This is a genomic window from Cellulomonas pakistanensis (assembly GCF_016862755.1).
Lineage (GTDB): Bacteria > Actinomycetota > Actinomycetes > Actinomycetales > Cellulomonadaceae > Cellulomonas > Cellulomonas pakistanensis.
Genome location: NZ_BONO01000027.1, coordinates 1 through 56136 on the forward strand (window position 1 = coordinate 1; position 56136 = coordinate 56136).

Sequence of the window (56136 nt, forward strand, 5' to 3'; positions counted from 1 at the left end):
CGTCGTCGCGCGGGCTCGTCGTGCGGCGGGGCGTCAGCCCTCGACCGGGCGCTCCACCAGGTACGGCCGCCCGTCCGCGCCGACGACGCGGACGAACTCCGTGCGCAGCGCCTGGTCGCGCTCGCGGTCGGCGTCGGCCACCTCGCGGTCGGGCGCGAGCGGGTCGCCGACCTGCGCCGGCCCGAACACGCTGAGCAGCGCCGCCTCGCGCCTGTCGTTCGCCCTGCCGATCTTGCCCATGGCCCGCCGCCTCGTCCGTCCGGATGCTGAGTGCCCTCATCATACGGGCACGAACGATCCGCGCTAGCATCGGGGCGTGACCACGCCCGCCGCGACCGACCCGCTCGCCGTCGAGGCGCAGGTCTGCCTGGCGATGTCCGCGGCGTCCCGCGCGCTGGTCGCGTTCTACCGCCCGCTGCTCGAGCCGCTCGGGCTCACCCACCCGCAGTACCTCGCGATGCTGGCGCTCTGGCAGCACGGCGACCTCACGCTCAAGACCCTCGCCGGCCTGCTGCACCTGGAGCCGGCCACCGCCTCGCCGCTGGTCCGCCGGCTCGAGGCGCTCGGGCTGGTCTCCCGCGCGCGCGACGGCGTGGACGAGCGCGCCCTGGCCATCCGGCTGACCGACGCGGGGCGGGCGATGCGCGAGCGCGCCGTCGGGATCCCGGCGGCGATGGCCGAGGGGCTGCGGCTCGACGCCGGCGAGGTCGGTCGGATCCGGGAGGCGGCGGAGCTGCTCCTGGCGGCGTGCGAGAGCGCGGGGGCGCGCCGGGCGTGAGCCGCGGCGGCGGGTCCGGTGCCGGGTGCCGTCAGCGGCCCAGCGCGTGCTCCACCGTCGTGCACGGGTCGCCCGGCTCGGCGTCCCGGTAGCCGCACGCCGCCCGGCGCAGCAGCAGCCCGACCGCGCGGCGCTCCTCGGGCTCCAGCGCGCCGAACACCGCGTCCTCCGCGTGGGCCACCCGCTGCTCGAGCTCGGTGAGCAGCGTCGCGGCCGCGGCCGTCGCCAGCACCCGCCGCTGGCGCCGGTCGACCTCGGCGACGCGGCGCTCCACGAGGCGGGCCCGCTCCAGGTCGTCGACGAGGTACGTCATCACCGTGCGGTCGATGCCCAGGCTGGCCGCGAGCGCGGCCTGGCTCGGGTGCGCGCCGCGGACCACCTCGCGCAGCACGAGGAACCCGCGGAAGCCGTGCGGCACCGCCGCGACGGCCGTCGTCATCGCCCGCTCGTAGGCGCGGAGCAGCACGCCCAGCGACCAGCCCAGGTCGGAGTCCGTGGCGTGCTCGTCGGTCGCGGTCACAGGGGAAGCGTACGCCCCGGCCGGTGGTTGAGCCAATCATCTGTACGACATACGATCGGGAGAACCGACGGCATCGTCGGGACATCGAGACGAGGCGGACATGACGGACTACGGCCACGACCTGCTGTTCGGGTCGTTCATCACGCCGGGCAACGCGGCGCCCGAGCGCGTCGTCGGGCTCGCGCAGCTCTCCGAGCAGGCGGGGCTGGACCTCGCGACCTTCCAGGACCACCCGTACCAGCCGTCCTTCCTCGACACCTGGACCCTGCTGTCCTACGTCGCCGCGCGGACCGAGCGGATCACCCTCGCGCCGAACGTCGCGAACCTCCCGCTGCGCCCGCCGGCCGTGCTCGCCCGCTCCGTCGCCAGCCTGGACCTGCTGTCCGGCGGCCGGGTCGAGCTCGGCCTCGGCTCCGGCGCGTTCTGGGACGCCATCGAGGCGATGGGCGGCCGGCGGCTCACCCCGGGCCAGGGGGTGGACGCCCTCCGGGAGGCGATCGCGGTGATCCGGGCCCTGTGGGACACGAGCGAGCGCGCCCGCGTCGACCTGCCGGGGGAGTACTGGCCGCTGGCCGGCGCCAAGCGCGGCCCCGCGCCCGCCCACCCCGTCGGGATCTGGGTCGGCGCCTACAAGCCGCGGATGCTCCGGCTCACCGGGCAGCACGCCGACGGCTGGCTCCCGTCCCTCGGCTACCTCAGCAGCATGCAGGACCTCGACGACGCCAACGCGCGCATCGACGACGCCGCGGCCGCGGCCGGGCGCGACCCGCGCGCCGTGCGGCGGCTGCTCAACGTGGGCGGGCGGCTGTCCGCTCGCCGCAGCACCGACCTGCTGACCGGCCCGCCCGAGCAGTGGGTCGAGCAGCTCGCGGTCCTCGCCCTCGAGCACGGCACAAGCGCGTTCATCGCCACGGGCGACGACCCCACCCTGCTCACCGTCCTCGGGCAGGAGATCGCCCCGGCCGTGCGCGAGCTCGTGGCCGCCGAGCGCGGCGGCGCCGGGACCGCGCCGGCCGCCGTCGTGGCGGGGGAGGCGTGAGCATGGACCTCGGGCACCCCCTGCAGCTCGGCGTCGAGCTTCCGCTCGGCGCGGACGACCCCGGCGCCGCGGCGCGGCTGGCCGCGCGCGCCGAGGACCTCGGCCTCGACCTGGTCGTCGTCACGGACCCGGGCGCCGACGGCGAGCCAGGGCTCGACGCGTGGACCGCGCTGGCCGCCGTCGCGGGCCGCACGGAGCGCGTCGACCTCGCGGCGCGCGGCCTGACGCTGGACGACCGCCCGCCGGCCGTGCTGGCCCGCGCCGTCGCGAGCCTGGACCACCTGGCGGGCGGGCGCGTGACGCCCGGGCTCGCCGCCGGCGCCGGGGCCGACCGCGACGAGGCGCTCGACGCGCTGGCCGAGGGCGTCGACGTCCTGCGCGGGATGTGGGACGCCGCCGACCCCGGGCCGCTGGCGCTCGAGGGCCGGCACCACCGCGTCGTCGGGGCGCAGCGCGGGCCGGCGCCCGCGCACACCCTGGCGCTGTGGCTCGGGGACGGGCGGACGCCGGCCGACACGGGGGCGCGCGTGCTCGCCGCGCGGGTCGCCGACGGCTGGTGGCTGCCGGTGGCGGACGACGCGACGCCGGAGCGGCTCGCCGCCGTGCGCCGCGAGCAGGCCGCCCTGGACGCCGACCTCGCCGCCGCGGGCCGCGACCCGCGCGAGGTGCGCCGGGGGCTCGTGCTCGACGCCGGGGTCGGCACCCTCGTCCTCTCCGCCGCCGACGAGGACGCGCTCGCCGCGTTCGCCGAGGTCGCCGCGGCCGTCCGGGACCGCGTCGCCGCCGGGCGCGCCGCCCGCGGCACCCGGGTCGGCACCGTCCGGAGCGCCGCCGTGCGGGCCGCCCGGGCCCCCGGCATCGACTACGACGCCGTCCCCGCCGCGCTGGTGGGCACCGCGGTCGAGCCAGGCGACGCGGGGTACGCCGCCGTCCGGTCGACCTACATGCGCGGTGGTCGGCCCGGCCTGGTCCTGCGCCCGGGCTCGACGGCCGAGGTCGTCGAGGCGCTCGCCTACGCCCGCGCGCAGGACGTGCCGCTCGCCATCCGCAGCGGCGGGCACGGCATCAGCGGCCGGTCGACCAACGAGGGCGGCGTCGTCCTCGACCTGTCCCGGATGACCGCGATCGAGGTCCTCGACGTCGCGACCCGGCGCGTGCGGATCCAGCCCGGCGCCCGCTGGGGCGAGGTCGCCGCGGCCCTGCACCCGTACGGCTGGGCCCTGACCTCCGGGGACTACGGCGGCGTGGGCGTCGGCGGCCTCGCCACGGCCGGCGGCATCGGGTTCCTGGTCCGCGCGCACGGGCTGACGCTCGACCACCTGCGCGCCGCCGAGGTGGTGCTCGCCGACGGCTCGGTCGTCCGGGCGAGCGACGACGAGAACCCGGACCTGTTCTGGGGCGTGCGCGGCGCCGGCGCGAACCTCGGCGTCGTCACGTCCTTCGAGTTCGAGGTGGACGAGGTCGGCGACGTCGGCTTCGCCCAGCTCGTATTCGACGCGTCGGACACCGAGCAGTTCCTCGTCGACTACGGCGCCACGCTGGAGGCCGCGCCGCGCGACACCACGGCGTTCCTCATCATGGGTCCGCCGCGGGGCGGGGTCGTGGCCGCCCAGGTCATGGCGATGGTGGACTCCGACGACCCGGACACGATCATCGAGCGGCTGACCCCGTTCGCCCGGATCGCGCCGCTGCTGCAGCAGCAGGTCCAGGTCGTGCCGTACCCGGCGGTCGTGTCCGTGCCGCAGCGGCACACCTCGGACGGCGAGCCCGTCACCCGGTCCGGCATGGCCGAGCACCTCACGCCGGAGCTCGCCGCGGACGCCGCCCGGCTGGTCCGCAGCGGCGCGACGCCGTTCTTCCAGATCCGGGCCGCCGGCGGCGCGGTGCACGACGTCCCCGCCGACGCCACCGCCTACGCGCACCGGTCGGCGAACTTCAGCATCGTCGCCATGGGGAGCAGCCGGCGGCGGATCGACGCGATCTGGGACGCCATGGCGCACCACTTCGACGGCGCCTACCTGTCCTTCGAGACCGACCGCCGGCCCGAGCGGCTCGCCGACGTCTACCCGGGTGCCACCCTGGAACGGCTGCGCGGGCTGAAGCGGCGGTACGACCCGGAGGACGTCTTCCGGCACAACTACTCCGTCGCCGAGCCGCCGGCCGTCGTGGTCTGACCGGCGCCGGCCGCGGCCCGCTCGGGGTCCGACCCCGGGTCCGCTCGGGGTCGGGCCTCCGCCGTGAGGAGGAGGCCGTGCTCCCCCAGGGGGACCCGGTACGCCCCTCGCGGGACCGCAAGATACGGCCCAGGGCCGATCCGCCGCCGGGGTGCGGCGCGCCAGGATGGAACCCGTCAGCACGTCGAGGGCCGGAACGAGGGGAACCGTCATGTCGCCGCAGGTGTGGATCGTCGTCGCGGGCCTCACGGCCGTGATCGTCGTCGTCGGCCTGGGCGACCTCGTCACCCGGGCCCGGGACGGACGCCTGCGCGTGCGCCGCTGACCGCCGCGGGCGGTCGCCGGGAGGAGGGCCCGGCACCGCCCCCACGGCCGCGTGGCCTCGCGCCACGCAGGACGACGCCCGCGCCCCCCGGGGGGAGGCGCGGGCGTCGTCGTCGGTCGCGGCCCGTCGGCGGGCTACTTGCCGATCTTGTCGTCGGCCTTCTGCTCGAGGTCGTCGATCTTGTCGGCGTTGCCGCCGCCCGACTTCTTCGCCGCGGTGTCGCCCGCCTTCTCGATGCCGGCGTCGCTGGCCTTCTCCGTGATGTCGTCCAGACCCATGGTGCGGTCCTCTCGTCGCTCGGATGGTGCGGAGCGGGTCGCCGGGCGGCCCGCCTCCGCCAGTCTCGGCCGGGGCGTGCGCGGGCGCGACCGGGGCGGGGCGTGTCGGTGGTCGCCGGTATCACCCCGGCCGGGCACCGCTACCTCGTGCGCCCGGGCACCGGCCGGAGCCACGACGCCACCACCGACCCGGACGACGCGCCGCCGCCGTTCTGACGCGACGCACCGCCCCGTTCTGGCGCGACACGTCGCCCCCGGTCCTCGTGCCGCCCGGACCTCTCGCGGCTCGACCGCGGGGAGCACCCGTCGGTGTCCGTCGCGCGGGCGTCGCCGGTCGGGTCAGCCGTCCGGCCGATGTGCCACGCCGCCGCGTCCCCCTGTGGTCGTGCCCGTACGGCGGCGGGAGGGGCCGCGATCCCTCCCGGGGGATGACGACACGACCAGCCGTGCCGCGCGACGGTGGGTGGACACCGCCGGACCCGCCGGCCGAGCGCACGAGGAGGCACCGTGACCGGTCTCGACCCCGCTGATCGCAGCGGCACCGCGGCCGCGGGCCTCCGTCCGCCGTCGACCGGCCGGCGCCCGGGCGCCGACCCGGCGTCCGGCACCGCCGCCGAGCCGGGTGCCCGCGCCGACCACGCGGTCCGGCTCGCCGCCGCTCTGCACTCCGCCGGCGTGCGCGCCGGTCACCGCGTGTCGCTGGTGCTCGGGCCGGGCCCCGCGCGATCGGCCACGGTCGCGGCCTGCCTGCGGCTGGGTGCCGTCGTGGTGGTGGTGAGTCCCGATCTCCCCGCCGCCGAGGTCGCCGCGGCGCACGCCGCGGCCCGCCCGGACGTGGTGGTGGGGGACCGGGACGGCCTGCGGCTCGTCCACCGGCTGCGCGGGCCGGCGCTGCGGCTGGCCGCCGACCGCCCGCGGCTGGCGGACCGGTTCGTCGGCGGGGCGCTCCCGCTGGTCGACCTGGTGACGCGGCACCTGCTCGTGGCGCTGCCGCCGGAGCCGGACCCGGACGGGGACGCGGCGCTGCTGTTCGTCCGGTCGGACCGCCCGGGCGAGGGCCCGCTCGGCGTGCACTGGACCCACGCCGACCTGGACGCGCTCGCCAGGTCGACCGGCGGCGGTGACCGCCAGGGCCCCGTCTCACGAGGAGCGCGCGCGGCGTCGGTGCCGCTCGCGCGCGACGTGCTGGCGGCGGCCGGTCGGTGGCCCCGCCGGAAGGTCCACGTCGACGGGCCCGCGCCGGCGCGGCACCCGGCGCTGGTCTAGCAGCCGTCCCGAGGTCGGCGCGCGCCTCAGCCCGGCGCGGTGACGAACACGTCCAGCAGCTCCGGGTGGTGCGCGTGCACGAGCACGCCGAAGACGACCAGGTCGAACAGCAGGTGCACGGCCACCACGTAGGGCAGCGACGTGCTGCGCGCGAAGATCCACCCCTGGACGAGCGCGAACGGCACGGTGAGCAGCGGGCCCCACTCGCGGTAGCCGAGCTCCCAGAGGAACGAGACGAAGACGACGGACTGCAGGACGTTCGCGGTCCACAGGCCCAGGTGCTGGCGGAGCAGCGCGAACACGGTGCAGATGAAGAACAGCTCGTCCCAGATGCCGACCGCGTTGACGCCGACGAACAGGCGGGCGATGTCCTGCCCGCCCGCCAGGTCGGGCCAGTTCCGGTACGCGCCCGACCCGATGAAGTAGAACGGCAGCAGCAGGTAGCCGATGACGACGACGGCCGCGAGGTAGGTCCACTGCCAGCGCGTCCAGCGGCGTCCGGTCGCGACGGGGAACCGGATGCTGCGCTGCCGGAACAGGTACCGGGACAGCGCCCAGGGCACGAGGACGGCGAGGGACAGGGCGACGGTGAACCGCGCCATGCCGGCGTCGGACAGGTCGGCCTCCAGCGAGATCGCCGACACGATCGCCATCCCGGTGCCGATGAGCGCGAGGTCCCGCCCGAGCGCGCGGTCGACGGCCAGCCCGAGCGCGATGCCCGCGACGAGCGGGAGGTAGCCGAGCGGGCGGACGTGCACGGCGAAGATCAGCACGGCGGCGCCGCACACGAGGGCCGCGGCGAGCAGCCGGGCGGGGGAGCCGATGTCCCAGGGGGCGCGGGTGCCGGCGGTCGTGGACCGGGCGGTGGGCTCGGCGGGGGTGGCGGGCGTGGCCGCGGCGGAGGGGGTCACGCGCCCAGCGTGCCCGACCACCGCGCCGCCCGCGCGCCCTCGCTGCGTGGGGCCCCGGCGCGGTCGGCCCGCGCGGACCGCGGCAGGCGGGCCCGTAGGCTGCGCGCGTGTCCCCTCCGGCCGCGCGCGGCGTCGACAGCCGCGCCCTGCCCCTGTACGCGGCGGGCGCGGTCCCGGTGTCGTACGTCATCGACGGGATGGACGAGCTGGTCGCCCGGGAGACGGTGTGGGAGCCGCACGCGCACCCGACGCACGAGCTGCTGTGGAACCTGCGCGGCGCGTCGAGCGTCACGGTGGGCGACCGCACGTGGGCCATCACGCCGACGACCGGCCTGTGGCTCCCGGCGGGGACCGTGCACACCGCCCGGGCGCCGGCGGGCACCTGGTACCGCGCCGCCCAGTTCGGCGTGCACGCGGTCCGGCCGCTCGCGGACGCCCCGGTCGGGGTGGAGGTGACGCCGCTGCTCGCGCTGCTGCTGGAGCGGCTGCGCGACGCGGCGCTCGCGGAGGACTCCCGCGCGCTGACGGAGCGCATGGTGCTGGACGTGCTGGAGCCGGCGCCCCGCGAGGTCCGGGTCACGACGCCCGGGTCCGCGCTGCTCCGCCCGGTGGTTGCGGCGGTCGAGGCCGACCCCGGCGACCCGCGGGCGCTCGCGGACTGGGCCGCCGAGCTCGGGGTGAGCGCGCGCACGCTGACCCGCGCGTTCCGCGCGGAGACCGGGCAGAGCCTGGGCGGCTGGCAGGCGGCGGTCCGCGTCCAGCGCGCGGTGCTGCTGCTGGCGGCGGGCGAGCGGGTCGAGGACGTCGCGGACGCGGTCGGCTACCGGTCGGCGAGCGCCTTCGGCGCGGCGTTCCGCCGGCAGACGGGCCGGTCGCCCAGCCGGTTCCAGCCCGCGGCGGCGCCGGTGCGCGTCCCGATCGCGACAGGCGACGTCCCGATCGCGTGATTGCGCCAGTCACACAGCCTCACCTAACTTAGGCACGCCTCACCCGCCGCGCGGACCGGATCCGCGCAGGCCGGAGGCACCTCATCCGCCTCCTTCGAGAGTGAGCTCCGCTATGCGCACCCGTCGCCTGTCCGCCCTGGCCGCGGCCGGATCGGTCGCCCTCGTCCTCGCTGCGTGCAGCAGCACCCCCTCCGACGCGTCGTCCGACGAGGCCTCCGCGGCCCCGTCCGCCGCGGAGCTCCCGATCACGATCGAGCACGCCTTCGGGACGACGACGATCGACGAGGTGCCGGAGCGCGTCGCGACGGTCAACTGGGCCAACCACGAGGTGCCGCTCGCGCTCGGCGTGGTCCCGGTCGGCATGGCGGCCGCCAACTTCGGCGACGACGACGGCAACGGTCTGCTGCCGTGGGTCGAGGAGAAGCTCGAGGAGCTCGGCGGGGAGGAGCCGGTGCTGTTCGACGAGACGGACGGCATCGACTTCGAGGCCGTCGCGGACACCGCGCCCGACGTCATCCTCGCCGCGTACTCCGGCCTCACGCAGGAGGACTACGACACGCTGAGCGAGATCGCGCCGGTCGTCGCCTACCCGGAGCAGCCGTGGGCCACGTCGTGGCGCGACATGATCCTGGTGAACGCGGCCGGGATGGGCCTGGCGGCCGAGGGCGAGGAGCTCGTCATCGAGCTCGAGGGCGAGATCGCCGACACCGTCGCGGCGCACCCGGGCCTGGAGGGCGTGTCGACGATGTTCCTGACGCACGTCGACACCACCGACCTCAGCACCGTGAACTTCTACACGGCGAACGACACCCGCGCCGCGTTCTTCGCGGACCTGGGCCTCAGCACGCCGGACGCCGTCGAGGAGGCCTCGGCCTCCGGCGAGTTCTCGGGCAGCATCAGCGCCGAGCAGGTGGACGTGTTCGACGACGTCGAGCTCATCGTCACCTACGGGGACCAGGCGCTGGTCGACACCCTGAAGGCCGACCCGCTGCTGTCCCAGATGCCCGCCGTCGAGAGCGACTCGATCGTGTTCCTCGACGGCTCGGGCCCGCTCGGCACCGCGGCCAACCCGACGCCGCTGTCGATCTCCTGGGTGCTCGAGGACTACGTGGCGATGCTCGCCGACGCCGCGGGCGCCTCGGCCGAGTGACCCGCCGCGCGTGACCCTCGCCCCACCCGCACCCGAGCCGGGCGTCGCCGTCGTGCGGCGCCCGGCCCGCGTGCGCCTGCTCTGGCTGCTCGTCGTCGTCGCCGTCCTCGCGCTGCTGGTCGCGGCGTCGCTGGCGATCGGCTCCCGGGAGATCTCCTGGGCGGACCTCACCGCGGCGCTGGGCGGCGCGACGGACAACGTCAGCCAGGCCGCGGTCGCCAAGCGGATCCCGCGCACGGTGCTGGCGCTGCTCGTCGGCGCCGCGCTGGGGCTGTCCGGCGCGGTGATGCAGGGGGTCACGCGCAACCCGCTCGCCGACCCCGGCATCCTCGGCGTCACGATGGGCGCCTCGCTGGCCGTCGCGGTCGGCGTCGCCTGGTTCGGCATCTGGACGCAGACGGCGTTCATCTGGACCGCGATCGTCGGCGCGGGCGTCACCGCCGTCTTCGTCTACGTCGTCGGGTCGCTGGGCAGCGGCGGGGCGACCCCGCTCAAGCTGGCGCTCGCCGGGGCGGCGACGTCGGCGGCGTTCGTGTCGTTCATCAGCGCGGTCGTGCTGCCCCGCGGCGACATCGCCGAGAGCGTGCGGTCCTGGCAGATCGGCGGCGTGGGCGGCGCGGGCTTCTCGAGCATCGGCGCGGTGCTCCCGTTCCTCGCCGTCGGCACGGCGATCTGCCTGCTGGCCGCCCGCGGGCTGAACTCCCTGGCGCTGGGCGACGAGCTCGCCGCCGGGCTGGGGGAGCGGGTCGCGGTCGCGCGCGCCCTCGCGTCGCTCGGGGCCGTGCTGCTCGCCGGCGGGGCGACCGCGGTCGCCGGGCCCATCGCGTTCGTGGGGCTCGTGGTGCCGCACCTGTGCCGCCTGCTGGTCGGCGTCGACCACCGGTGGCTGCTGCCGTTCTCCGCGCTCGCCGGGGCCGGGCTCGTCACCGCGTCGGACGTGGTCGGCCGGGTGGTCGCGCGGCCGGAGGAGCTCGACGTCGGCATCATCACCGCCCTGGTCGGCGCGCCGTTCTTCATCTGGGTCGTCCGCCGGCAGAAGGTGCGCGAGCTGTGACCGCCCTCGCCGCCGCGCCGGGCACCGCGCGCGCCGCCGACGCCACCGCGGACGCCGTCCGGGCCGGGCGCGTCGGCCGGCTGCGCCGCCGCCGACGCGCGATCGCGGTGCTGGTCGTGCTCGTGGTCGTCGTGCTGCTCGCGAGCCTGATGGTGGGCCGCACGTTCTACCCGCCGGCCGACGTGCTCCGCGTGGTGCTGGGCCAGGACGTCCCCGGGGCGTCGTTCACGGTCGGGCGGCTGCGGCTGCCGCGCGCCGTGCTCGCGGTCGTCGCCGGCGTCTGCTTCGGCCTGGGCGGCGTCACGTTCCAGACGATGCTCCGCAACCCGCTGGCCAGCCCGGACATCATCGGCATCAGCACCGGCGCCAGCGCCGCGGCCGCGGTCGGCATCGTGTTCCTGGGCCTGGGCGGCGCGCAGGTGGCGCTGTTCGCGATCACCGCGGGGCTCGCCGTGGCCGCGCTGGTCTACGTGCTCTCGTTCCGGCAGGGCGTGCTCGGCACCCGGCTGGTCCTCATCGGCATCGGCGTCGCCGCGATGATGGAGAGCGTCACGTCCTACGCGCTCAGCAAGGCGCCGCGCTGGGAGCTGCAGGAGACGATGCGCTGGCTGACCGGCAGCCTGAACGGCACGGGCTGGGGCGCGGTCGTCCCGGTGCTGCTCGCCCTGCTCGTGCTCGGCCCGGTGCTGCTCGCGCAGGCGCGGAACCTGTCCCAGCTGCAGCTCGGCGACGACACCGCGTCCGCGCTCGGCGTCCGGGTGGAGCGCACCCGCATCCTGCTGATCGGCGCCGCGGTGGGCCTCATCGCGTTCGCGACCGCGGCGGCCGGCCCGATCGCGTTCGTCGCGTTCCTCTCCGGCCCGATCGCCGCCCGGGTCGTCGGCCCGCGCGGCTCGATGCTGGTGCCGTCCGCGCTGGTCGGGGCGCTGCTCGTGCTGGTCGCCGACCTCGCGGGGCAGTACGCGTTCGGCGCCCGCTACCCGGTGGGCGTCGTCACGGGTGCGCTCGGGGCGCCGTTCCTCATCTACCTGATCACGCGGACGAACCGCACGGGAGGCTCGCTGTGACCACGTCCCACACGCTCGAGGCGACCGGGCTCACGCTCGGCTACCGCGACCGCACCGTGGTCGACGGGCTCGACCTCGCGGTGCCGCCGGGGCGGATCACGGCGGTCGTCGGCGCGAACGCGTGCGGGAAGTCGACGCTGCTGCGCTCGATGTCCCGCCTGCTCGCCCCGCGCGGCGGGCAGGTGCTGCTCGACGGCCGCCAGGTGCACCGGACGCCCGCCAAGGAGCTCGCCCGCACGCTCGGGCTGCTCCCGCAGTCGCCGCTCGCGCCGGAGGGGATCACGGTCGCCGACCTGGTCGGCCGCGGGCGGCACCCGCACCAGCGCGTGCTGTCCCGGTGGAGCCGCGAGGACGACCGCGCCGTCGCCGCCGCGCTGGAGGCCACCGGCACGGTCGAGCTCGCGGAGCGCCCGGTCGACGAGCTGTCCGGCGGGCAGCGGCAGCGGGTGTGGATCGCGATGGTCCTGGCCCAGGAGACCGACCTGCTGCTGCTCGACGAGCCGACCACGTTCCTCGACGTCAGCCACCAGGTCGAGGTGCTCGACCTGCTCACCGACCTGAACCGCGACCGCGGCACGACGATCGTCATGGTGCTGCACGACCTCAACCTCGCCGCGCGGTACGCGGACCACCTGGTGGCGATGGCCGGCGGGAAGGTGCTCGCGGCGGGCGACCCGTCGGACGTGCTGACGCCCGGGACGGTGCGGGCGGTGTTCGGGCTGGAGAGCCGGGTGATCACCGACCCGCTGTCGGGGCGGCCGCTGATGCTGCCGGTCGGGCGGCACCACGCGGACGCGGCGGTGGCCGCCCGCTAGGGGCGCGCGCGGCGCTCACGGCGCCAGGAACGGGACCCCGCCCAGCAGCAGCACCAGCGCGATCAGCATGCCGCCGCTCACGCGCAGCAGGTCGCGCCGGCCGCGGCGGGACCCGCGGTACCGCTCGCGGGTGGACCAGGTGGCGACGGCGGAGAGCAGGAACAGCGCCGCGCCGACCAGCGGCGGCCACGCTCCCCGCTGGAGGGCCAGCCCGACCGCGACCACCGACAGCACCGGCGCGGTCCCGGAGAACACCTGCATCTGCCAGGACCACAGGTCCAGCCCGGGCGGCGGCGCGCGGTGCCCTCGCGGGTCGGCGGGGTCGACGTGCGCCTCGCCCGGCGCCAGCGGCTCCGTCCGCTCGACGAGGCCCGGGATCGGGGTCTGGCTGCGGCGGGGCACGCGGCGACGGTACCCGGTGCAGGAGACGCAGAGGTCACGGGTCCGCACGAACCCTCACAAGTCGGCAGGTCCCGGCCGATCGGAGGACCGGGTGGCGAGCGCTCTCCCCGCGCGCCGCCCGGACCACCCCCGCCCCCGGAAGGATTCCCCTTGCTGCGACCGACTCGGATCCTGCTGCGCGACGGCGAGACCCGCGCCCTGCTGCGCGCGGTCGACCTGCGCGGCCACGCGGTCCGCATCGAGGGCACCGGGGGGAGCCTGCGGGTGGAGGACACCACGACCGAGACGCTGCTGGTGGACGCGCCGATGGCCCGGCTGGAGCTGATCGACGGCGAGGCGATCCACTACGAGGGCGCGGGCCGGGTGCTCGACCAGCGCGAGCTGCGGCACCTGCGGATCACGCTGGAGTTCGCGGAGCCGGCGACGCGGTCGCTGCCGCGCGTGCCGCGCTGACGGCGCGCCCGCCGCCGCCCCGCACGACGAAGGCCCGGTCCCTGACGGGGCCGGGCCTGCGTGCTGGTGCCCTCGATAGGATTCGAACCTACGACCTTCTGCTCCGGAGGCAGACGCTCTATCCACTGAGCTACGAGGGCGGGTCACGGCGGCGCCACCCGCGAGCGAGCGGCGCGGTGCACGAGACTACCAGGCTCTCAGTCCTCCCCGAGCAGCCCCGACAGGTAGACGCTCGTCTCCTCGACGGCGCGCACGTCGTCGCCGGCCGCGATGGCGTCCACGAGGCCGTCGTGGTTGTCGCCGTCCTGCAGGATCTGCGCGAAGTTGAACCGGATGTTGTCCGTGATCGCGTCGATCAGGTTCTCGTACAGGGACAGCAGCACGGGGTTGCGGGCCGCGCGGGCGATGGCCCGGTGCAGGGCGAGGTCGGCGGCGACCATGCGGTCCAGCGCGCCGGACCGGTACGCCTCGGCGCGCTGGTCGCGCAGGCCGGTGATGGTGGCGACGTCGGCGGCGGTGCGGCGGCGGGCGGCGAGCCGGGCGGCCTCGACCTCCAGGCTGCGTCGCACCTCGACGACGTCGCGCTGCCGGGCGTCGGCGATCTGCCGACCCATGCTGACGGCGAGCTCCGAGGTCGACAGCACGTAGGTGCCCGAGCCCTGCCGCCGCTCGACGAGCCCGGCGTGCACCAGGGACTGCACCGCCTCGCGCACGGTGTTGCGGCCGACGCCGAGCAGCTCGACCAGGGCGGGCTCCGGCGGGATGCGGGCGCCGACCGGCCAGTCGCCGGAGGTGATGCGTGCTCGGAGCTGCGCCACCGTCGCGTCGATGAGTCCGGTGCGTCGCGTCATGCGGAGTAGTCTCCCTGGTCAGTTGTGCCGCGATTCAACACGACCGGGGCACCCGTCCGCCAGCGCCCGACGACGCGCGCCCCCGCTCGCCAGAACCGAGGCCGCATGTCGTCCACCGCCCCGCCCGCCGGCTCCGTCGCGCCCTGGCGGGGGCGCCGCGTGGTGCTGCTCGGCGTGGTGCTGGTGGCGCTGAACCTCCGGATCGCGGTCGCGTCGGTGTCGCCGATCCTCGACCTGGTGCGGGCCGACGTCGCGCTGTCGCCGACGGAGGCGGGCCTGCTCGGCACGATCCCGGTGGCGTCGTTCGCCGCGTTCGGCTCGATCACGCCGGTGCTCGCGCGCCGGGTCGGGCTCGAGCCGCTGCTGGTCGCGGCGATGCTGCTGTCGGTCACCGGCGAGGTGGTCCGCTCCTCGACCTCGACGGCCGCGGGCTTCCTGGGCTGGTCGGTGATCGCCCTGGCCGGCATGGGCATGGGCAACGTGCTGCTGCCGCCGGTGGTGAAGCGGTACTTCCCGGACCGGATCGGCGTGGTGACGTCGATCTACTCGGTGACGATGACGTTCAGCACGGCGCTGCCCGCGCTGCTGGCGCTGCCGGTGGCGGAGCGGCTGGGCTGGCGCACCGCGCTGTCGGTCTGGGCCGTCGTCGGGGTGGTGGCGGCGGTGCCGTGGGTGGTGGTGATCGCCCGCTCGGCGGCGGCGCGCTCGGCGCTCGGCGGGCTGCTGCGGCGCGGCCCGGCCACCACCCCCGCGCTGACCTCGCGGCACCGGCAGGGCGGCCGCGTGTGGCGCAGCCCGCTCGCGTGGGGGATGGCGGTGACGTTCGCCATGAACTCCCTCGACTCGTACGCGATGTTCGCCTGGCTGCCGCAGATCCTGGTCGACGGCGGCACGTCGCCGCACGCCGCCGGGGTGTGGCTGTCGGTGTTCGCGATCCTCGGCCTCCCGCCCGCGCTGGTGGCGCCGATCGCCGCGTCCCGGATGCGGAACCCGATCGGGCTCGTCGTGGTGTTCGTGTCCTGCTGGGCGGTGTCGTACGTCGGCCTGCTCGTCGCGCCGGGCGGCCCGGTCTGGCTGTGGGTGCTGCTCGGCGGGCTGGGTCCCGGCGCGTTCCCCGTGCTGCTGGCGCTGATCAACCTGCGCACGCGCACGTCCGCGGGCGCGGCCTCGCTGTCCGGGTTCACGCAGGGCGTCGGGTACGCGATCGCCGGCACGGGGCCGCTGCTGGTCGGCGTGCTCTACGAGGCGACGGGCACCTGGACCGTCGGCCTGCTGTTCCTGCTCGGCACGCTCGTGGTGCTGCTGGTCGCGGCGACCGTCGCCTGCCGGCCGGTGATGCTCGAGGACACCTGGGGCCCGCGCAGGCCGCCGGGGGAGGCGGCGCACCCCGGCGCCGCGGGGCCGGACGCGGTCTGACCGACGGGCGGATGCCCGGTCGGGGCAGCCCCGGCGCGTCGCTACGCTTGTCCGGTGACCCCCGCTGAGCTCTCCGAGTCCCTGCGCGCCGCCCTCGCGGGCGCCGTCGCCGACGGGACCTTCGCCCTGGACGCCGCCGACCTGCCTGCCACCGTGCACGTGGAGCGACCCCGCCAGCGCGAGCACGGCGACTGGGCGACGAACGTCGCGCTGCAGCTCGCGAAGAAGGCCGGGACGAACCCGCGCGCCTTCGCCGAGGAGCTCGCGCGCCGGCTCTCCGACGCCGCGGGCGTCGCGAAGGTCGACGTCGCCGGGCCCGGCTTCCTCAACATCACGCTCGACGCCGCCGCGGCGGGCGAGCTCGCGCGCTCGGTCGTCGAGGCCGGCGCCGCGTACGGCCGCAACGAGACGCTGGCCGGCGAGTCCATCAACCTCGAGTTCGTCTCGGCCAACCCGACCGGCCCGATCCACATCGGCGGGGTGCGCTGGGCCGCGGTGGGCGACAGCCTGGCGCGGGTGCTCGAGGCGTCGGGTGCGCGCGTGGGCCGCGAGTACTACTTCAACGACCACGGCGCGCAGATCGACCGGTTCGCCCGCTCGCTCCTCGCCCGCGCGAAGGGCGAGGAGGCGCCGGAGGACGGCTACGGCGGCCAGTACATCGCCGACATCGCCGACGCCGTGATCGCGCAGGCCGCCGCGGCCGGCGAGCCCGACCCCCGCACGCTGCCCGACGCCGAGGCCCAGGAGGCGTTCCGCGCGCGCGGCGTCGACCTCATGTTCGGCGAGATCAAGCAGGCGCTGCACGACTTCGGCGTCGACTTCGACGTCTACTTCCACGAGGACACGCTGCACGAGACCGGCGCCGTCGAGCGCGCCGTGGCCCGGCTGCGCGAGAACGGCCACGTCTTCGAGGCGGACGGCGCGACCTGGCTGCGCACGACCGACTTCGGCGACGACAAGGACCGCGTCATCATCAAGTCCGACGGGGACGCCGCGTACATCGCGGGCGACCTCGCGTACTACCTGGACAAGCGCGAGCGCGGCTTCGACCGCGTCATCATCATGCTCGGCGCGGACCACCACGGGTACATCGGCCGGATGATGGCGATGTGCGCCGCGTTCGGCGACACCCCGGGGGTCAACCTCGAGATCCTCATCGGGCAGATGGTCAACCTGCTCAAGGACGGCCAGCCGATGCGGATGAGCAAGCGCGCCGGCACCGTGGTGACGCTCGAGGACCTGGTGGACGCCGTCGGCGTCGACGCCGCCCGGTACTCGCTCGCGCGGTCGTCCGCGGACTCGTCGATCGACCTCGACCTCGACCTGCTGGCGAGCGCGAAGAACGAGAACCCCGTGTTCTACGTGCAGTACGCGCACGCCCGCACCTGCGCGGTGGGCCGCAACGCCGCCGACGCCGGGGTGCGCCGCGCGGACGGCTTCGACGCGTCGCTGCTCGACCACCCGACCGAGTCGGCGCTGCTGGGCAAGATCGCCGAGCTGCCGCGGATCGTGGCGCAGGCGGCCGAGCTGCGCGAGCCGCACCGCGTCGCGCGCTACCTGGAGGAGCTCGCGGGGTCGTACCACAAGTGGTACGACCAGCGCCGGGTGCTGCCGTTCGGCGACGAGCAGGTCGGCGACGTGCACCGGACCCGCCTCTGGCTCAACGACGCCACGCGCCAGGTGCTGGCCAACGGGCTCGCGCTGCTCGGCGTCAGCGCTCCGGAGCGCATGTGACCGGCGGTCCGGACACCCCGCTCGGCCTGCCCTGGCCGGCGCACGCGGCCCGGGGCGCCGACGGGGCCGTGCGCGTCGCGGGCGTCGACGTCCGCGACCTCGCGGCGGAGCAGGGCACGCCGGCCTACGTGCTGGACGAGGCGGACTTCCGGGACCGCGCGCGCACGCTGCGCGCGGCGTTCGAGGGCGCGTTCGCCGAGGTCGGCGCCGGCGTGGACGTGTACTACGCCGGCAAGGCGTTCCTGTCCGTCGCCGTCGCGCGGTGGGCGCACGAGGAGGGCCTGCGGGTCGACACGTCGACCGGCGGGGAGCTCGCGGTCGCGCTGCGCGCCGGCGTGCCGGGCGGTGACATCGGGCTGCACGGCAACAACAAGTCGGGCGCCGAGATCGCCCGCGCGCTGGACGCCGGCGTCGGGCGGCTCATCGTCGACTCGCTCGGCGAGGTCGAGCGCGTCGCGGCGGCCGTCCGGGCCCGGGGCGCCGGCGCGCCGCCCGCGCCCGTGATGGTCCGCGTCACCACCGGCGTGCACGCGGGCGGGCACGAGTACATCTCGACCGCGCACGAGGACCAGAAGTTCGGCCTGTCCGTCGCCACGCCCGCCGACGGCGGCGACAGCCCCGCGCTGACCGCGCTGCAGCTCGTGCTGCGGCACCCGGAGCTGCGCCTGCTCGGCATCCACTCGCACATCGGCTCGCAGATCCTCGACCCGGCCGGGTTCGCGGTCGCGGCGCAGACGGTGCTCGGGCTGCGCGCCGACCTCGCCGAGCGCACCGGGTACCTGGTGCCGGAGGTCGACCTCGGTGGCGGGTTCGGCATCGCCTACCTGCCCGGCGAGGTCCCGCTGGACGTCGACCGGATCGCGAAGGAGATCGCGGGGGCGGTCGACGCGACGTGCGCGGCGCTGGGCACCCCGCTGCCGCGGCTGTCGTTCGAGCCCGGCCGTGCGATCGTCGGCCCGACGACGCTGACGCTCTACACCGTCGGCACGGTGAAGCCCGTGTCGCTCGACGAGGGCACGTCGCGGCTGTACGTCTCCGTCGACGGCGGCATGAGCGACAACATCCGGCCCGCGCTGTACGGCGCGCACTACCACGCGGCGATCGTGTCGCGGGAGGGCGCCGCGGAGATGGTCCTCGCCCGGGTGGTCGGCAAGCACTGCGAGAGCGGCGACATCGTCGTGCACGAGGTGCAGCTGCCGGCCGACGTGGCGGCGGGGGACCTGCTCGCGGTCGCGGCGACCGGGGCCTACGGGCGGTCGATGGCGTCCAACTACAACCACGTGCCGCGGCCGCCGGTCGTCGCCGTGCGCGACGGGGCGTCGCGGGTGCTGGTGCGTCGCGAGACCGAGGACGACCTGCTGGCGCTCGACCTCGGCTGAGGTCGCCCGCGGCCGACACTGCGTAGGTGGCCGGGCCCCGGGTTGAGTACCCCGCGCCGTCGATAGCGTCTGCTATCGGAGGTGGTCGAGATGGTCGACGAGGATCGGAGCCCGGACCAGGACGGGCTGACCGCGGTCGAGGCGGCGTTCACCGCGTACCTCGGCGCGACGGCGGCGCGGGCCGACCGGCTGCGGGCCGAGGCGTCGCGCGGGCTCGTGCTCGCGGTGCGGCAGGCGGCGGGGCTCGGGTGGAGCCAGCGACGGATCGCGGCGGCGCTGGGACGGAGCCAGCCGGAGGTGGCGCGGCTGCTGGGGCGCGGGGACGCGGTGCCGGCGGCGGTGGACCTCGTGCCGGCGACGGCCGACGTGGCGGTCGGCGGCGAGCCGGGCGACGGGCACGGCGGGGCGGAGCCGGAGACGGTGCTCAGCCGGGTGCTGGGGCGGCAGCGGGACGCGATCGTCACGGCGGCGAGCAAGCACAGGATGTCGAACGTCCGGGTGTTCGGGTCCGTCGCGCGCGGGGAGGACGGGCCGGAGTCCGACGTGGACCTCCTCGTCGACCTGGAGCCGGGCGTGAGCCTGTTCGATCTCGCGCGTCTGGAGGTCGAGCTCACTGACCTCCTGCGCCGACCCGTCGACGTGGTGCCCGCGAGGATGCTCAAGCCGCGGGTCGCCCGCACGGTGGAGGCGATCGCGCTGTGAAGCGGACGACGACGGACCTGGCCGACGACGCTCTCGAGCACCTCACTCTCATCCGCCGCTACGTCGGTGAGTACGGCCTGGACGAGGAGGTGGCGCTCGACGCGGTGGCGCTCCACCTCTCCAGCGCACTCGACTGCATCGGCAAGATGCCCGCTGCTGATCGTGACGCCGCGTGCGGCAGCGAGTGGCCGCAGATCCGTTCGCTGCGGAACCGGATCGCGCACGGGTACCTCTGGATCGAGGCGGACGTCGTGCGCGGCGTCGTCCGCGAGCACCTCGACGGCTTGGAGCAGCGGCTCGTGGCGCTCGTGGCCCGTCCGGATCCGGACGTCTGACGCGCGCGCCGGGTCGCACGATCCCGAAACGGTCGTGCGGCCCGGTACGTGCTCCCGCCGGACCGCCGCGCCCACGGTGTGGATACCCGGCCGCCCGCCGATGGGGTCCCCCTATCCTGTGGTCCGGTCGGGCGCCGCTGCGCCGGACCCCACCCCAGCAGGCCCGGATCGGACCGGGCGTGATCGGAAGGTGCACGCGGTGACCGCAGAGCCCGTCAGCCCCACCTCGCCCGCGCCCGGCGCGACCGACCGCCCCGCGGTGCGCGTCGCGCTGCTCGGCTGCGGCGTCGTCGGCTCGGAGGTCGTCCGGCTGCTCACGACGCAGGCGTCCGACCTCGCCGCGCGGGTCGGGGCGCCGCTGGAGCTCGTCGGCGTCGCCGTGCGGGACGTCGACGCGCCGCGCGACCCCGTCGTGGACCGCGCCCTGCTCACCGCCGACGCCGAGGCGCTGGTCGCGAAGGCGGACGTGGTGGTCGAGGTCGTCGGCGGCATCGAGCCGGCCCGCGGGCTGCTGCTGCGCGCGATCGAGCACGGCGCCGCGGTGGTCACCGCGAACAAGGCGCTGCTCGCCGAGGACGGTCCCACGCTCTACCAGGCCGCGGACGCCGCCGCCGTCGACCTCTACTTCGAGGCCGCGGTCGCCGGCGCGATCCCGCTGGTCCGGCCGGTCCGCGAGTCGCTCACCGGCGACCGCGTGCACCGCGTGCTCGGCATCGTGAACGGCACGACCAACTACGTGCTGGACCGGATGGCGACCGACGGGCTCGAGCTGGCCGACGCGGTCGCCGAGGCGCAGGCCCTCGGCTACGCGGAGGCCGACCCGACCGCGGACGTCGAGGGCTTCGACGCGGCGGCGAAGGCGGCCATCCTCGCGTCGCTCGCGTTCCACACCCGGGTGTCGATCGACGACGTCGACCGCCAGGGCATCATGCAGATCACCGCCGACGACGTCGCCTGGGCCGCGCGCACCGGGCACGTCATCAAGCTGCTCGCGATCGCCGACCGCCGGACCGGCGAGGACGGGGCCGAGGGCGTCCAGGTGCGCGTGCACCCGGCGCTGGTGCCGCTGAGCCACCCGCTGGCGGGGGTGCGCGGCGCGTTCAACGCGGTGTTCGTCGAGGCGGACGCCGCCGGCGAGCTCATGTTCTACGGCCGCGGCGCGGGCGGCGCCCCGACGGCGAGCGCGGTGCTCGGCGACGTCGTGTCCGCCGCCCGGCACCGGGTGCACGGCGGGCGCGGCCCGGCCGAGTCCTGGTACGCGGCGCTCCCCGTGCTGCCCGCGGAGTCGGCGCGCACCCGGTACCAGGTGCGCCTCGACGTCGACGACCGGCCCGGCGTGCTCGCGCACGTCTCCGCGGTCCTCGCCGAGCACGGCGTGTCGATCGAGGCCGTCCGGCAGACGCCGGCCGACGCGCCCGCCGAGCCGGCGGTCGAGGCCGACGACGCCCCCGGGGTCGCGCGCCTGGTCATCACCACGCACGAGGCGCCGGAGGCCGCGCTCGCCGCCACCGTCGCCGCGATCCGCGACCTCGACGCCGTCCGCGAGGTCGTCTCCGTCCTGCGAGTCGAGGGAGCCTGATGGCACACCAGTGGCGCGGCGTGATCCGCGAGTACGCCGACCGGCTGCCCGCGCACGTCCAGCAGCGCGTCGTCACGCTGGGCGAGGGCGGCACCCCGCTCGTCGAGGCGCCCGCGCTGTCGGCCCTCACCGGCGCCGAGGTGCTCGTCAAGGTCGAGGGCATGAACCCGACCGGCTCGTTCAAGGACCGCGGCATGACGACCGCGATGTCCGCCGCAGCGGGCCGCGGCGCGAAGGCCGTCGTGTGCGCGTCGACGGGCAACACGTCGGCGTCCGCCGCCGCGTACGCCACCGCCGCCGGCATGGTCTGCGCCGTGCTCGTGCCGGACGGCAAGATCGCGATGGGCAAGCTCAGCCAGGCGGTCGCGCACGGCGCCACGCTGCTGCAGGTCGACGGCAACTTCGACGACTGCCTGATCGCGGCGCGCAAGCTCGCGGAGGCGTACCCGGTCGAGCTCGTGAACTCGGTCAACCCGGACCGCATCGAGGGCCAGAAGACCGGCGCGTTCGAGATCGTCGACGCGCTCGGCGACGCCCCCGACATCCACGCGCTGCCCGTCGGCAACGCCGGCAACATCACCGCGTACTGGAAGGGCTTCCGGGAGTACGCGGGCCTGGACGCCGGCGCGGACCTCGCGCCGGTCGCCACCCGCACCCCGGCGATGTGGGGCTTCCAGGCGGCGGGGGCCGCGCCGATCGTGCACGGGTACCCGATCACCGAGCCGGAGACCATCGCGACCGCCATCCGCATCGGCAACCCGGCGTCCTGGGCCCAGGCCGAGGCGGCGCGGGACGTGTCCGGCGGGCTCGTCGAGGCCGTGACGGACGACGAGATCCTGCACGCGCACCGGGTGCTGTCGTCGCAGGTCGGCGTGTTCGTCGAGCCGGCGTCCGCCGCGGGCGTCGCGGGCATCCTGCGGCTCGCCCGGGAGGGCCGCGTGCCCGCCGGCGCGCGCATCGTCGTGACGGTCACCGGCCACGGCCTCAAGGACCCGCAGTGGGCGCTGCGGACGGCCGACGGCACGGAGGTCGAGACCACCCGGGTGCGCCCCGACGTGGTGGAGATCGCCGCCGCGCTCGGCCTCGGCTGAGGCGCGCGGTGCGACTGGGAGCCGACCGGGCGCGGGTGCGCGTCCCGGCGACGAGCGCGAACCTCGGCCCGGGGTTCGACGCGCTGGGCCTCGCGCTCGCCCTGCACGACCAGGTCGAGGTGCGCGCGCTCGGCTCGGCGGACGTGGTCGTGGACGTCGTGGGGGAGGGCGCCGAGGAGGTGCCGTCCGGCGACGACCACCTGGTCGTCCGCGCGCTGCGGCACGCGCTCGACCACGTCGGCGCGCCGCAGACCGGCCTGCACCTGACCTGCCGCAACCGCATCCCGCACGGCCGGGGGCTCGGCTCGTCGGCCGGCGCGGTGGTCGCCGGGCTGCTCGCCGCGCGGTCGCTCGTGGCGGAGCCGGAGTCGCTCGACGACGCCGTGGTGCTGCGGCTCGCGACCGAGCTCGAGGGGCACCCGGACAACGCTGCGCCGGCGCTGCTCGGCGGCGCCACGGTGGCGTGGTCCGAGGGCGACGCGGTGCGCGCGGCGCGGCTGCCGGTGCACGCCGACGTGGCGCCGGTGGCGGTCGTCCCGGCGAGCCGGCTCTCGACCTCGCACGCGCGCGGCGTGCTGCCCGAGCGCGTGCCGCACGGCGACGCGGCGTTCCAGGCGGGCCGCGCGGCGCTGCTGGTGGAGGCGCTCGGCCGGCGCCCCGACCTGCTGCTGCCGGCCACCGAGGACCGGCTGCACCAGGGCTACCGGCGCCCCGTGATGTCCGAGAGCCTGGCCCTGGTCGACGCGCTCCGCGCGCGGGGGGTCGCTGCGGTCGTGTCCGGGGCAGGCCCGACCGTGCTGGTGCTCGCCCGCGCGGTCGGCGCCGCCGCCTCGGACGGCAGCCGGCCGACGGACGCGGACGAGGCGCTGCGGCAGGTGTTCGGCGGGGTCATGGGCGGCTGGCGCATCGTGCCGCTCGCCATCGACGCGGCGGGTGCGACGGCGCAGATCCTGCCCTGAGCGGGCGGTCCCCGGTGCTATGCTGGCGCCGTTCCCCGGACTCCGTCCTGACACCCGCTCAGCCGTCTTCCGGTGCAGCGCCGCTCAGGAGATCCGAGACGGGGGACGCTCCAGCCCACGCGAGTCGACGCGATCGGCGCGACCCGTGCGGCTTCACCGATGCGCCGGCCCGTCAGAGGCCGGACGCGGACCGCGCGCCACGACCGAGGGCGGCGGTCCCCGACGAGGGGGAAGGGTCCTTCGTGACAGACACCATCGAGCCCGCCGTGAGCAGCGACTCCGGCGGCTCCGCCCGTGGTGGCGCCATCTCCGCGATGCGCATGCCCGAGCTCCAGGCCCTCGCGGCCGAGCTCGGCGTGACGGGCACGTCCCGGATGCGCAAGAGCGACCTGGTGGACGCGATCCACGCCAAGCGGTCCGGCGGCGGCGAGCGCCCCGCGGCCCGCACCCGCCGCGCGGCGACGCGCGACGCGGGCCGGCCCGACGCCGCGCCGGCCACCGAGACCACCGCCCCGGCCGCCGTGCCCGCCGAGCAGGCGCCCGCCGAGGACGCGCCGCGCGGCCAGCGCCGCCGCGCCGTCCGCGCCGAGTCCGGCCCCGCCCCGGCCGCCGAGGCCCCGGCCGAGCCGCGCGGCCGCGTCGACGTGCTCGCCGGCCTCGAGGCCGTCGAGCGCTCCCTCGACTCCCGCCAGCAGGCCGATGACCGGGCGGCCCGCGCGGCCGACGCGGTCGGCGCCGTCTCCGGCGAGCGCCGCTCCCGCCGCGCGGGCCGCGGCACCGGCGCCCCGACGGTCGACGTCACGCTGCCCGAGGGCCCGACGTCGGGTCCCTCCCGCGGCGAGCGCACCGACCGGCCTGAGCGCGCGGAGCGGGCCGACCGCGGCGAGCGCGACGGCGGCCAGCGCGACGGCGGCCAGCGCGACGGCGGCCAGCGCCGCCAGCAGCCGCAGCAGCAGGAGGCCGAGCGCGAGCGGGCTTCGCAGGACCAGCCGCAGGACGGCGGCCAGGACGACGACGAGCGCGGCGGCCGCCGCCGGCGCTCCCGCGACCGGTACCGCGACCGCGACGGCCGCAAGCGCGGCCGCGGCCAGCGCGCCGGCGACCTGCCCTACGAGGAGGTCGAGATCGACGAGGACGACGTGCTCGTCCCGGTCGGCGGCATCCTCGACGTGCTGGACTCGTACGCGTTCGTCCGGACCAGCGGCTACCTGCCCGGCCCGAACGACGTGTACCTCCCGCTCGCGCAGGTCCGGAAGGCCGGCCTGCGTCGCGGCGACGCCATCACCGGCGCCGTCCGCGCGCCCAAGGAGGGCGAGCAGCCGGGGCAGGGCCAGGGCGGCAACCGGCCGAACAAGGCCAACGCCCTCGTCCGGCTGGACACCGTCAACGGCATGGCGCCGGAGCAGGCGCGCCAGCGCCCGGAGTTCTCCAAGCTGACGCCGCTCTACCCGCAGGACCGCCTGCGGCTGGAGAACGAGACGAACCACCTGACCCCGCGGGTCATCGACATCGTCGCCCCGATCGGCAAGGGCCAGCGCGGCCTCATCGTCGCGCCGCCGAAGGCCGGCAAGACGATCATCATGCAGCAGATCGCCAACGCGATCACCGCGAACAACCCCGAGGTCCACCTCATGGTCGTGCTCGTCGACGAGCGCCCCGAGGAGGTCACCGACATGGAGCGGACCGTGAAGGGCGAGGTCATCGCCTCGACCTTCGACCGCCCCGCCTCGGACCACACCATGGTCGCGGAGCTCGCGATCGAGCGCGCCAAGCGACTGGTCGAGCTCGGCCAGGACGTCGTGGTGCTGCTCGACTCGCTGACCCGCCTGTCCCGGGCGTACAACCTGGCGGCCCCGGCCTCCGGGCGCATCCTGTCCGGCGGCGTCGACGCCTCGGCGCTCTACCCGCCCAAGCGGTTCTTCGGCGCCGCGCGCAACATCGAGCACGGCGGCTCGCTGACGATCCTCGCCTCCGCGCTGGTGGAGACCGGCTCCAAGATGGACGAGGTCATCTTCGAGGAGTTCAAGGGCACCGGGAACATGGAGCTCCGGCTCTCCCGCTCGCTCGCGGACAAGCGGATCTTCCCGGCGGTCGACGTCAACGCGTCCGGCACCCGGCGCGAGGAGATCCTCATCGCGCCCGACGAGCTCAAGATCGTCTGGAAGCTCCGCCGGGTCATGGGCGCGCTGGACCAGCAGCAGGCCATCGAGCTGCTGCTGGGCAAGCTCCGCGAGACCCGGAGCAACGTGGAGTTCCTGCTCCAGGTGCAGAAGACGACGCCGTCGCAGAACGGCCACGGCCACCACGACGAGAGCCAGCAGCGCGCGATCGTCTGACGCGCGCCGCACGCCGCCCGGGGCGGCACCTCCGCGAGGGGGTGCCGCCCCGCCGCGCGTCCGGAGGAGCGCCGAGCCTCCACCTCTCTCCTGTGCCGGGACGGTCGGACGCAGTCGGGAGGTGGAGACTCGGCGAGGTGCGCGCGGGTCAGCGCGGGGCGGGCGCTCCCCGGCGGGCGGCGATCGCCTGCTCGTACCACGCGAGGGTCCGGTCGGTGATCTCGTCGGCGTCGAACCGTTCCGCCGCCGCGCGCTGCCGCGGGCGCACCGCCGCGCGCGCCCCGGCGTCGTCCACCCAGCGCGCCAGCGTACGGGCGAACGCCGCGGTGTCCCGCGGGTCGACGAGCTGGTCCTCGAGGCCGGCCATCGGCGTGCGGTAACCGGGGTTGTCGCCGGCGAGCACGACGCCGCCCGCGTCGGCGAGCGCCTCGACGACGGACATGCCGAAGCTCTCGCCGCCGGTCGACGGCAGCGCGACGACGTCGGCGCCGGCGAGCAGCGCGGCCTTGTCCTCCTCGGCGACGAACCCGGGGAAGTCGACCCGGTCGGCGATCCCGGCGGCCCGCGCCCGCTCGCGCAGGTCGTCCAGCAGCGGGCCGCGCCCGGCGAGCGTCAGGGTCCACGGGCGCGCGGTGGCCGGCATCGCGGCGACGGCAGCGAGCAGCTCGCGCGGGCCCTTGCGCTCGACGAGCCTGCCCAGGAACACGATCCGCACCGGGCCGGCCGCCGCGGCGCCGCCCGCGGTCCCGGCGCGGCCCGCCGCCGGCGCCCCGAGCTCCACCGGTCCGCCGATGATCGGCACCTCGTCCCGCCCGAAGGCCGCGCGCACGGACTCGCGCGCCGCCTCGGACAGCGCGGAGATCGCGTCGAACCGCCGCAGCCGCCGCCGCTCCGCCAGCCCGAGGGCCCGGATGCCCCACCGGGTCAGCGCGTCCTGCGGGTAGATGACGAACGACCCGACGACGGCGGTGCGTGGCGACGCCGCCGAGACGACCCGTCCGGCCAGCAGGGGGCTGTACGGCATGGTCACGTGCAGCACGTCGAACGGGACCTCGGCGAGCAGCCGCCGGACGTCGGCGCGGCGGGCCGGCAGCGGGCTGCGCAGCCGGTTGCCGTTGAACCGCACGGAGACGGTGCGGCCGAGGACGTGCAGGTTCGGCAGGTCGGTGCGCTCGGTGCTGGAGGTCACGTAGTGCACCTCGTGGCCGAGATCCGCGAGCCGCCGCCCGAGCGTGAGCACGATCTGCTGGACGCCGTCCGGCTTGTCGAGGCCGTCGTCGATCACCAGGCCGATGCGGAGCATGCGCGCCATCGTAGGTGCGCCCCGCGGGCAGCCCGGAACGGGGGACCGCGACCGGGAAGATTTCCGCCCCGCCCGCTGTTCTGGCAGACTGTTCCGTCGGTCTGCGGTTCACGTGCGCGGCACGCGCGCACGACCCGGAGGCCCAACCCGAGGAGAACACCCGTGAAGAACGCCATCCACCCCGAGTACGTGGTGACCCAGGTGACCTGCACCTGCGGCAACACGTTCACCACGCGCTCCACCGAGACCTCCGGCGAGATCCGCGCCGACGTCTGCAGCGCCTGCCACCCGTTCTACACGGGCAAGCAGAAGATCCTCGACACCGGTGGCCGCGTGGCCCGGTTCGAGGCGCGCTACGGCAAGCGCCCGGCCAACTAGCCGTCCTGACGCCGGTGCACGGCGGTCCCCAGCGGACCGTCGGGCACCGGCGTCGTCGTATGTCCGGGCCGGGTCCACCGCCCCGGGCCCACCGCGACCGCCTCGTGCGAGAACCACGCCGCGGCGCCCTCGCCCCCAGGAGACCCCCCGCGATGACCGACCCGTTCGCGGCCGCCCGCCCGCTGCTCGACGAGCACGCGGCGATCGAGCAGCAGCTCGCCGACCCCGCCGTGCACGCCGACCAGGCGCGCGCCCGCACCCTCGGCCGCCGGTACGCCGAGCTCGGCCGGGTCGCCCAGGCGCACGGCGCGTGGCGCGCGGCGGCGGAGGACCTCGCGGACGCGCGCGAGCTCGCGGAGGCGGACGACGCGTTCGCGGCCGAGCTGCCGTCGCTGGCGGAGGCGGAGGAGCAGGCGGCCGAGAAGCTGCGCCGCGTGCTGGTCCCGCGCGACCCCGACGACGCCCGCGACGTGATCCTCGAGATCAAGGCCGGCGAGGGCGGCGAGGAGTCGGCGCTGTTCGCCGGCGACCTGCTCCGGATGTACCTGCGGTACGCCGAGCGTCGCGGCTGGAGGGCCGAGACCCTCGAGTCCACCGAGTCCGATCTCGGCGGCTACAAGGACGTGCAGGTCGCCATCAAGGCGCGCGGCGCGGTCACCGACCCGGCCGACGGCGTGTGGGCGAGCCTCAAGTACGAGGGCGGCGTGCACCGCGTGCAGCGGGTGCCCGTCACCGAGTCGCAGGGCCGGATCCACACCTCGGCCGCTGGCGTGCTGGTCTTCCCCGAGGTGGAGGACGAGGGCGAGGTCGAGGTCGACCCGAACGACCTGCGGATCGACGTGTACCGGTCGTCCGGCCCCGGCGGCCAGTCCGTGAACACGACCGACTCGGCCGTGCGGATCACCCACCTGCCGACCGGCATCGTCGTGTCGATGCAGAACGAGAAGTCGCAGCTGCAGAACCGCGAGCAGGCCATGCGCGTGCTCCGTGCCCGGCTGCTGGCCGCGCGCCAGGAGGAGGCCGCCGCGGCCGCGAGCGAGGCCCGCCGGTCCCAGGTGCGCACGGTCGACCGCTCCGAGCGGATCCGGACGTACAACTTCCCGGAGAACCGGATCGCCGACCACCGCACGGGCTACAAGGCGTACAACCTGGACGCGGTGCTGGACGGCGACCTCGGCCCGGTCGTGCAGTCGGCGGTCGACGCGGACGAGGCCGCCCGGCTCGCCGCCGCGGGGGAGCGGTGACCGGCCCCGCCGCCCCCGTGGGCGCGGCGCCCACCATGCGCGCCCTCGTCGAGGCCGCCGCGCGCGTGCTCGCCGAGGCCGGCGTCGGCTCGCCCCGGCACGACGCGACCGCCCTCGCCGCGCACGCGCTGGGCCTGCCGCGGCTCGACCTCGTGCTCGCGCCACCGGTGCCGGACGGGTTCACGCAGGAGTACGCGAGCCTGGTCGACCGCCGCCGGCGCCGGGAGCCGCTGCAGCACATCGTCGGGTCGACCGTGTTCCGGTACCTGACCCTCGGCGTCGAGCCGGGCGTGTTCGTGCCCCGGCCCGAGACCGAGACGGTCGCGCAGGTCGGGATCGACGAGGCCGCGCGGATCGCCACCGAGGGCCGGTCGCCCGTCGTGGTCGACCTGTGCTGCGGCGCCGGCGGCATCGCGCTGTCGCTCGCGACCGAGGTCCCCGAGGCCCGCGTGGCCGCGGTCGACGCGTCGCCGGAGGCCGTCGCGCTGACCCGCGCCAACGGCGTGCGGGTGGGCGCCGGCGAGGTCCGCGTCGAGCTCGGCGACGTCCGCGACCCCGCGCTGCTCGCCGACCTGGACGGCACCGTCGACGTCCTGGTGTCGAACCCGCCGTACATCCCGCCCGACGCGGTGCCGGTCGACCCGGAGGTCCGGGACCACGACCCCGACCTCGCGCTGTACGGCGGCGGGGCGGACGGCCTGCAGGTGCCGCGCGCGGTCCTCGCCGCCGCCGCGCGCCTGCTGGTGCCCGGCGGGCTGCTGGTCATGGAGCACGCGGAGGTGCAGGACGCCGCCGCACGGGCCGCCGCGGACGCGACCGGCGCGTTCGAGGCCGTGGAGTCGCGCCCCGACCTCACCGGCCGGCCCCGGATGCTGGTGGCGCGCCGCCGCGCCGTGCCCGCCGTCGCCCTCGCGGGCGAGCCGCGGCCGGACGCCCAGCCGGGCGTGGGAGACTCGCAGCCGTGACTGCCGACGCCGTGCTGGACGCCACCGACCCCGCGACCTGGGGTCCCGCCCTCGACGCCGCCGTGCACACCGTCTCCCGCGGCGGGCTCGTCGTCCTGCCGACGGACACGGTGTACGGGATCGGCGCGGACGCGTTCACGCCCCCGGCGGTGAACGCGCTGCTCGCGGCCAAGGGCCGCGGCCGCCAGATGCCGCCGCCGGTGCTCATGCCCGACGTGCGCACGCTGGACGGCCTCGCCATGGGCGTGCCCGCCGCGGTGCGCGACCTGGCCGAGGCGTTCTGGCCGGGCGGCCTCACGGTCATCCTGGTCGCGCAGCCGTCGCTGGCCTGGGACCTGGGGGAGACCCACGGCACGGTCGCCCTGCGCGTGCCGGACCACCCGGTCGCGCTCGCGCTGCTGCAGCGCACCGGCCCGATGGCCGTGTCGAGCGCGAACCGCACCGGCCGGCCGTCGGCCCTCGAGGTCGGCGAGGCCTACGAGCAGCTCGGCGACCGGGTCCAGACGTACCTGGACGGCGGCCGCACCCCGGGGCAGGTCGCCTCGACGATCGTGGACGCCACCGGCGACGAGCTCCGCGTCGTCCGGCAGGGCGCCATCTCCCTGGAGCGCCTCCGCGAGGTCGCCCCCGTCGTGGCGGGTGACGCCGGCCGGTGAGGGCGTACCTCCTGCTCCTGCTGATCGCCGCGGCGGCGACCTACGTGCTGACGCCGCTGGCGCGCTGGTGCGCGCTCCGCTGGGGCGCCATCACCGCGGTGCGGAGCAGGGACGTGCACTCCATCCCGACGCCCCGGCTGGGCGGGCTCGCCATGTGGGCGGGGATCATGGTCGGCCTCGTCATGGCCAGCCAGCTGCCGTTCCTCGCCGAGGTCTTCGACCGGCCGGAGCCGCTCATCGGCATCGCCGCCGCGGCCACGATCGTGTGCGCGCTCGGCGTCGCCGACGACATCTGGGACCTCGACTGGATGACCAAGCTGGTCGGCCAGGTGCTCGCGGCGTTCGTCATGGCGTCGATGGGCGTGCAGCTCTACCAGCTGCCGATCGACGGCGTGATCGTGGGCTCGGACCGCATCTGGCTGGGGCTGACGGTGCTCGTCGTCGTGGTCGCGATGAACGCGGTGAACTTCGTCGACGGCCTGGACGGGCTCGCGGCGGGGCTGGTCGCGATCGGCGGCGCGGGGTTCTTCCTCTACTCGTACCAGCTGACCCGCGAGGCCAGCCCGGGCGACTTCTCCAACCTCGCGACGCTCGTGGTCGCGCTGCTGGTGGGCGCCTGCCTCGGCTTCCTGCCGCACAACTTCAACCCGGCGCGCATCTTCATGGGCGACTCGGGCTCGATGCTCATCGGCCTGGTGATCGCCGCCGCGGGCATCCAGGTGACCGGGCAGATCGATCCGGCGGTCGTGAACACCCGGGAGTCGTTCCCCGCGTTCCTGCCGATCCTGCTGCCGCTCGCCGTGCTGCTGCTGCCGCTGCTCGACATGGGGCTGGCCGTCATCCGCCGGGTGGGGTCGGGGAAGTCGCCGTTCCACCCGGACCGGATGCACCTGCACCACCGGATGCTCGCGCTGGGCCACTCGCACCGGCGCGCGGTGATCATCCTGTACGTGTGGACGTTCGTGTTCACCGGCGCCGCGACCGCCCTCGTGTGGTTCTCGACGACGGCCGTGCTGATCGGGCTGGCGGTCGGCGTCCTCGCCGCGCTGGCCCTGACCCTCGGCCCGCTGCGCGGCCGCACGACCGCGGGCGGCTCCGCGCCCGGCGGGGGGCCGGTGGTCCCGCCCGCCGGCCCTGCCGCGTCGGCCGGGCACGCGGCACCGTCCGCGCCCGCGCGGCACGCCGCCGACGCGCACCGCCAGGCGTGGCACGCCGCGGCCGGCCCGGCGCCCGCGGCCGGCCCCGCGCCCGCCGCCGCCCCGCACCCCCTGACCCGCCTGACCGACCTGCACGACGCCGACCCGAGGACGGACCGATGACCGACCCCACCCCCGAGCCGACCCCCCGCGCGGGTGACAACGCCGAGACGTCGGCGGTGTTCCGCCGCGCCCTGCGCGATATGACCTGGTTCGTCGTGGGCGTGACCGTCGTCGGCGTGGCCGTCGGCTGGCTGGTGGCCGGCCTCCCCGGGGTGTGGGGCGCGCTGATCGGCGCGGGCATCGCGCTGCTGTTCTCGGGGGCCACGACCCTGTCGATGCTCAAGACCGACGGCACCGCCCCGGGCCGCATGATGGCGGTGATCATGGGGGCCTGGCTGGGCAAGGTGCTCGTCGTGATCGTGCTGCTCGCGGTGCTGCGCGGCATGGACTTCTACGACCGGTACGTGCTCGCGGCGGTGGTCGCGGTGGCGGTGATCGGGTCCGCGCTGCTGGACTACCGCGCGGTGTCCCGGGGCAGGGTGCCGTACATCCAGCCGTCCGGAACCGGGTCGAAGGTCCCGAATGGGGACGACCCGGACGGACCTGCTCCGTCCGTAGGTTAGGCTTCCTGCCGAACCACCCACGACGGCCGGGTCCCGGCGCGGTGACCCGTACCTATCGGGACCGCCGCCGGTGCCTTCGACCCACAGGAGACTGCTCTGTCCAGCCTTGCGACGATCATGCCGCTCGCTGCCGAAGGCGAGGGGTTCCACCAGCCGTCGATCGCCGAGTTCTTCCCTCCCGCCATCTGGTTCGAGGGGACGATCTTCGAGATCAACCGCATCCAGGTCGTGCGCTTCGTCGCCGTCGCGGTGCTGCTGACCCTGATGGTGATCGCGGCCCGCCGCGCGCGGCTGGTGCCGCGCCGCGGGCAGAACATCGCCGAGATCCTGCTCGACTTCGTGCGGATCAACGTCGCCGAGGACATCATCGGCAAGGAGAAGGCGCACAAGTACGTCGCCTTCCTGACGACGGTGTTCTTCGCGGTCCTCGCGTTCAACATCACGGGCGTGATCCCGTTCCTCAACATCGCCGGGACGTCGCTGATCGGCCTGCCGATCATGCTCGCGCTGTGGGTCTACGTGATGTACCTGTCCGCCGGCATCAAGGCCCACGGCGTGGGCGGGTTCCTCAAGAGCTCGCTGTTCCCGCCGGGCGTGCCGTGGATCCTCTACATCCTGCTGACCCCGGTCGAGTTCCTGCAGGTCTTCGTGATGCGGCCCGCCACGCTGGCGATCCGGCTCATGGCCAACATGGTCGCCGGCCACCTCATGCTGGTGCTCTGCTTCGCGGCCACGCAGTTCCTGCTGATCGACTCCGGCAACGGTGCGCTCATCCCGTTCGGCGCGCTCACGCTCGTCGGCGGCTTCGCGATCACCCTGTTCGAGGTGTTCGTCGCGGCGCTGCAGGCCTACATCTTCGTCGTCCTGACGGCCGTCTACCTCAGCCAGTCGGTCGAGGACGAGCACTGACCTGACCAGCACCACCCCCTCGAGGGCCCCGGGCCCTCGTCACCAGACGACCGCCGGCCGACCGGCCGGCGGCCAAACGGAAGGAACGAGCACAGCGTGTCTCTTCTCGCGGACCCCAGCGTCATCCTTGCGGCCGAGAACGCCATCTCGGGCAACATCGCGACCGTGGGCTACGGCCTCGCGGTTCTCGGCCCCGGCATCGGCCTCGGCATCCTGATCGGCAAGACCGTCGAGGGCATGGCGCGCCAGCCCGAGGTCGCCGGCCAGCTCCGGACCACCATGTTCATCGGTGTCGCGTTCGTCGAGGTGCTCGGCCTCCTCGGCCTGATCACCGGCTTCCTCTTCACGTGATCGGCGCCGCGCTCCCCGCGGCGAGCATCCTGGCCGCGGAGTCCGAGACGGTGGAGGGCTGGCGCCTGCTGCTCCCGGCGTCCTACGACATCGTCTGGTCGTCCGTCGTCCTCGTCGTCATCGCGGTCGTCTTCTACAAGCTCGTGCTGCCGAAGTTCCAGGCGGTGCTCGACGAGCGCACGGAGAAGATCGAGGGCGGCCTGGCCAAGGCCGCCAGCGCCCAGGAGGAGGCTGCCGCCGCCAAGGCGGAGTACGAGCAGCAGCTCCAGGACGCCCGTGCCGAGGCCGCGCGCATCCGCGAGGAGGCGCGCACCGAGGCCGGCCAGATCGTCGCCGAGGCGCGCGAGAAGGCCACGGCCGAGCAGGCGCGGATCACCGAGACGGCCCAGCGCCAGATCGAGGCCGAGCGCCAGCAGGCCGCCGTGTCGCTCCGTGCGGACGTCGGCTCCCTGGCCACCGAGCTCGCGTCGAAGATCGTCGGCGAGTCGCTCGAGGACGAGGCGCGTCGTTCGCGCGTCGTCGAGCGGTTCCTGGACGACCTGGACGCGCAGACCACCGCGACCGCGGGTAAGGGGAACTGATGCGAGGGACGAGCCGGGCGTCGCTGGCCGCCGCGGAGGGCCGGTTCGAGCCGGTGCTGCGCGCGGCCGGCGTCGAGGGGCTGCTGCTCGGCGAGCAGCTGTTCGCGCTGGTCGACGCGCTGGACTCGTCCGGCTCGCTGCGGCGCACCCTCACCGACCCGTCGGCCGACGGCGAGGCCAAGGCCGCGCTGGTGGCCCGCCTGCTGTCCGGCGCCGACCCCCGCGTGGCCGAGGCCGCGCAGGGGCTGGTGCGGGCGCGGTGGTCCGAGGAGGGCGACCTCGCCGACGCCGCCGAGCACCTGGCCTTCTCGGCCGTGCTCGCGTCGGCCGAGGCCGACGGCACGATCGAGCAGGTCCAGACCGAGCTGTTCCGGCTCGGCCGGGCGCTCGTCGGCCAGCGCGAGGTGCGCCGCCGCCTGTACGACGACACGCTGCACGCCCAGGTGCGCGGCGAGCTCGTCGACAAGCTGACCGCCGGCACCGGCGCGCCCGTCACCCGGGTGCTCGCGCGCCGGGCGGCCGTGGCGCCCCGCGGCCGCCGGTACGTCGCGACCCTCGGGCTGCTCGGCGACCTGGTCGCCGAGCGCCGGAGCCGCACGGTCGCCACGGTGACCTCCGCGGCCGACCTGGGCCCGGCCCAGCGGGCGCGGCTCGCCGACATCCTCGGCCGGGCCTACGGGCGCGCGATCCAGGTGCAGGTCCTCGTGGACCCGCACGTCCTGGGCGGCCTGCGCGTGCAGGTCGGCCCCGAGGTGATCGACGCGACCGTGCTGGCACGGCTGGCGGACGCCCGACGACGACTTGCCAGCTGACGGGCCCGACGGCCCGACCCCGATCACCCATGTGGGAGCGCACGCCGCGGGCGTGCTGCACGACAGGAGAGATGCCATGAGCGAGCTGCAGATCCGGCCGGAGGACATCCGCGCCGCGCTGGACAGCTTCGTCACGACGTACGAGCCCACCGGCGCCGCCGCCGAGGAGGTCGGGCGGGTCACCCTGGCCGGCGACGGGATCGCCCGGGTCGAGGGCCTGCCGGGCGCGATGGCCAACGAGCTGCTCCGCTTCGAGGACGGCACGCTGGGCCTCGCCCTGAACCTCGACGTCCGCGAGATCGGCGTCATCGTCCTCGGCGAGTTCACCGGCATCGAGGAGGGCCAGGAGGTCCGCCGCACGGGCGAGGTCCTGTCCGTCCCCGTGGGTGACGCCTTCCTCGGCCGCGTGGTCGACCCGCTGGGTCAGCCGATCGACGGCCTCGGCGAGATCGTCTCCGAGGGCCGCCGCGCTCTCGAGCTCCAGGCCCCGGGCGTCATGGCCCGCAAGTCGGTGCACGAGCCGCTGCAGACCGGCATCAAGGCGATCGACTCGATGATCCCGATCGGTCGCGGCCAGCGGCAGCTCGTCATCGGCGACCGCCAGACCGGCAAGACGGCCATCGCGATCGACACGATCCTCAACCAGAAGGCCAACTGGGAGACGGGCGACCCGGAGCAGCAGGTCCGCTGCATCTACGTCGCCATCGGCCAGAAGGGCTCCACGATCGCGGCCGTGCGCGGTGCGCTCGAGGAGGCCGGCGCCCTGGAGTACACGACGATCGTCGCCGCCCCGGCGTCCGACCCGGCCGGCTTCAAGTACCTGGCGCCCTACACCGGCTCGGCCATCGGCCAGCACTGGATGTACGGCGGCAAGCACGTCCTCATCGTGTTCGACGACCTGTCGAAGCAGGCCGAGGCGTACCGCGCCGTGTCCCTGCTGCTGCGCCGCCCGCCGGGCCGCGAGGCGTACCCGGGCGACGTGTTCTACCTGCACTCCCGCCTGCTGGAGCGTTGCGCGAAGCTGTCCGACGAGCTCGGCGGCGGCTCGATGACCGGCCTGCCGTTCATCGAGACCAAGGCCAACGACGTCTCGGCGTACATCCCGACCAACGTCATCTCCATCACGGACGGCCAGATCTTCCTGCAGTCCGACCTGTTCAACGCGGACCAGCGCCCCGCCGTCGACGTCGGCATCTCGGTGTCCCGCGTCGGTGGTGCCGCGCAGGTCAAGGCGATGAAGCAGGTCTCCGGCACGCTGAAGCTCGACCTCGCGCAGTACCGGTCGCTCGAGGCGTTCGCGATGTTCGCGTCCGACCTCGACGCCGCGTCCCGCGCGCAGCTGACCCGTGGCGCCCGCCTGATGGAGCTGCTGAAGCAGCCCCAGTACTCGCCGTTCCCGGTCGAGGAGCAGGTCGCGTCCATCTGGGCCGGCACCAAGGGCAAGCTGGACGACGTGCCGGTGGAGGACGTCCGCCGGTTCGAGTCCGAGCTGCTGGACCACCTGCGCCGCAACACGGACGTGCTCAGCACGATCGCGTCGACGGGCAAGCTCGGCGACGACCTGGAGGCCAAGCTGGCGTCCGCCGTCGACGACTTCCGTCGCGGGTTCCTCAAGGCCGACGGCACCGCGCTCGTCGGCGGCGAGCAGCCCGAGTCCGAGACGCCGGTCGAGCAGGAGCAGATCGTCCGGCAGAAGAAGGCCTGACGCGTGGCCGGACAGCAGCGCGTCTACCGTCAGCGGATCAGGTCGACCCAGTCGCTGAAGAAGATGTTCCGCGCCCAGGAGCTGATCGCGGCGTCCCGCATCGGGCGCGCCCGCGACCGGATGGCCGCGGCGTCCCCGTACGCCCGTGCCATCACGCGGGCGGTGTCCGCCGTCGCCACGCACTCGGACGTCACGCACCCGCTCCTCGCGGAGCGGGAGGACACCCGCCGCGTGGCCGTGCTGCTGATCGCCTCGGACCGCGGCATGGCGGGCGCCTACTCGGCGTCCGTCATCCGCGAGACCGAGCGGCTGATCGAGCGGCTCGAGGGGGAGGGCAAGGAGGTCGCGCTGTACATCAGCGGCCGCCGCGCCGAGTCCTACTACCGGTTCCGCGGGCGCGAGCTCGCGGCGGTGTGGACCGGCCAGTCCGACGCCCCGACGTCCGAGCTGGCGGAGGAGATCGCGAGCACGCTGCTCGACGCCTTCGACGCCGCGCCCGCCGACGGCGGCGTGGGGGAGCTGCACATCGTGTCGACGCAGTTCGTCAACATGGTGAGCCAGCGCCCGCAGGTCATCCGGATGCTCCCGCTCGAGGTCGTCGAGGGCGTCGCGCCCGCAGGCGAGAACGAGGCGCTCCCGCTGTACGACTTCGAGCCCGACGCGGCCGAGGTGCTCGACGCGCTGCTCCCGCGGTACGTGCGCACCCGGATCTTCGCCTGCCTGCTGCAGGCGGCGGCGTCCGAGCTCGCGGCCCGGCAGCGCGCGATGCACACCGCCACGGAGAACGCCGAGGACCTCATCCGCACCTACACGCGGCTGGCGAACCAGGCCCGCCAGGCCGAGATCACCCAGGAGATCAGCGAGATCGTGTCGGGCGCCGACGCGCTCGCCTCCTGAACCGCCAGACGCACGACCCGAACCAGCCCGCCGGACACCGGCGGACGACCGAAGGCAGGCAGACATGACCGCGACCACCGTCGACGCGAAGGACACCACGGCCACGCCCGGCGTGGGCCGCGTCGCCCGTGTGATCGGGCCCGTCGTGGACATCGAGTTCCCCGCGGACCAGATCCCCGACATCTACAACGCCCTGACCGTCCACATCGACCTGTCGTCGCAGGGCGAGGGCGAGCAGTCCGGCGGGTTCGAGATGACCCTCGAGGTCGCGCAGCACCTCGGCGACTCGCTGGTGCGGGCCATCGCGCTCAAGCCGACCGACGGCCTCGTGCGCGGCGCCCAGGTCACCGACACCGGCGCGCCGATCTCGGTGCCCGTCGGCGACGTCACCAAGGGCCACGTGTTCAACGTGACCGGGGACGTGCTGAACCTCGGTGAGGGCGAGAAGCTCGAGATCACCGAGCGCTGGCCGATCCACCGCAAGGCCCCCGCCTTCGACCAGCTCGAGTCGAAGACCCAGATGTTCGAGACCGGCATCAAGGTCATCGACCTGCTCACCCCCTACGTCCAGGGCGGCAAGATCGGCCTGTTCGGCGGCGCGGGCGTCGGCAAGACCGTCCTCATCCAGGAGATGATCCAGCGCGTCGCGCAGGACCACGGCGGTGTGTCGGTGTTCGCCGGCGTCGGCGAGCGCACCCGTGAGGGCAACGACCTCATCGTCGAGATGGAGGAGGCGGGCGTCTTCGACAAGACCGCCCTCGTCTTCGGCCAGATGGACGAGCCGCCGGGCACGCGTCTGCGCGTCGCCCTGTCGGCCCTGACGATGGCGGAGTACTTCCGCGACGTCGCCAAGCAGGACGTGCTGCTGTTCATCGACAACATCTTCCGGTTCACGCAGGCCGGCTCCGAGGTCTCCACGCTGCTCGGGCGCATGCCGTCCGCGGTGGGCTACCAGCCGAACCTCGCGGACGAGATGGGCCTCCTCCAGGAGCGCATCACCTCGACCCGTGGCCACTCGATCACCTCGCTGCAGGCGATCTACGTGCCGGCGGACGACTACACCGACCCGGCCCCGGCCACGACGTTCGCGCACCTCGACGCGACGACGGAGCTCTCCCGCGAGATCGCGTCCCGCGGTCTGTACCCCGCGGTGGACCCGCTGGCGTCGACGTCCCGCATCCTCGACCCGCGCTACGTGGGCCAGGAGCACTACGACGTCGCCACCCGCGTGAAGTCGATCCTGCAGCGCAACAAGGAGCTCCAGGACATCATCGCGATCCTCGGTGTCGACGAGCTGTCGGAGGAGGACAAGACGGTCGTGGCGCGGGCGCGCCGCATCCAGCAGTTCCTCTCGCAGAACACCTACATGGCGGAGAAGTTCACCGGCGTCGTGGGCTCCACGGTCCCGGTGTCCGAGACCGTCGAGGCGTTCGCGAAGATCGCCGACGGCGAGTTCGACCACATCGCGGAGCAGGCCTTCTTCAACATCGGTGGCCTCGAGGACCTCGAGCGCAACTGGGCCCGCATCCAGAAGGAGTACGGCGTCTGACCTGACGCCGTCGCTCCACCCGCCCCTTGATCCACCCCCTTCCAGGAGGTTCTCGTCCCATGGCCCAGCTCGAGGTCGACCTCGTCGACACCGACGGCACCATCTGGTCCGGTGAGGCGCGTCAGGTGAGCGCCCCTGCATCGGACGGCGAGATCGGCATCCTGGCCGGGCACACCCCGGTCCTCTCCGTGCTGCGGCGCGGAGAGGTCCGGGTGATCGAGGCCGGCGGTTCCGTGCACCGGTGGTCCGTCGAGGGGGGCTTCCTCTCCGTCGACGGCGACCAGGTGACCGTCGTCGTCGACGCGGCCGAGGCGGTGGCCTCCGGCACGTCCGGCCGCTGACGCCGGCGTAGGCGGCCATGACCGGGCACCAGATCGCGTTCCTCGCGCTGCTGCTCGTCGTGGCCGCGCTGGTGGTGCTGGGCCTCGGGCTGTCCCGGTGGAGCAGCCTCACCCGGCGGGTGGGGTCGTTCCGCTGCGCGCTGCGGGTCCGGGGCCGCCTCACGCGCGGCATCGCGCACTACGGCGCCCGCCACCTCTACTGGTGGCGGCTGCGCTCGCTCGCCCCGCGGCCCGAGCAGGTCTGGCCGCGCCGCGGCATGGAGGTCCTCGACCGCACCGCGCTCGACGCGTCGGTCGCCGGCGGCCCGTACCTGGTCCGCTGCCGGGTCCCCGGCGCGGGCGGCGACGAGGAGCTCGAGCTCGTCATGACGCCCGAGGCGTACGCCGGGCTGACGTCCTGGCTGGAGGCCGCCCCGCCGGTGGCGCACCACGTCATCTGACCCCGGAGGTCCCTGTTCGATGCGCCTGCTCGTCGCGCGCTGCTCGGCCCGGTACAGCGGCCGGCTCAACGCCCACCTGCCCCTGGCGACCCGGCTCGTCGTGGTCAAGGCCGACGGCTCGGTGCTGCTGCACTCCGACGGCGGCTCGTACAAGCCGCTGAACTGGATGAGCCCGCCGTGCACGCTGCGCACGGACGCCGCTGCCGGCGAGGCCCTCGAGCGCGGCGTGCAGCAGGTGTGGACCGTCCAGCACACCAAGAGCGACGACCGGCTCGTCATCGAGGTGCACGACGTGCTGCACGACTCCGACCACGACCTGGGCGTCGACCCGGGCCTGGTCAAGGACGGCGTCGAGGCGCACCTGCAGGAGCTCATGGCCGCGCAGATCGACGTGCTCGGCGCGGGCCACACGCTCGTGCGCCGCGAGTACCCGACCGCGATCGGGCCGGTCGACATCCTCGCCAAGGACGCCGCCGGCGCCACGGTGGCGATCGAGATCAAGCGCCGCGGCGACATCGACGGCGTCGAGCAGCTGACCCGGTACCTGGAGCTGCTGAACCGCGACCCGCTGCTCGCGCCCGTGCGGGGCGTGTTCGCGGCGCAGGAGATCAAACCGCAGGCGCGCGTGCTGGCGACCGACCGGGGCATCGCGTGCCTGGTGCTGGACTACGACGCCATGCGCGGCGTCGACGACGTCGACTCGCGCCTGTTCTGACCCGACGGCGCGCCGCCCGGGATACGGCGGGAGCGCCCCGCCCGGCACGGAGGTGCGCGTCCGGCACGCCGCTCCGCCCGGCGCCACCCACGGGGGCCCGCGGCTGCGCCATGATGGGCGCGTGACCGCCGCCACCCCCGCCCCCGCCGACGTCGTCGTCCTGCGCGGGGAGGTGGTGACCCCGACCGAGGTGGTGCCCGACGGCGCCGTCGTGCTCGCCGAGGGCCGGGTCGCGTGGCTCGGCCCCGTCGCGCAGCTGCCCGGCCGCTGGGCGGCGGACCGCCCGCCCGCGCCGGCGCCCGGGACGACGCTGCTGCCGGGGCTCGTCGACCTGCACGACCACGGCGGCGGCGGGTCGAGCTTCCCGGACGCGGCGACCCGGGACCAGGCGCTGGTCGCGGTGCGCGAGCACCTGCGGCACGGCACCACGAGCCTGGTCGCGTCCCTGGTGACGGCGCCGCGCGACGTGCTGCTCGCGCGCGCCGCCCTCCTGGCCGACCTCGTGGAGTCGGGCGACCTCGTCGGCATCCACGCCGAGGGGCCGTTCCTGTCCGCCGACCGGTGCGGCGCGCAGAACCCGGCCGACATGCTGCCGGGCGACCCGTCGCTGGTCGCGGACCTCGCGGCGGCCGCGCGCGGGCACCTCGTGACGATGACGGTCGCGCCCGAGGTGTCCGGCGTCGCCGCCGGGTCGGGCGCCGGGGGTGCGGGCGCCGGGGCCGACGTCCTCGCGGCGCTGGTGCGCGCCGGCGCGGTGCCCTCGATCGGGCACACCGACGCCGCCGCCGAGCAGGTGGACGCGGCCGTGCACCGGTCGCGCGCGCTGCTGACCGGCCGGCTCGGCGCGCCCGGGCGGTCGCCGCGGCCCACCGCCACGCACCTGTTCAACGGCATGCGCCCGCTGCACCACCGCGACCCCGGCCCGATCGCGGCGTGCCTGGCCGCGGCCGCGCGCGGGGACCTGGTGGTCGAGCTCGTCGCGGACGGCACCCACCTGGCCGACGGCACGGTGCGCGCCGTGTTCGACCTCGTCGGGCCCGGCTCGATCGCGCTGGTGACCGACGCGATGGCGGCGGCCGGCATGGCCGACGGCGACTACCGGCTCGGCCCGATGGCCGTCCGGGTGGGCGACGGGGTCGCGCGGATCGTGGCGGACGACGGCACCGCCGGCGCCATCGCCGGCGGGACGGCGCACCTGCTCGACGTGGTGCGCACCGTGGTGCGGTCCGGGATCGGTCTGGTCGCGGCGGTGCGCGCGGCGGCGACGACGCCCGCGGAGGTGCTCGGCCGCCCGGACCTCGGCGCGCTGACGGTCGGGCGGCGGGGCGACGTGGTCGTGACGGACGAGGACCTGGCTCCGGTGGCGGTCTACCGCGCGGGACGGCTGGTCACGGGGTAGGCGGGATGATCAGCCCGCTGACGTCCCCGCCGGCGCCGCCGCGCTGCCGCGGTCGGTGAACGTCGCGGACACGAGCCGGGTCTCGGCGAGGTCCTCGCCGGACAGCCGCGCGATCACCATCTCGACCGCGATACGGCCGATCCGCTCGCCCGGGACCTCGATGATCGACACCGGCACGGGCAGCGCGGCGGCCATCTCGGCCGGGCTGACCGCGACGACGGACAGGTCGTCCGGCACCCGCAGCCCCCGCTCGGCGGCGCGGGCCAGCAGCCCGCCCAGGGCCGCCTCGTTGTGCACGACGAGGCCGGTGGTCCCCGGGTGCGCGTCGAGCACCGCGTCCAGCGCGGCGGCGCCGCCCGAGAAGGTCGGCTCCGCGGGCACGACCGCGGCCTCGACGCCGGACGCCGTGGCCTGGTCGAGCACGCCCTGCCGCATGCGCACGGCGTAGTTGGCCCGGTGGTCGAGCCGGTCCTGGGACGCGCCGACCAGGACGAGCCGGCGGTGCCCGTGCCCGGCGAGCTCGCGGACGGCGAGCCGCCCGGCCCCGGCGAAGTCGAGGTCGACGCAGCTCAGCCCGGTCGTGTCGTCGGGGACGCCGATGAGGATGCTCGGCAGCGCGAGGGCGCGCAGCGCGGGCAGCCGGGCGTCGTCGGACTCGATGTCCATGACGATCAGCGCGTCCGCGGTCGAGCTGGCCGCGACGCGGTCGATGCCCTGCGCGTCGTCCTGGGTGAGAACCAGGACGTCGTGGTCGTGCTCGCGCGCGGTGGTCACGACGCCGCCCACGAACTGCATGATGATCTGGACGTTGATGCCCGGCCGGAACGGCACCATCAGCGCGATCACGTTGCTGCGGCTCGACGCCAGGGCGCGCGCGCCGGCGTGCGGGCGGTAGCCGAGGTCGGCGATGGCGCGCTGCACCCGGTCGCGGGTCGGCCCCGAGATCGTCCGCTTCCCGCTCAGCACGTAGCTGACGGTCGAGACGGACACCCCCGCCGCGCGGGCCACGTCGCCGATGGTCGCCATCCGCACAGGGTAGTGGGGGTGCGGCGCCCTCCCGCGCAGGCCCGGCGACCACCCGGCGCGGGGCGTCCGGTGCGCGCCCCGGCTCGCGCCGATGCGAAGCGCTTCGCTGTGTGCAAGCGGTTCGATGCATGACGTCTCGGCGCGCCGCCGACCCGGGGTGCGCGCCCGTCGCTCCCGCGTGCCCACGCGGCTTGACGAGCCGAGTCGATCCGGGACTAGTATCGAAGCGATTCGACGCGCGTCGTGATCATTTCGAGACGTGCGGGCCTGGACGGCCTCGCCTTCGCGGGCCTAGGGTGGCGATCGCGCGAAGCGCTTCGACACCTCATCGCCGAGGTGCCGCGACAGGGCCGTCGAGGGAGAGGGCTGCAGGACGATGGTGACGATGCAGGACGTGGCACGTCGGGCCGGCGTCGCGCTGTCCACCGTGTCGGCCACGCTCACCGGCGCCCGCCCGGTCTCCGTCGCGACCCGCACCCGGGTCGAGGCCGCGATGGACCAGCTCGGCTACCGGCCGAACGCCCTCGCGAGGGGCCTCGCCAGCCGGCGCAGCCGCGTGCTCGCGCTGACGTACCCCGTCGGCGACTCCGGCCTGAGCCGCACGTCCGCGGAGTTCGTGATCAGCGCGGCGGCCGTCGCGCAGGAGCGCGGGTACCAGCTGGTGCTCTGGCCGTTCGGGGTGGACGACGCGGACGGCGTGCTCGACGTCGCCCGGCAGGGCCTCGCCGACGGCGTGCTCGTCATGGAGGTGCACGCCGGCGACGCGCGGGTGGCGGCGCTGCGCGGCGCGGGCGTTCCGGTCGCGCTGATCGGCCGGACCGCCGACGAGGCGGACCCGGACCTGCCGACGGTCGACGTCGACTTCGCCGCGACGGTCGCCGACGCGGTCGCGCACCTCGCCCGGCTCGGCCACCGGCGGCTCGCGTTCGTCAACCACGCCGAGCGCCGGCTGGCCGAGGGCCACGGCCCGACGCTCCGCGCGTCGGCGGCCTGGACCGCGGAGCTGCTCGCCCGGGGCCTGGACCCGGTGCAGGTGTACGCGGAGGAGTCGGTCGCGGGCGGCCGCGCCGCGCTGGCCGCCCTGCTCGACGGCCCCGACCCCGCGCCGACCGCCGTCGTGACGATGAACGAGGAGGCGACGTTCGGCGTCGTCGCCGAGCTCGCCGCCCGCGGCGTGGCGGTCCCGGCGGCGCTGTCCGTGCTCGCGGTGGTGTCGTCCCCGGCGGTCGCCGGGCAGACGGTGCCGCCGCTGACCACGCTGCACGCGCCCGGCGCGCAGCTCGGGCGGGCCGGCGTCGACGCCCTGCTGGCCCTGCTCGGCACCGGCACCGTGCCCGCGCCGGTCCTCGAGCCCTGCCGGCTCGTCGACCTCGGCAGCACCGGCCCGGTCCCGACCCCCGCGGGCGCCGGCGCGCTCGCCGGGTCGGGCACCCCCTAGACAGCTCGACCCCGGGCACCGGCGACCGCCGGGGCCCGACGACCACAGCAGGACTCGACGAGGAGGACGTGTGATGGCAGCTCAGCGGAAGCGGTACGTGGCCGGCGCCCTGGCGCTCGCCCTGCCGCTCGCCCTGGCGGCGTGCGGCGGCGACAGCAGCGGCGGGGGTGGCGGCGGCGATGCCGACACGCTGACCGTGTGGCACTACGAGAACGAGGACTCGGCGATGGGCCAGGCGTGGGCCCGGGCCATCGAGATCTTCGAGGAGGAGAACCCCGACGTCACGGTGAACGTCGAGAACCAGACGTTCGAGCAGATCCAGAAGAACGCCAAGATCTTCCTCACCGGCGACGACGTGCCGGACGTCATGGAGTACAACAAGGGCAACGCGACCGCGGGCCAGCTCGCCGCGCAGGGCCTGCTCACCCCGCTGACCGAGGAGGCCGAGGCGCGCGGCTGGGCCGAGACCCTGCCCGACTCGATCCAGACCACGGCGACGTACGACGAGCAGGGCCTCATGGGCTCCGGCGACTGGTACGGGGTGCCGAACTACGGCGAGTTCGTCGGCGTCTACTACAACCAGGACATGCTCGACGCCCAGGGCCTCGCGCAGCCGACCACGTTCGACGAGTTCGAGGACGCGCTCGCCACGTTCAAGGCCGCGGGTGTCACGCCGTTGGCCGAGGCGGGATCCGAGTACCCGCTGGGTCAGCTCTGGTACGAGCTCGTGCTGCACTACGCCGACCGCGACCTGGTCGACGCGTACCAGCTGTTCACCGAGGACGTGGACTTCACCGACGAGGCGTTCGTGCAGGCCACCGAGAAGCTCGACGAGTGGATCAAGGCGGGCTACATCGCGTCCGACTCCGCGGCGCTGACCGCCGAGGACATGGGCGTGTCGTTCATCAACGGCACCTACCCGATCATGGTCTCCGGCTCCTGGTGGTTCGGGCGGCTCGTCGAGGAGATCCCGTTCACCTGGACCCAGGCGCTGTTCCCGGACAACACCATGCACCCGGGCTCGTCCGGCAACCTCTGGGTCGTCCCGGAGAACGCCGCGAACAAGGAGCTCGCGTACGAGTTCATCGACATCACCCTGCGGCCCGAGGTGCAGGAGATCCTCGGCCAGAAGGGCGGCCTCCCGGTCGCCGGCGACTCCTCGACCATCACGGACGAGAAGACGAAGGAGATGACGGAGAACTTCGAGTCCGTCCTCGAGGAGGACGGCCTGGCGTTCTACCCCGACTGGCCGGTGCCCGGCTACTACGACGTGATCGTCAGCGAGCTGCAGTCGCTGGTCAACCAGTCGAAGACGCCGACCGAGGTGCTGGACGGCCTGTCCACCGCCTACGAGGACGGCAAGACGGACCTGCTCGAGGGCTGAGCCGCCGTACCCCCGCCCGGGCCGGCGCACGCGAGCGCCGGCCCGGGCGCCCCACCTCTCGAGGAGCCGCATGACCACCGTCGACCGCGCCGCGCCGCCGGCGAGCCGGCCCACCCGGCCCGCCCGCCGCCGCAGCCGCCGCTCGCGCGAGTGGGTCGGGTACCTGCCCTACCTGCTGCCCGGCCTCATCGCCTTCACCGTCGTCATCCTGATCCCGTTCGGGATGAACATCTGGTACAGCCTGCACAAGTGGAAGGGCGGCGCCGCGCCGCTGCGCTGGTACGGGCTCGGCAACTACACCGACCTGCTCGCGGACGAGCAGTTCTGGACGTCGTTCCGGAACTCGATCGCGATGATCCTCGCGATGGTGGTGGTGCCGACGCTGATCGGCCTGCTGCTCGCGACCACCCTGTTCGACGTCCTGGGCAAGCGGTTCGGCCCGCGCGTGGCCTCCGTGCTCCGGGCGACCTACTACCTGCCGCAGATCCTGCCCGTCGCCGTCGCCGGCGTGCTGTGGAACTGGATCCTCAACTCCCAGACCGGCGCGGTGAACGTGATCCTGCGCGAGCTGGGCGTCGCGAACCCGCCGAACTGGCTGGGCTCGACCGACACCGCCCTGCCGACGGTCATGCTCGTGCTGATCTGGATCCAGATCGGCTACCCGGTCGTCATCTTCATGTCGGCGCTGCAGCGGGTCGACCCCGAGCTGTACGAGGCGGCCGAGCTCGACGGCGCCGGCTGGTGGCACCGGTTCCGGGCCATCACGATCCCGCAGATCAAGCCGGAGACGTTCGTCATCACGCTGACCTGCACCGTGGCCGCGCTCAAGGTGTTCGGCCCGATCTACGTGCTGACCCGCGGCGGACCCGAGTCGTCGACCCTCGTGCCGTCCTACTACTCGTACCTCAACTTCTTCGACAAGTCGAAGGTCGGCTACGGGGCCGCGATCGCGAACGTCCTGACGGTCCTCATCATCCTCGTGGCCGTCGTCATCATGGTGCTGCAGGCCCGCAGCGCCCGCCGTGAGGAGGAGGGTCGCTGATGGCCGCCCCGATCGAGACGCTGCCGACGCCGGTCGCCGGCCGGCCGCCGCGCCCGCCGCGCGTCCGGGCCACCGAGGTGGACCGCCGGCACCGCCGCGGCACCGCGCGCTGGTTCGTGCTCGCCGGCGCGGTGCTGGTCGCCGTCGTCATGCTTGTGCCGTTCCTCATCATGGTGCTCAACGCGTTCAAGGCGCCGGCGGACTACTCGCAGAACGGCCCGCTGTCCTGGCCGGCGGAGTTCTACACCGAGGGCCTGCGGAACTTCTGGACCCGCGTGAACTTCCCGGAGAAGCTGGTCAACTCGATCTGGATCTCCGGTGCCGTGGCCGTGTTCGGCGTGACGCTGTCGCTGTTCAGCGCGTACGCGCTCGGCGTCGGCCGCGTGAAGGGCCGGATGTCGATCGTCACCCTGTTCCTGCTGGCCAACATGCTCCCGCAGGAGGTGCTGGTCTACCCGCTGTTCCAGATGGCGCAGCAGGTCGGGCTGAGCAACAACCAGTGGTCGGTCATCATCATCTTCACGGTGATCCAGGCCGCGTTCGGCACCTACCTGCTGTCGTCGGTGCTGGGCACGTTCCCGAAGGCGCTGCTCGAGGCGGCGTCCCTCGACGGCGCGGGCCGGTGGCGGACGCTGTGGGGCGTCGTGTTCCCGGTGGTCCGGCCGACGCTGAGCGTCCTGCTGATCTTCTTCTTCATCTGGACGTGGAACGAGTTCTTCATCCCGCTGGTCATGCTCACGACCAACGCCACCCAGACGATCCCGGTGGCCCTCGCCTCCCTGCAGGGCGACCGCCTGATGGACGCGCCGACGACCAACGCGGGCGCCCTCGTCTCGATGATCCCGGCGATCGTCTTCTTCCTCATCTTCCAGCGCACGCTGACCCGCGGGATCACCGCGGGCGCGGTCAAGTAAGGGCACCTCATGAAGTTCACCGACGGCTACTGGCAGACCCTCCCCGGCGTGACGGTGCAGCGCCCGCGCGCGGTCGACGAGGTCGTGCTGGGCGAGCGGACGCTGACCGCGTACGCCGGCACCGGCCGCCTCGCCACGCGCGGCGACACCCTCAACCACCCGCTCATCACGATCACCCTCGACTCGCCCGCCGAGGGGGTGCTCGGCGTGACGATCGAGCACCACCAGGGCGGCGTCGACCCCGGGCCGGCGTTCGCGCTCGCGGACGCCGCGCCGCACGTGGTGGTCGCCGGGCCCACCGACGACGACCCGCGCGCCTCGCTCACCACCGGCAACCTCACCGCCCGGGTGTCGACGACGGGGGAGTGGGCGCTCGACGTCGAGGTCGACGGGCGGGTCGTCACCGGCGCCACCTCGCGCGGCGTCGGCGTGATCACGGACGCCGAGGGCCGGCCGTTCGTCCGCGAGCAGCTCGGCCTCGGCGTGGGCGACCACGTCTACGGGCTCGGCGAGCGGTTCACCCCGTTCGTGAAGAACGGCCAGACCGTCGACATCTGGAACGCGGACGGCGGCACGTCCTCGGAGCAGTCGTACAAGAACGTGCCGTTCTACCTGACCGACGCGGGCTACGGCGTGTTCGTCGACCACCCCGGGCACGTCTCGTTCGAGATCGGCTCGGAGGTCGTGTCCCGGACGCAGTTCAGCGTCGCGGGGCAGCGCCTGCGGTACTACGTGATCGCCGGGCCCGACCCCAAGGACGTGCTGCGCCGGTACACCGCGCTGACCGGCCGCCCGGCCGCGGTGCCGGACTGGTCGTACGGCCTGTGGCTGTCGACCTCGTTCACCACGGACTACGACGAGGCCACCGTCCTGTCGTTCATCGACGGCATGGCCGAGCGCGGGCTGCCGCTGTCGGTGTTCCACTTCGACTGCTTCTGGATGCGCAAGTTCCACTGGTGCGACTTCGTCTGGGACCCGGCGACGTTCCCGGACCCGGAGGGCCTGCTCGCGCGGCTGCACGAGCGCGACCTGCAGGTGTGCGTGTGGATCAACCCGTACATCGCGCAGCGCTCGCACCTGTTCGCCGAGGGCGCCGAGCTCGGGTACCTCGTGAAGCGCGCCGACGGCTCGGTGTGGCAGTGGGACATGTGGCAGGCCGGCATGGGCCTCGTCGACTTCACCAACCCCAAGGCCACCGCGTGGTTCAAGGGCAAGCTCCGGGCCCTGCTCGACATGGGCGTCGACTGCTTCAAGACCGACTTCGGCGAGCGGATCCCGACGGACGTCGTCTGGCACGACGGCTCGGACCCCGAGCGGATGCACAACTACTACACGCACCTCTACAACAAGGCGGTCTTCGAGCTGCTCGAGGAGGTCAGGGGCGAGGGCGAGGCCGTGCTGTTCGCGCGGTCGGCCACCGCCGGCGGCCAGCAGTTCCCCGTGCACTGGGGCGGCGACTGCGAGTCGACCTTCGTGTCCATGGCGGAGTCGCTGCGCGGCGGGCTGTCGCTCGCGTCCTCCGGGTTCGGCTACTGGTCGCACGACATCGGCGGGTTCGAGGGCACGCCCGACCCGGCGGTGTTCAAGCGCTGGCTCGCGTTCGGCCTGCTGTCCTCGCACTCCCGGCTGCACGGCTCGTCGTCGTACCGGGTGCCGTGGGCGTTCGACGACGAGTCGGTCAAGGTCACGCAGCGGTTCACCGAGCTCAAGCTCTCGCTCATGCCGTACCTGTCCGCGGTGGGCCGCGAGGCGCACACCGACGGGCTGCCGGTGATGCGGCCGCTGTTCCTCGAGTTCCCCGGCGACCCGGGCGCGGCGACCGTCGACACCCAGTACGCGCTCGGCCCGTCGCTGCTGGTCGCGCCCGTGTTCACCGCGGACGGCGACGTCGACGTGTACGTGCCCGAGGGGGAGTGGACGTCGCTGCTCGACGGCTCGACCGTGCACGGGCCGCGGTGGCACCGGCAGCGGCACGGGTTCGACTCCCTGCCCGTGCTCGTCCGCCCCGGCACGCTGCTGCCCGTCGGCGCGCGCACCGACCGCCCGGACTACGACCACGCCGACGGCGTCACGCTGCGGGTGTTCGGGCTGGCGGACGGCGCCGAGGCGCGGACCACGGTCCGCGGCGAGGCGGGCGACGTGGAGTTCGTCGCGCGCCGGTCGGGCGCGACGGTGACCGTCGAGGCGACGGGCGCCGTCCCGGCGACGTGGTCCGTGGCGTCGGCCCTGGGCACCGCGACCGCGGCGCAGGGCGCCCGCGCGGAGCTGACGCTGCCCGCCTGACCCGCCCGCGCTCGGGCGCCGCCGCGCCCCGCCGCGCCCGCCGCGCCCGCCGCGCCCCGCCGCACTCGCCGAGACCCACTGATCCGACCGAGACCCCCGCCCGCGACGGGTGGGCTCGGCGGAATCAGTGGGTCTCGGCGACCGAGAAGCGGCACGCGCGCCCGACGAGGGGTGCGGGAGCGCTCCCACCTTCGTGTATCGTAACGATTCGACAGCGCCGTCCCGCGGCTCGACCTGAACCGAGGAACCCCTATGACCACCACCCGCCCCTCCGGGCGCACGTTCCCCGCCGACTTCCTCTGGGGGTCCGCGACCGCCGCCTACCAGATCGAGGGCGCCGCCACCGAGGGCGGCCGCGCGCCGTCCATCTGGGACACGTTCTCCGAGCGGCCCGGCGCCGTGCTCAACGGCGACACCGGCGCCGTCGCGGCCGACCACTACCACCGCGTCCCCGAGGACGTCGCGCTCATGCAGCGGCTCGGCCTGCAGGCGTACCGGCTGTCGGTCGCCTGGCCGCGCGTCCAGCCGACCGGCTCGGGCGAGTGGAACGACGAGGGCCTGGCCTTCTACGCCGACCTCGTCGACCGCCTGATCGCGGCCGGCATCAAGCCGGTCGTCACGCTCTACCACTGGGACCTGCCGCAGGCCCTGGAGGACGAGGGCGGCTGGACGAACCGTGACACCGCGTACCGGTTCGCCGACTACGCCCGCAAGCTCGCCGAGGTGCTGGGCGACAAGGTCACCGTGTGGACCACGCTCAACGAGCCGTGGTGCTCCGCGTACCTCGGCTACGCGTCCGGCGTGCACGCCCCGGGCCGCACCGAGCAGGGCGCCGCGCTCGCGGCGGTGCACCACCTCAACCTCGCGCACGGCCTGGCCGCCCGCGCCATCCGCGAGGTGCTCGGCGACGCCGCGCAGGTCTCGATCACGCTCAACCTGCACGTGACCCGCGCCGCGTCCGACGCGCCGGAGGACGTCGAGGCCAAGCGCCAGGTCGACACCGTGGCGAACGAGGTGTTCCTGCAGCCGCTGCTCGAGGGCCGGTACCCGGAGAACGTGGTCGCGCAGACGGCCGCCGTGTCCGACTGGTCGTTCGTCCAGGACGGCGACCTCGCGCTCATCCAGCAGCCGATCGACCTGCTGGGCATCAACTACTACTCGACGGGCCGCGTGCAGCGGCTGCACGGCGAGCCGGTCGTCGGCGACGGCAGCCCGGGCGTCGACGGCCACAAGTCGTCCGCGGTCAGCCCGTGGGTCGGCTGCGACGACGTCGAGTGGCTGCCGCAGCCCGGCCCGCACACCGCGATGGGCTGGAACATCGAGCCGCAGGGCCTGGTCGACCTGCTCCTCGAGGTGCACGAGCGCTACCCGGGCCTGCCGCTGGCCGTCACCGAGAACGGCGCCGCGTTCGCCGACGAGGTGTCCGCCGACGGCCGCGTGCACGACCTCGACCGCGTGGAGTACCTGCACGACCACATCGACGCCGTGGGCGCCGCGATGGACGCCGGCGCGGACGTGCGCGGGTACTTCGTCTGGTCGCTGATGGACAACTTCGAGTGGGCCTACGGCTACGACCGCCGGTTCGGCATCGTGCGCGTCGACTACGACACGCTGGAGCGGACGCTCAAGGACTCGGCGCTCTGGTACCGCGACCTGGTGGCGACCCGCACGATCGCGCCGGCGGAGACCGCGGCCGGGCTGTCCTGACGCCGGCGTCCCGGGCCTCCGAACCCGGGGCCGCACGCACGCCCGAGGGCGGCCGCCGCACGGTGGCCGCCCTCCGGCGCGCCGGGGGATGATCGGGGCGTGCCGTCCTCCCGCCGCTCCGGCAAGCGCCCCTACGCCGCCGAGCACGTCCCGCTCGACCTCGACCGGGTGCGCGGCGGCCGCACGTCGGAGGAGGCCGCCGACGGGGCGTGGACCGTGCAGCGCGTCGGCGGCTCGGACCGCACGTTCCGCTGCCCGGGCTGCGACCAGGAGATCGCGCCGGGCACGCCGCACGTCGTCGCGTGGCGGTCGGACGGGCTGTTCGGGGCCGACTCCGCGCTCGCCGACCGGCGGCACTGGCACTCCGCGTGCTGGGCCGCGCGGCACCGGAGGGGGCCGACGCGGCGCTGACCGCCGGACTACGCTCGACCGTGATGACGACCGCAGCCGCTCCCACGCCCATCCGCTCGCTCACCGTCCTGCCCGCGCACCGCGAGGAGGTCGAGCTGCACACCGCCGACGGCCTCACGCTGGTCGGCGAGCTGGCCCTCCCGGTCGACCCGGACGGCACCCCGCGGACCCCCGCGGCGACGCTGGTGACTCTGCACCCGCTGCCGACCCACGGCGGCTACATGGACTCGCACGTGCTGCGGAAGGCCGCCTGGCGGCTGCCGGCGCTCGCCGACGTGGCCGTCCTGCGGTTCAACACCCGGGGCACGTCGAGCCCGCGCGGCACCAGCGAGGGCGCGTTCGACGGCGGGGTCGGCGAGAAGTTCGACGTGCACGCCGCGATCGAGCTCGCCGAGTTCCGCGACCTGCCGCACCCGTGGCTGGTCGGCTGGTCGTTCGGCACCGAGCTCGCGCTCATGCACGGCCTCGACCCCGCGGTCGAGGGGGCCGTCCTGCTGTCGCCGCCGCTGCACCGCGCCACCGACGCCGACCTCGACGCCTGGGACGCCGACGGCAAGCCGCTCGTGGTTCTGGTCCCCGAGCACGACGACTACCTGCGCCCCGCCGAGGCCCGCCAGCGGTTCGGCCGCGTCCGCCAGGCCGAGGTCGTCGCGGTCGACGGTGCCAAGCACCTGTGGGTGGGGGAGCCGTACGTGCGCCGGGTGCTCGACGAGATCGTCGCTCGCGTGCGCCCGGACCTGCCGCTGCCGCTCCCGACGACCTGGGACGGCCCGAGCGAGCAGGCCGAGTCGCCCGCCGTGCCGCAGTCGCCCGACGGCGAGGCCTTCGCCGGCTCCGACCAGGAGGACGCATGACCGCCACCGTCACGCTGCACGCCCTGCGTCCGGGGACCGGGGTGCCGCTCGTGCTGCTGCACGCCTTCCCCCTCGACTCCCGGATGTGGGCCGACGTCGCGCCGCTGCTCGACGGCCCGGTGCTCGCGGTCGACCTGCCCGGGATGGGGGCGGCGCAGGGCGTCGCGCTGCCGGAGCCGTCGCTCGAGGCGGCGGCCGACGCGGTGGCCGCGGTGCTCGCCGAGGCGGGGCACGGCCGCGCCGTCGTCGCCGGCCTGTCCATGGGCGGCTACGTGGCGCTGGCGCTGACCGAGCGGCACCCCGGGCTGGTCGCCGGGCTCGGTCTGCTCGACACCAAGGCGACCGCCGACGCGGACGAGGCGCGCGCCAACCGGCTGCGGGTCGCCGACGCGGTCGAGTCCGGAGGGACGGTGGACGAGGTGCTGCCCATGGCGACCGCGCTGCTCGGCGCCGCGGCCCGAGGGCGTCCCGAGCTCGTCGCCCGGCTCGAGGCGCTCATCGGCGCGCAGCCGCCGGCCGGTGTGGCGTGGTCCCAGCGCGCGATGGCGGCGCGCCCGGACCGCTCGGCGGTGCTCGCCGGGTACCGGGGGCCGGCGCTGGTGCTCGTCGGCGAGGAGGACCAGCCGACGCCGGTCGCCGGCGCCCGCGAGATGGCGGACGCCCTGGGCGTCGAGGCCGTCGTCGTGCCGGGCGCGGGGCACCTGACGGCGGTGGAGACCCCGTCCGCGGTGGCGGAGGCGCTGGGCGCGCTGGCCGGGCGGGCTCGGGGCTGACGTCCCCGGCTGGTCGCGCGGCGCGGCTCGTCGCGCGGGCCCGGCTGCTCGCGCGGGTCTCGCTGATCGATCGGGCGTTCGGGGAACGCCGGCTGGCGCGGCCGTGCGTCGGCGCGCCGGCCGTGCCTCAGGCGGTCGCGTCGCCCAGCGCGCGGGCGAGCGCGACCGGCAGGTCCAGCGACTCCCCGTCCTTGCCGCCGGCGCCGATGACGAGCGGCGGGTCCTGCGGCTCCGGCCGCACGCCGCGCAGCCGCGCGCCCAGGGACGGCGGCACCGTGAGCACGTAGAAGCCGCCGTCGGTGCCGACCGCGACGGTGCGGTCCCGGCGCAGGTACCAGCCCTCGAGCGGGGTGCGGTACCGGCCGCGGCCGCCGTACCCCTGCGCGTGCAGCGGCTCGGGCGCGACGCCGCGGGCGCGCGCGTCGGCGACGAACCGGGCGATCAGCTCGCGCGCGCGGGCCGACTCGGCCTGGCGCCGGGCGCGCAGCGCGGCCTCGTGGGCGTCCGCGGCCTCGCGGCGGCGGGAGCGCCAGTCGGCCGCGGGGGAGACGGGCGCGTGACCCGCACCCGGCGCGTGGCCCGCATCCGGCGCGTCGCCGGCGTCGTGCGCGTCCGGCGCGGAGGTGCCGGCAGCGGCTTCTTCGGGCGCCGGGGTGCCGGGCCCGGAGGTGCGGGGCGCGGCGCCGCCGTCCGGTGCAGCACCGTCGGGCACGCCGGCGGCGCCGGACCCGACCGGGTCCGGCGCCGCCTCGCGCTCGCTCACTTGTCGGCCGGTGCGGCCGCGGCCTCGTCCTCGGACGGCTGCGCACCGGCGGGTTCCTGGGCCGCCGCGGCGGCCTCCTTCGCCGCGGCCGGCCGCTCCGCGTCCTGGGCGGCCCTCGGGTCGGCCGGCGCCGGCACGCGTGTCGCGTCGGCGGCCGTCGTGCCGCCGACCTGCGCGTCGCCGACCTTCACGTCGCCGGTCGGGGCACCGTCCTTCGCGTCGCCGGTCGGGCCACCGTCCTTCGCGTCGACGGCCTTGCCGTCCTCGCCCGTGGCGGGCGCCGCCACGGCGGGCGTCGCCGCCGACACGGGCGCCGGGCGGCCCTTGCCGCGCGCCGGTCGCGCCGCCGGGCGGGCCGCCTGCTTGGCGTCGAACTGCGCCTGCGCCGCGTCGGCCTTCTCCAGCGTCGTCCGGTTCGGCACCGGGTCGTGGCCGAGCAGGTTCCGCAGCTCGTCCAGGTAGGACGTGATCGACTCGCGCTGGCGGTTGAGGTCCTCGACCTGGCGCTGCGCCGTGGTGCGCTCGCGCTCGGACTCGGCCATCGCCTCGGACAGCGTCTTCTCGGCGTGCTCGCGGGCCTCGGCGACGACGCGGTCGGCGTTCGCCCGGGCGTTCGACAGCAGCTCCTTGGAGTGGTTCTGCGAGTCGACGCGGATCTTCTCGGCCTGCTCCAGCGCCTTCGCCACCCGCTGCTCGGCGTCCGCGGCGTGCGCCTCGGCGTCGGAGACGAGCTTCTCGGTCTCGGCGCGCGCGGTGGCGTGCCGCTCGGCGTCGGCCCGCTCGGCCGCCTCGCGCTGCGCGGCGATCTGCAGCTCGGCGTCGGCGAGCGCCTGCCGCGCCTGCGCGGTGAGGGCGTCGGCCTCGGCGCGGGCCGCGGACCGGACCTCCTCGGCCGCGCGGGTCGCCTCGGTGAGCTGCCGCTCGACGTCCAGGCGGGTGGCCTCCCGCAGCTCGGCCACCTCGCGCTCGGTCCGCTCACGCAGCTCCGTGGTCTCGCGCTCGGTCCGCTCGCGCAGCTCCGTGGTCTCGCGCTCGGCGAGCGCGCGCAGCGTCGCGGCCTCGTGCTCGGTCCGCTCCCGCAGCTCGGTGGTCTCGCGCTCGGCGGCGGCCCGGAGCCCGCTCGCGTACTGCTCGGACTCCGCCCGGGTGGCGGCGAGCGCCTGCTCGGCCTCCTGCCGGGTCGCGGCGATCTCGTCGGCGACCGCGGCGCGCAGCTCGCCGGTCTCCCGGTCGGCGGTCGCGCGCACGAAGCCGGAGTACTGCTCGGCCTCGGCGCGCAGCGCGGTCGTCTCCGCGGTCGCGCGCTGCTGCAGCTCGGCGGCGGCCCGCTCGGCGGCGGCCCGGACCGAGTCGGCGTGCGCGGCGGCGTCGGCGCGCAGCGCGCGAGCCTCCTCGTTCGCCGCCTGCCGCGCCTCGGCGATCTCGGTCGCGGCGACCGACCGCTGCATGGCGGCCCAGCGCTCCGCCTCGGTGCGCAGCTCGGCGAGCTCGGCGGTCACGCGCTGGCGCAGCGCGGTCGTCTCCGCGTCGGCCGCCTGGCGCAGGTCCTGGTCGTAGCGCTCGGCGTCCGCGCGCATCGCCGTGGTCTCCGTCTCGGTGCGCGTGCGCAGCTCCTCGGCGGCCTGCTCGGTGCTGATCCGCAGCTCGGTCGTCTCGCGCTCGACCGTCGCGCGGAGCGTGCCGAGCTCGCGCTCGAGCGTCGCACGGCGCTCGCTCTCCTCCGTCTGGATCGCGGTCTGGATCCGGGCGGCCTCGCGCTCCGCCGACCCGACCAGCTCCTCCGCGCGCCGCTGCGCGCCGGTGAGCGTGCTCTCCGCCTCGGTGTGCGCGGTCGACCGCTCCTCCGTCGCCTCGCGGCGCGCGGTCGCCAGCATCTCGGCCACCTCGTTCTCCGCGCGGGCGCGGAGCTGGCC

55 protein-coding genes and 1 tRNA gene (1 of these 56 only partly in view) are annotated in these 56136 nt (G+C 75.3%); 45 read left to right on the forward strand and 11 right to left on the reverse strand.

All coding sequences use genetic code 11. From position 1 onward, the window contains the following. Positions 1 to 33: 33 nt before the first annotated feature. Positions 34 to 240, reverse strand: a complete 207-nt coding sequence (locus Cpa01nite_RS15525; protein WP_203669661.1) for a hypothetical protein — start codon at positions 238 to 240, stop codon at positions 34 to 36. A 76-nt stretch (positions 241 to 316) separates the two neighbouring features. Between Cpa01nite_RS15525 and Cpa01nite_RS15530 the strand changes: the two genes are divergently transcribed. Next, on the forward strand, positions 317 to 778 hold the full coding sequence (locus tag Cpa01nite_RS15530; protein ID WP_239068836.1) for a MarR family winged helix-turn-helix transcriptional regulator: 462 nt from the start codon (positions 317 to 319) through the stop codon (positions 776 to 778). Between the two features lie 31 nt (positions 779 to 809). Here Cpa01nite_RS15530 and Cpa01nite_RS15535 read toward each other — a convergent pair whose 3' ends face one another. Next, positions 810 to 1298: a MarR family winged helix-turn-helix transcriptional regulator gene (locus Cpa01nite_RS15535; protein ID WP_203669662.1), complete on the reverse strand. Its 489-nt coding sequence runs from the start codon at positions 1296 to 1298 to the stop codon at positions 810 to 812. Between the two features lie 100 nt (positions 1299 to 1398). Between Cpa01nite_RS15535 and Cpa01nite_RS15540 the strand changes: the two genes are divergently transcribed. Together Cpa01nite_RS15540 and Cpa01nite_RS15545 are read left to right on the forward strand one after the other, a co-directional pair. Next, entirely contained in the window at positions 1399 to 2337 is a 939-nt protein-coding gene (locus Cpa01nite_RS15540) for an LLM class flavin-dependent oxidoreductase (protein ID WP_203669663.1), read from the forward strand. A gap of 2 nt (positions 2338 to 2339) precedes the next feature. Further along, the gene (locus tag Cpa01nite_RS15545; RefSeq protein WP_203669664.1) at positions 2340 to 4511 is read left to right on the forward strand and encodes an LLM class flavin-dependent oxidoreductase; all 2172 of its coding nucleotides are present in this window, start codon (positions 2340 to 2342) and stop codon (positions 4509 to 4511) included. A 459-nt stretch (positions 4512 to 4970) separates the two neighbouring features. Here Cpa01nite_RS15545 and Cpa01nite_RS15550 read toward each other — a convergent pair whose 3' ends face one another. After that, positions 4971 to 5114: a hypothetical protein gene (locus tag Cpa01nite_RS15550; RefSeq protein WP_203669665.1), complete on the reverse strand. Its 144-nt coding sequence runs from the start codon at positions 5112 to 5114 to the stop codon at positions 4971 to 4973. A gap of 507 nt (positions 5115 to 5621) precedes the next feature. On the opposite strand from Cpa01nite_RS15550, the gene Cpa01nite_RS15555 reads away from it, so the two are divergent. Then, the gene (locus Cpa01nite_RS15555) at positions 5622 to 6380 is read left to right on the forward strand and encodes an AMP-binding protein (RefSeq protein ID WP_239068837.1); all 759 of its coding nucleotides are present in this window, start codon (positions 5622 to 5624) and stop codon (positions 6378 to 6380) included. A gap of 26 nt (positions 6381 to 6406) precedes the next feature. Here the strand turns inward: Cpa01nite_RS15555 and Cpa01nite_RS15560 are convergent, their stop codons facing one another. Beyond that, a complete protein-coding gene (locus Cpa01nite_RS15560; protein WP_203669713.1) occupies positions 6407 to 7204 on the reverse strand; it encodes a CPBP family intramembrane glutamic endopeptidase in 798 nt (265 codons plus the stop codon). A 194-nt stretch (positions 7205 to 7398) separates the two neighbouring features. On the opposite strand from Cpa01nite_RS15560, the gene Cpa01nite_RS15565 reads away from it, so the two are divergent. The 5 genes from Cpa01nite_RS15565 (at position 7399) to Cpa01nite_RS15585 (ending at position 12324) form a co-directional block, all read left to right on the forward strand. Further along, on the forward strand, positions 7399 to 8238 hold the full coding sequence (locus tag Cpa01nite_RS15565) for a helix-turn-helix domain-containing protein (protein ID WP_239068838.1): 840 nt from the start codon (positions 7399 to 7401) through the stop codon (positions 8236 to 8238). Between the two features lie 112 nt (positions 8239 to 8350). Beyond that, positions 8351 to 9388, forward strand: a complete 1038-nt coding sequence (locus Cpa01nite_RS15570) for an iron-siderophore ABC transporter substrate-binding protein (protein WP_203669667.1) — start codon at positions 8351 to 8353, stop codon at positions 9386 to 9388. A 10-nt stretch (positions 9389 to 9398) separates the two neighbouring features. Further along, positions 9399 to 10442 carry a FecCD family ABC transporter permease gene (locus Cpa01nite_RS15575; RefSeq protein ID WP_203669668.1) on the forward strand — a complete coding sequence of 348 codons (1044 nt, stop codon included), beginning with the start codon at positions 9399 to 9401 and terminating at the stop codon, positions 10440 to 10442. Next, positions 10439 to 11509: a FecCD family ABC transporter permease gene (locus Cpa01nite_RS15580; protein WP_203669669.1), complete on the forward strand. Its 1071-nt coding sequence runs from the start codon at positions 10439 to 10441 to the stop codon at positions 11507 to 11509. Before Cpa01nite_RS15575 ends, Cpa01nite_RS15580 begins: the two co-directional genes overlap by 4 nt. Then, the gene (locus Cpa01nite_RS15585; protein ID WP_203669670.1) at positions 11506 to 12324 is read left to right on the forward strand and encodes an ABC transporter ATP-binding protein; all 819 of its coding nucleotides are present in this window, start codon (positions 11506 to 11508) and stop codon (positions 12322 to 12324) included. The genes Cpa01nite_RS15580 and Cpa01nite_RS15585 overlap by 4 nt, the downstream gene beginning before the upstream one ends. 15 nt (positions 12325 to 12339) lie before the next feature. Here the strand turns inward: Cpa01nite_RS15585 and Cpa01nite_RS15590 are convergent, their stop codons facing one another. Beyond that, entirely contained in the window at positions 12340 to 12726 is a 387-nt protein-coding gene (locus Cpa01nite_RS15590) for a hypothetical protein (RefSeq protein WP_203669671.1), read from the reverse strand. A 150-nt stretch (positions 12727 to 12876) separates the two neighbouring features. On the opposite strand from Cpa01nite_RS15590, the gene Cpa01nite_RS15595 reads away from it, so the two are divergent. Beyond that, the gene (locus tag Cpa01nite_RS15595; RefSeq protein ID WP_203669672.1) at positions 12877 to 13179 is read left to right on the forward strand and encodes a hypothetical protein; all 303 of its coding nucleotides are present in this window, start codon (positions 12877 to 12879) and stop codon (positions 13177 to 13179) included. Positions 13180 to 13243: 64 nt separating this feature from the next. Here Cpa01nite_RS15595 and Cpa01nite_RS15600 read toward each other — a convergent pair. Beyond that, positions 13244 to 13319, reverse strand: a tRNA-Arg gene (locus Cpa01nite_RS15600). A gap of 57 nt (positions 13320 to 13376) precedes the next feature. Continuing rightward, positions 13377 to 14030 carry a FadR/GntR family transcriptional regulator gene (locus Cpa01nite_RS15605; RefSeq protein ID WP_203669673.1) on the reverse strand — a complete coding sequence of 218 codons (654 nt, stop codon included), beginning with the start codon at positions 14028 to 14030 and terminating at the stop codon, positions 13377 to 13379. 105 nt (positions 14031 to 14135) lie between these two features. Between Cpa01nite_RS15605 and Cpa01nite_RS15610 the strand changes: the two genes are divergently transcribed. From Cpa01nite_RS15610 to rho, 9 genes are all read left to right on the forward strand, one after another. After that, positions 14136 to 15446, forward strand: coding sequence for an MFS transporter (locus Cpa01nite_RS15610; RefSeq protein ID WP_203669674.1), 1311 nt, complete (start codon positions 14136 to 14138; stop codon positions 15444 to 15446). Between the two features lie 54 nt (positions 15447 to 15500). After that, positions 15501 to 17180, forward strand: a complete 1680-nt coding sequence (gene argS, locus Cpa01nite_RS15615; RefSeq protein ID WP_203669675.1) for an arginine--tRNA ligase — start codon at positions 15501 to 15503, stop codon at positions 17178 to 17180. After that, entirely contained in the window at positions 17177 to 18559 is a 1383-nt protein-coding gene (lysA, locus tag Cpa01nite_RS15620; protein WP_203669676.1) for a diaminopimelate decarboxylase, read from the forward strand. Before argS ends, lysA begins: the two co-directional genes overlap by 4 nt. A gap of 90 nt (positions 18560 to 18649) precedes the next feature. Further along, positions 18650 to 19261, forward strand: coding sequence for a nucleotidyltransferase family protein (locus Cpa01nite_RS15625; RefSeq protein ID WP_203669677.1), 612 nt, complete (start codon positions 18650 to 18652; stop codon positions 19259 to 19261). Beyond that, positions 19258 to 19596: a HepT-like ribonuclease domain-containing protein gene (locus tag Cpa01nite_RS15630; RefSeq protein ID WP_203669678.1), complete on the forward strand. Its 339-nt coding sequence runs from the start codon at positions 19258 to 19260 to the stop codon at positions 19594 to 19596. Before Cpa01nite_RS15625 ends, Cpa01nite_RS15630 begins: the two co-directional genes overlap by 4 nt. Positions 19597 to 19795: 199 nt before the next feature. Then, complete coding sequence (locus Cpa01nite_RS15635; RefSeq protein ID WP_239068839.1) at positions 19796 to 21175, forward strand: homoserine dehydrogenase; 1380 nt, start codon at positions 19796 to 19798, stop codon at positions 21173 to 21175. Next, positions 21175 to 22266, forward strand: a complete 1092-nt coding sequence (thrC, locus tag Cpa01nite_RS15640; protein WP_203669680.1) for a threonine synthase — start codon at positions 21175 to 21177, stop codon at positions 22264 to 22266. Before Cpa01nite_RS15635 ends, thrC begins: the two co-directional genes overlap by 1 nt. A gap of 8 nt (positions 22267 to 22274) precedes the next feature. Then, positions 22275 to 23225 (forward strand): homoserine kinase, encoded by a 951-nt coding sequence (thrB, locus tag Cpa01nite_RS15645; RefSeq protein WP_203669681.1) that lies wholly within the window; start codon positions 22275 to 22277, stop codon positions 23223 to 23225. A 242-nt stretch (positions 23226 to 23467) separates the two neighbouring features. Next, complete coding sequence (rho, locus tag Cpa01nite_RS15650; protein WP_203669682.1) at positions 23468 to 25561, forward strand: transcription termination factor Rho; 2094 nt, start codon at positions 23468 to 23470, stop codon at positions 25559 to 25561. Between the two features lie 148 nt (positions 25562 to 25709). Here the strand turns inward: rho and Cpa01nite_RS15655 are convergent, their stop codons facing one another. Then, complete coding sequence (locus Cpa01nite_RS15655; protein ID WP_239068840.1) at positions 25710 to 26864, reverse strand: glycosyltransferase family 4 protein; 1155 nt, start codon at positions 26862 to 26864, stop codon at positions 25710 to 25712. A 162-nt stretch (positions 26865 to 27026) separates the two neighbouring features. Between Cpa01nite_RS15655 and rpmE the strand changes: the two genes are divergently transcribed. The 17 genes from rpmE (at position 27027) to Cpa01nite_RS15740 (ending at position 41628) form a co-directional block, all read left to right on the forward strand. Then, complete coding sequence (gene rpmE, locus Cpa01nite_RS15660; protein ID WP_203669684.1) at positions 27027 to 27242, forward strand: 50S ribosomal protein L31; 216 nt, start codon at positions 27027 to 27029, stop codon at positions 27240 to 27242. A gap of 152 nt (positions 27243 to 27394) precedes the next feature. Next, a complete protein-coding gene (gene prfA / locus Cpa01nite_RS15665; protein WP_203669685.1) occupies positions 27395 to 28486 on the forward strand; it encodes a peptide chain release factor 1 in 1092 nt (363 codons plus the stop codon). 35 nt (positions 28487 to 28521) lie between these two features. Beyond that, positions 28522 to 29451, forward strand: a complete 930-nt coding sequence (gene prmC, locus Cpa01nite_RS15670; RefSeq protein ID WP_203669715.1) for a peptide chain release factor N(5)-glutamine methyltransferase — start codon at positions 28522 to 28524, stop codon at positions 29449 to 29451. Continuing rightward, positions 29448 to 30107 carry an L-threonylcarbamoyladenylate synthase gene (locus tag Cpa01nite_RS15675; protein WP_203669686.1) on the forward strand — a complete coding sequence of 220 codons (660 nt, stop codon included), beginning with the start codon at positions 29448 to 29450 and terminating at the stop codon, positions 30105 to 30107. Before prmC ends, Cpa01nite_RS15675 begins: the two co-directional genes overlap by 4 nt. Next, on the forward strand, positions 30104 to 31426 hold the full coding sequence (locus Cpa01nite_RS15680; RefSeq protein ID WP_203669687.1) for an MraY family glycosyltransferase: 1323 nt from the start codon (positions 30104 to 30106) through the stop codon (positions 31424 to 31426). The genes Cpa01nite_RS15675 and Cpa01nite_RS15680 overlap by 4 nt, the downstream gene beginning before the upstream one ends. Beyond that, entirely contained in the window at positions 31423 to 31929 is a 507-nt protein-coding gene (locus tag Cpa01nite_RS15685; protein WP_203669688.1) for a Cg1360 family ATP-synthase-associated protein, read from the forward strand. The genes Cpa01nite_RS15680 and Cpa01nite_RS15685 overlap by 4 nt, the downstream gene beginning before the upstream one ends. A gap of 117 nt (positions 31930 to 32046) precedes the next feature. Beyond that, complete coding sequence (gene atpB / locus Cpa01nite_RS15690) at positions 32047 to 32838, forward strand: F0F1 ATP synthase subunit A (RefSeq protein ID WP_203669689.1); 792 nt, start codon at positions 32047 to 32049, stop codon at positions 32836 to 32838. A gap of 96 nt (positions 32839 to 32934) precedes the next feature. Further along, entirely contained in the window at positions 32935 to 33189 is a 255-nt protein-coding gene (gene atpE, locus Cpa01nite_RS15695) for an ATP synthase F0 subunit C (protein WP_275406264.1), read from the forward strand. Further along, a complete protein-coding gene (locus Cpa01nite_RS15700) occupies positions 33186 to 33770 on the forward strand; it encodes a F0F1 ATP synthase subunit B (RefSeq protein ID WP_203669690.1) in 585 nt (194 codons plus the stop codon). The genes atpE and Cpa01nite_RS15700 overlap by 4 nt, the downstream gene beginning before the upstream one ends. Further along, positions 33770 to 34582: a F0F1 ATP synthase subunit delta gene (locus Cpa01nite_RS15705; protein ID WP_203669691.1), complete on the forward strand. Its 813-nt coding sequence runs from the start codon at positions 33770 to 33772 to the stop codon at positions 34580 to 34582. The genes Cpa01nite_RS15700 and Cpa01nite_RS15705 overlap by 1 nt, the downstream gene beginning before the upstream one ends. A gap of 76 nt (positions 34583 to 34658) precedes the next feature. Next, positions 34659 to 36287 carry a F0F1 ATP synthase subunit alpha gene (atpA, locus tag Cpa01nite_RS15710; RefSeq protein WP_203669692.1) on the forward strand — a complete coding sequence of 543 codons (1629 nt, stop codon included), beginning with the start codon at positions 34659 to 34661 and terminating at the stop codon, positions 36285 to 36287. Between the two features lie 3 nt (positions 36288 to 36290). Continuing rightward, on the forward strand, positions 36291 to 37184 hold the full coding sequence (locus Cpa01nite_RS15715; protein ID WP_203669693.1) for a F0F1 ATP synthase subunit gamma: 894 nt from the start codon (positions 36291 to 36293) through the stop codon (positions 37182 to 37184). 64 nt (positions 37185 to 37248) lie between these two features. Next, on the forward strand, positions 37249 to 38733 hold the full coding sequence (gene atpD, locus Cpa01nite_RS15720; RefSeq protein WP_203669694.1) for a F0F1 ATP synthase subunit beta: 1485 nt from the start codon (positions 37249 to 37251) through the stop codon (positions 38731 to 38733). 59 nt (positions 38734 to 38792) lie between these two features. Beyond that, positions 38793 to 39074: a F0F1 ATP synthase subunit epsilon gene (locus tag Cpa01nite_RS15725; protein ID WP_154728933.1), complete on the forward strand. Its 282-nt coding sequence runs from the start codon at positions 38793 to 38795 to the stop codon at positions 39072 to 39074. Positions 39075 to 39091: 17 nt separating this feature from the next. Continuing rightward, positions 39092 to 39514 carry a DUF2550 domain-containing protein gene (locus Cpa01nite_RS15730; RefSeq protein ID WP_203669695.1) on the forward strand — a complete coding sequence of 141 codons (423 nt, stop codon included), beginning with the start codon at positions 39092 to 39094 and terminating at the stop codon, positions 39512 to 39514. 19 nt (positions 39515 to 39533) lie between these two features. Next, complete coding sequence (nucS, locus tag Cpa01nite_RS15735; protein ID WP_203669696.1) at positions 39534 to 40229, forward strand: endonuclease NucS; 696 nt, start codon at positions 39534 to 39536, stop codon at positions 40227 to 40229. Between the two features lie 121 nt (positions 40230 to 40350). Continuing rightward, positions 40351 to 41628, forward strand: a complete 1278-nt coding sequence (locus Cpa01nite_RS15740) for an N-acetylglucosamine-6-phosphate deacetylase (protein WP_203669697.1) — start codon at positions 40351 to 40353, stop codon at positions 41626 to 41628. 9 nt (positions 41629 to 41637) lie between these two features. Here the strand turns inward: Cpa01nite_RS15740 and Cpa01nite_RS15745 are convergent, their stop codons facing one another. Then, the gene (locus tag Cpa01nite_RS15745; protein WP_203669698.1) at positions 41638 to 42654 is read right to left on the reverse strand and encodes a LacI family DNA-binding transcriptional regulator; all 1017 of its coding nucleotides are present in this window, start codon (positions 42652 to 42654) and stop codon (positions 41638 to 41640) included. 394 nt (positions 42655 to 43048) lie between these two features. Between Cpa01nite_RS15745 and Cpa01nite_RS15750 the strand changes: the two genes are divergently transcribed. The 9 genes from Cpa01nite_RS15750 (at position 43049) to Cpa01nite_RS15790 (ending at position 53460) form a co-directional block, all read left to right on the forward strand. Further along, positions 43049 to 44092 carry a LacI family DNA-binding transcriptional regulator gene (locus tag Cpa01nite_RS15750; RefSeq protein WP_203669699.1) on the forward strand — a complete coding sequence of 348 codons (1044 nt, stop codon included), beginning with the start codon at positions 43049 to 43051 and terminating at the stop codon, positions 44090 to 44092. 73 nt (positions 44093 to 44165) lie between these two features. Further along, positions 44166 to 45476 carry an ABC transporter substrate-binding protein gene (locus tag Cpa01nite_RS15755; RefSeq protein ID WP_203669700.1) on the forward strand — a complete coding sequence of 437 codons (1311 nt, stop codon included), beginning with the start codon at positions 44166 to 44168 and terminating at the stop codon, positions 45474 to 45476. A 70-nt stretch (positions 45477 to 45546) separates the two neighbouring features. Next, a complete protein-coding gene (locus Cpa01nite_RS15760; protein ID WP_203669701.1) occupies positions 45547 to 46518 on the forward strand; it encodes a carbohydrate ABC transporter permease in 972 nt (323 codons plus the stop codon). After that, positions 46518 to 47432 carry a carbohydrate ABC transporter permease gene (locus Cpa01nite_RS15765; RefSeq protein ID WP_203669702.1) on the forward strand — a complete coding sequence of 305 codons (915 nt, stop codon included), beginning with the start codon at positions 46518 to 46520 and terminating at the stop codon, positions 47430 to 47432. Before Cpa01nite_RS15760 ends, Cpa01nite_RS15765 begins: the two co-directional genes overlap by 1 nt. Before the next feature lie 9 nt (positions 47433 to 47441). Then, on the forward strand, positions 47442 to 49715 hold the full coding sequence (yicI, locus tag Cpa01nite_RS15770) for an alpha-xylosidase (RefSeq protein ID WP_203669703.1): 2274 nt from the start codon (positions 47442 to 47444) through the stop codon (positions 49713 to 49715). Positions 49716 to 49967: 252 nt separating this feature from the next. After that, positions 49968 to 51422 carry a glycoside hydrolase family 1 protein gene (locus tag Cpa01nite_RS15775; protein WP_203669704.1) on the forward strand — a complete coding sequence of 485 codons (1455 nt, stop codon included), beginning with the start codon at positions 49968 to 49970 and terminating at the stop codon, positions 51420 to 51422. Positions 51423 to 51521: 99 nt separating this feature from the next. Next, positions 51522 to 51833 carry an Rv1322 family protein gene (locus tag Cpa01nite_RS15780; RefSeq protein WP_203669705.1) on the forward strand — a complete coding sequence of 104 codons (312 nt, stop codon included), beginning with the start codon at positions 51522 to 51524 and terminating at the stop codon, positions 51831 to 51833. 23 nt (positions 51834 to 51856) lie between these two features. After that, positions 51857 to 52687: an alpha/beta hydrolase gene (locus Cpa01nite_RS15785; RefSeq protein ID WP_203669706.1), complete on the forward strand. Its 831-nt coding sequence runs from the start codon at positions 51857 to 51859 to the stop codon at positions 52685 to 52687. Further along, a complete protein-coding gene (locus Cpa01nite_RS15790; RefSeq protein ID WP_203669707.1) occupies positions 52684 to 53460 on the forward strand; it encodes an alpha/beta fold hydrolase in 777 nt (258 codons plus the stop codon). The genes Cpa01nite_RS15785 and Cpa01nite_RS15790 overlap by 4 nt, the downstream gene beginning before the upstream one ends. A 127-nt stretch (positions 53461 to 53587) precedes the next feature. On the opposite strand, the gene Cpa01nite_RS18950 is transcribed toward Cpa01nite_RS15790, so the two are convergent. Both Cpa01nite_RS18950 and Cpa01nite_RS15800 read right to left on the reverse strand, forming a co-directional pair. Continuing rightward, positions 53588 to 54223: a hypothetical protein gene (locus Cpa01nite_RS18950; RefSeq protein ID WP_308439393.1), complete on the reverse strand. Its 636-nt coding sequence runs from the start codon at positions 54221 to 54223 to the stop codon at positions 53588 to 53590. Beyond that, on the reverse strand, positions 54220 to 56136 hold the 3' portion of the coding sequence (locus Cpa01nite_RS15800) for a coiled-coil domain-containing protein (RefSeq protein WP_203669708.1). Its footprint extends 324 nt past the window's final position; the window shows 1917 of its 2241 coding nt (coding positions 325-2241); its start codon lies beyond the right edge, outside the window; the stop codon is at positions 54220 to 54222. The genes Cpa01nite_RS18950 and Cpa01nite_RS15800 overlap by 4 nt, the downstream gene beginning before the upstream one ends.

Coding starts and splice junctions, on each gene's coding strand:
- Cpa01nite_RS15765 (WP_203669702.1), top strand. CDS start 46,518: ATGGCCGCCCCGATCGAGACGCTGCCGACGCCGGTCGCCGGCCGGCCG.
- Cpa01nite_RS15610 (WP_203669674.1), top strand. CDS start 14,136: ATGTCGTCCACCGCCCCGCCCGCCGGCTCCGTCGCGCCCTGGCGGGGG.
- Cpa01nite_RS15725 (WP_154728933.1), top strand. CDS start 38,793: ATGGCCCAGCTCGAGGTCGACCTCGTCGACACCGACGGCACCATCTGG.
- Cpa01nite_RS15755 (WP_203669700.1), top strand. CDS start 44,166: ATGGCAGCTCAGCGGAAGCGGTACGTGGCCGGCGCCCTGGCGCTCGCC.
- Cpa01nite_RS15545 (WP_203669664.1), top strand. CDS start 2,340: ATGGACCTCGGGCACCCCCTGCAGCTCGGCGTCGAGCTTCCGCTCGGC.
- Cpa01nite_RS15525 (WP_203669661.1), bottom strand. CDS start 240: ATGGGCAAGATCGGCAGGGCGAACGACAGGCGCGAGGCGGCGCTGCTC.
- Cpa01nite_RS15605 (WP_203669673.1), bottom strand. CDS start 14,030: ATGACGCGACGCACCGGACTCATCGACGCGACGGTGGCGCAGCTCCGA.
- Cpa01nite_RS15730 (WP_203669695.1), top strand. CDS start 39,092: ATGACCGGGCACCAGATCGCGTTCCTCGCGCTGCTGCTCGTCGTGGCC.
- Cpa01nite_RS15685 (WP_203669688.1), top strand. CDS start 31,423: ATGACCGACCCCACCCCCGAGCCGACCCCCCGCGCGGGTGACAACGCC.
- Cpa01nite_RS15625 (WP_203669677.1), top strand. CDS start 18,650: ATGGTCGACGAGGATCGGAGCCCGGACCAGGACGGGCTGACCGCGGTC.
- Cpa01nite_RS15775 (WP_203669704.1), top strand. CDS start 49,968: ATGACCACCACCCGCCCCTCCGGGCGCACGTTCCCCGCCGACTTCCTC.
- prmC (WP_203669715.1), top strand. CDS start 28,522: ATGCGCGCCCTCGTCGAGGCCGCCGCGCGCGTGCTCGCCGAGGCCGGC.
- Cpa01nite_RS15745 (WP_203669698.1), bottom strand. CDS start 42,654: ATGGCGACCATCGGCGACGTGGCCCGCGCGGCGGGGGTGTCCGTCTCG.
- atpD (WP_203669694.1), top strand. CDS start 37,249: ATGACCGCGACCACCGTCGACGCGAAGGACACCACGGCCACGCCCGGC.
- thrC (WP_203669680.1), top strand. CDS start 21,175: ATGGCACACCAGTGGCGCGGCGTGATCCGCGAGTACGCCGACCGGCTG.
- prfA (WP_203669685.1), top strand. CDS start 27,395: ATGACCGACCCGTTCGCGGCCGCCCGCCCGCTGCTCGACGAGCACGCG.
- Cpa01nite_RS15655 (WP_239068840.1), bottom strand. CDS start 26,864: ATGCTCCGCATCGGCCTGGTGATCGACGACGGCCTCGACAAGCCGGAC.
- Cpa01nite_RS15550 (WP_203669665.1), bottom strand. CDS start 5,114: ATGGGTCTGGACGACATCACGGAGAAGGCCAGCGACGCCGGCATCGAG.
- Cpa01nite_RS15760 (WP_203669701.1), top strand. CDS start 45,547: ATGACCACCGTCGACCGCGCCGCGCCGCCGGCGAGCCGGCCCACCCGG.
- Cpa01nite_RS15540 (WP_203669663.1), top strand. CDS start 1,399: ATGACGGACTACGGCCACGACCTGCTGTTCGGGTCGTTCATCACGCCG.
- yicI (WP_203669703.1), top strand. CDS start 47,442: ATGAAGTTCACCGACGGCTACTGGCAGACCCTCCCCGGCGTGACGGTG.
- atpB (WP_203669689.1), top strand. CDS start 32,047: ATGCCGCTCGCTGCCGAAGGCGAGGGGTTCCACCAGCCGTCGATCGCC.
- Cpa01nite_RS15790 (WP_203669707.1), top strand. CDS start 52,684: ATGACCGCCACCGTCACGCTGCACGCCCTGCGTCCGGGGACCGGGGTG.
- Cpa01nite_RS15570 (WP_203669667.1), top strand. CDS start 8,351: ATGCGCACCCGTCGCCTGTCCGCCCTGGCCGCGGCCGGATCGGTCGCC.
- Cpa01nite_RS15705 (WP_203669691.1), top strand. CDS start 33,770: ATGCGAGGGACGAGCCGGGCGTCGCTGGCCGCCGCGGAGGGCCGGTTC.
- atpA (WP_203669692.1), top strand. CDS start 34,659: ATGAGCGAGCTGCAGATCCGGCCGGAGGACATCCGCGCCGCGCTGGAC.
- nucS (WP_203669696.1), top strand. CDS start 39,534: ATGCGCCTGCTCGTCGCGCGCTGCTCGGCCCGGTACAGCGGCCGGCTC.
- Cpa01nite_RS15785 (WP_203669706.1), top strand. CDS start 51,857: ATGACGACCGCAGCCGCTCCCACGCCCATCCGCTCGCTCACCGTCCTG.